Annotated in this window: 51 protein-coding genes and 1 pseudogene (2 of these 52 only partly in view); 21 read left to right on the forward strand and 31 right to left on the reverse strand. The window is 67.3% G+C overall.

Annotated features, from left to right (window positions below; genetic code table 11):
• Positions 1-865 carry the 5' portion of a leucyl aminopeptidase family protein gene (locus ABT313_RS33770; RefSeq protein ID WP_350862173.1) on the reverse strand. It extends 611 nt beyond the left edge of the window, so only the first 865 of its 1,476 coding nucleotides appear in the window; its start codon is at positions 863-865; the stop codon falls past the left edge of the window.
• Between the two features lie 175 nt (positions 866-1,040).
• Positions 1,041-1,208 carry a DUF3117 domain-containing protein gene (locus ABT313_RS33775; protein WP_012923066.1) on the reverse strand — a complete coding sequence of 56 codons (168 nt, stop codon included), beginning with the start codon at positions 1,206-1,208 and terminating at the stop codon, positions 1,041-1,043.
• Positions 1,209-1,374: 166 nt separating this feature from the next.
• On the opposite strand from ABT313_RS33775, the gene ABT313_RS33780 reads away from it, so the two are divergent.
• The 3 genes from ABT313_RS33780 (at position 1,375) to ABT313_RS33790 (ending at position 5,280) form a co-directional block, all read left to right on the forward strand.
• The gene (locus ABT313_RS33780; RefSeq protein ID WP_350862176.1) at positions 1,375-2,205 is read left to right on the forward strand and encodes a PaaX family transcriptional regulator; all 831 of its coding nucleotides are present in this window, start codon (positions 1,375-1,377) and stop codon (positions 2,203-2,205) included.
• Positions 2,206-2,237: 32 nt separating this feature from the next.
• Positions 2,238-3,029, forward strand: coding sequence for an enoyl-CoA hydratase/isomerase family protein (locus ABT313_RS33785; protein WP_350862178.1), 792 nt, complete (start codon positions 2,238-2,240; stop codon positions 3,027-3,029).
• Positions 3,030-3,168: 139 nt separating this feature from the next.
• Positions 3,169-5,280: an alpha/beta hydrolase-fold protein gene (locus tag ABT313_RS33790; protein WP_350862180.1), complete on the forward strand. Its 2,112-nt coding sequence runs from the start codon at positions 3,169-3,171 to the stop codon at positions 5,278-5,280.
• Between the two features lie 191 nt (positions 5,281-5,471).
• On the opposite strand, the gene ABT313_RS33795 is transcribed toward ABT313_RS33790, so the two are convergent.
• From ABT313_RS33795 to ABT313_RS33825, 7 genes are read right to left on the reverse strand one after another with little or no spacing between them, the layout of a single operon-like run.
• A complete protein-coding gene (locus ABT313_RS33795) occupies positions 5,472-6,032 on the reverse strand; it encodes a DNA-3-methyladenine glycosylase I (protein ID WP_350862182.1) in 561 nt (186 codons plus the stop codon).
• On the reverse strand, positions 6,029-6,469 hold the full coding sequence (locus tag ABT313_RS33800) for an SRPBCC family protein (protein ID WP_350862184.1): 441 nt from the start codon (positions 6,467-6,469) through the stop codon (positions 6,029-6,031). The genes ABT313_RS33795 and ABT313_RS33800 overlap by 4 nt, the downstream gene beginning before the upstream one ends.
• A complete protein-coding gene (locus tag ABT313_RS33805) occupies positions 6,469-8,202 on the reverse strand; it encodes a DivIVA domain-containing protein (RefSeq protein ID WP_350862455.1) in 1,734 nt (577 codons plus the stop codon). The genes ABT313_RS33800 and ABT313_RS33805 overlap by 1 nt, the downstream gene beginning before the upstream one ends.
• Before the next feature lie 54 nt (positions 8,203-8,256).
• Positions 8,257-9,114, reverse strand: coding sequence for an LOG family protein (locus ABT313_RS33810; RefSeq protein WP_350862186.1), 858 nt, complete (start codon positions 9,112-9,114; stop codon positions 8,257-8,259).
• Positions 9,115-9,151: 37 nt separating this feature from the next.
• Complete coding sequence (gene dapE, locus ABT313_RS33815; RefSeq protein WP_350862188.1) at positions 9,152-10,219, reverse strand: succinyl-diaminopimelate desuccinylase; 1,068 nt, start codon at positions 10,217-10,219, stop codon at positions 9,152-9,154.
• Positions 10,219-10,899, reverse strand: coding sequence for a VOC family protein (locus ABT313_RS33820; RefSeq protein WP_350862190.1), 681 nt, complete (start codon positions 10,897-10,899; stop codon positions 10,219-10,221). Before ABT313_RS33820 ends, dapE begins: the two co-directional genes overlap by 1 nt.
• Before the next feature lie 10 nt (positions 10,900-10,909).
• Positions 10,910-11,701, reverse strand: a complete 792-nt coding sequence (locus ABT313_RS33825; protein WP_350862192.1) for a CGNR zinc finger domain-containing protein — start codon at positions 11,699-11,701, stop codon at positions 10,910-10,912.
• Between the two features lie 63 nt (positions 11,702-11,764).
• Between ABT313_RS33825 and ABT313_RS33830 the strand changes: the two genes are divergently transcribed.
• From ABT313_RS33830 to ABT313_RS33840, 3 genes are read left to right on the forward strand one after another with little or no spacing between them, the layout of a single operon-like run.
• On the forward strand, positions 11,765-12,415 hold the full coding sequence (locus ABT313_RS33830) for a pyridoxine/pyridoxamine 5'-phosphate oxidase (protein ID WP_350862194.1): 651 nt from the start codon (positions 11,765-11,767) through the stop codon (positions 12,413-12,415).
• Positions 12,388-13,071: a maleylpyruvate isomerase family mycothiol-dependent enzyme gene (locus ABT313_RS33835; protein ID WP_350862195.1), complete on the forward strand. Its 684-nt coding sequence runs from the start codon at positions 12,388-12,390 to the stop codon at positions 13,069-13,071. Before ABT313_RS33830 ends, ABT313_RS33835 begins: the two co-directional genes overlap by 28 nt.
• 59 nt (positions 13,072-13,130) lie before the next feature.
• Positions 13,131-13,502, forward strand: coding sequence for a GNAT family N-acetyltransferase (locus ABT313_RS33840; protein ID WP_350862197.1), 372 nt, complete (start codon positions 13,131-13,133; stop codon positions 13,500-13,502).
• 23 nt (positions 13,503-13,525) lie between these two features.
• Here ABT313_RS33840 and ABT313_RS33845 read toward each other — a convergent pair whose 3' ends face one another.
• The 4 genes from ABT313_RS33845 to ABT313_RS33860 all read right to left on the reverse strand — a co-directional run bounded on the left by ABT313_RS33845 (position 13,526) and on the right by ABT313_RS33860 (position 18,685).
• The gene (locus ABT313_RS33845; RefSeq protein WP_350862199.1) at positions 13,526-15,571 is read right to left on the reverse strand and encodes a DUF5005 domain-containing protein; all 2,046 of its coding nucleotides are present in this window, start codon (positions 15,569-15,571) and stop codon (positions 13,526-13,528) included.
• Between the two features lie 12 nt (positions 15,572-15,583).
• Complete coding sequence (locus ABT313_RS33850) at positions 15,584-16,381, reverse strand: carbohydrate ABC transporter permease (protein WP_350862201.1); 798 nt, start codon at positions 16,379-16,381, stop codon at positions 15,584-15,586.
• The gene (locus ABT313_RS33855; RefSeq protein ID WP_350862203.1) at positions 16,371-17,258 is read right to left on the reverse strand and encodes a carbohydrate ABC transporter permease; all 888 of its coding nucleotides are present in this window, start codon (positions 17,256-17,258) and stop codon (positions 16,371-16,373) included. Before ABT313_RS33855 ends, ABT313_RS33850 begins: the two co-directional genes overlap by 11 nt.
• Before the next feature lie 65 nt (positions 17,259-17,323).
• Positions 17,324-18,685, reverse strand: a complete 1,362-nt coding sequence (locus ABT313_RS33860) for an ABC transporter substrate-binding protein (RefSeq protein ID WP_350862205.1) — start codon at positions 18,683-18,685, stop codon at positions 17,324-17,326.
• A gap of 237 nt (positions 18,686-18,922) precedes the next feature.
• Between ABT313_RS33860 and ABT313_RS33865 the strand changes: the two genes are divergently transcribed.
• The 3 genes from ABT313_RS33865 (at position 18,923) to ABT313_RS33875 (ending at position 21,624) form a co-directional block, all read left to right on the forward strand.
• On the forward strand, positions 18,923-19,585 hold the full coding sequence (locus ABT313_RS33865) for a KpsF/GutQ family sugar-phosphate isomerase (RefSeq protein ID WP_350862207.1): 663 nt from the start codon (positions 18,923-18,925) through the stop codon (positions 19,583-19,585).
• Positions 19,582-20,511 carry a ribokinase gene (locus tag ABT313_RS33870; RefSeq protein ID WP_350862208.1) on the forward strand — a complete coding sequence of 310 codons (930 nt, stop codon included), beginning with the start codon at positions 19,582-19,584 and terminating at the stop codon, positions 20,509-20,511. The genes ABT313_RS33865 and ABT313_RS33870 overlap by 4 nt, the downstream gene beginning before the upstream one ends.
• A 111-nt stretch (positions 20,512-20,622) precedes the next feature.
• The gene (locus ABT313_RS33875; RefSeq protein WP_350862210.1) at positions 20,623-21,624 is read left to right on the forward strand and encodes a LacI family DNA-binding transcriptional regulator; all 1,002 of its coding nucleotides are present in this window, start codon (positions 20,623-20,625) and stop codon (positions 21,622-21,624) included.
• Positions 21,625-22,155: 531 nt separating this feature from the next.
• Here ABT313_RS33875 and ABT313_RS33880 read toward each other — a convergent pair.
• The 5 genes from ABT313_RS33880 to ABT313_RS33900 all read right to left on the reverse strand — a co-directional run bounded on the left by ABT313_RS33880 (position 22,156) and on the right by ABT313_RS33900 (position 33,458).
• Complete coding sequence (locus tag ABT313_RS33880) at positions 22,156-22,659, reverse strand: DUF4265 domain-containing protein (protein WP_350862212.1); 504 nt, start codon at positions 22,657-22,659, stop codon at positions 22,156-22,158.
• A 71-nt stretch (positions 22,660-22,730) separates the two neighbouring features.
• Positions 22,731-23,201, reverse strand: a complete 471-nt coding sequence (locus tag ABT313_RS33885; protein ID WP_350862214.1) for a barstar family protein — start codon at positions 23,199-23,201, stop codon at positions 22,731-22,733.
• 2 nt (positions 23,202-23,203) lie between these two features.
• The gene (locus tag ABT313_RS33890) at positions 23,204-32,515 is read right to left on the reverse strand and encodes an RHS repeat-associated core domain-containing protein (protein ID WP_350862216.1); all 9,312 of its coding nucleotides are present in this window, start codon (positions 32,513-32,515) and stop codon (positions 23,204-23,206) included.
• 174 nt (positions 32,516-32,689) lie between these two features.
• The gene (locus tag ABT313_RS33895; RefSeq protein WP_502884050.1) at positions 32,690-33,073 is read right to left on the reverse strand and encodes an SCO4402 family protein; all 384 of its coding nucleotides are present in this window, start codon (positions 33,071-33,073) and stop codon (positions 32,690-32,692) included.
• A 127-nt stretch (positions 33,074-33,200) separates the two neighbouring features.
• Positions 33,201-33,458 carry a hypothetical protein gene (locus tag ABT313_RS33900; protein ID WP_350862220.1) on the reverse strand — a complete coding sequence of 86 codons (258 nt, stop codon included), beginning with the start codon at positions 33,456-33,458 and terminating at the stop codon, positions 33,201-33,203.
• Between the two features lie 81 nt (positions 33,459-33,539).
• Here ABT313_RS33900 and ABT313_RS33905 point away from each other — a divergent pair.
• Positions 33,540-33,890 (forward strand): annotated as a pseudogene (locus tag ABT313_RS33905) (alpha/beta fold hydrolase); the annotation flags it as partial.
• A gap of 362 nt (positions 33,891-34,252) precedes the next feature.
• Entirely contained in the window at positions 34,253-34,429 is a 177-nt protein-coding gene (locus ABT313_RS33910; RefSeq protein ID WP_350862463.1) for a hypothetical protein, read from the forward strand.
• 31 nt (positions 34,430-34,460) lie between these two features.
• Here the strand turns inward: ABT313_RS33910 and ABT313_RS33915 are convergent, their stop codons facing one another.
• Positions 34,461-34,769 (reverse strand): hypothetical protein, encoded by a 309-nt coding sequence (locus tag ABT313_RS33915; protein ID WP_350862465.1) that lies wholly within the window; start codon positions 34,767-34,769, stop codon positions 34,461-34,463.
• A gap of 258 nt (positions 34,770-35,027) precedes the next feature.
• On the opposite strand from ABT313_RS33915, the gene ABT313_RS33920 reads away from it, so the two are divergent.
• A complete protein-coding gene (locus ABT313_RS33920) occupies positions 35,028-36,038 on the forward strand; it encodes an acyltransferase domain-containing protein (protein ID WP_350862222.1) in 1,011 nt (336 codons plus the stop codon).
• A 68-nt stretch (positions 36,039-36,106) separates the two neighbouring features.
• On the opposite strand, the gene ABT313_RS33925 is transcribed toward ABT313_RS33920, so the two are convergent.
• From ABT313_RS33925 to ABT313_RS33940, 4 genes are all read right to left on the reverse strand, one after another.
• On the reverse strand, positions 36,107-39,187 hold the full coding sequence (locus ABT313_RS33925; RefSeq protein WP_350862224.1) for a GH92 family glycosyl hydrolase: 3,081 nt from the start codon (positions 39,185-39,187) through the stop codon (positions 36,107-36,109).
• Between the two features lie 180 nt (positions 39,188-39,367).
• Positions 39,368-40,105 (reverse strand): DUF3800 domain-containing protein, encoded by a 738-nt coding sequence (locus ABT313_RS33930; RefSeq protein ID WP_350862226.1) that lies wholly within the window; start codon positions 40,103-40,105, stop codon positions 39,368-39,370.
• A gap of 92 nt (positions 40,106-40,197) precedes the next feature.
• Positions 40,198-41,091 carry a Rossmann-fold NAD(P)-binding domain-containing protein gene (locus tag ABT313_RS33935; RefSeq protein ID WP_350862228.1) on the reverse strand — a complete coding sequence of 298 codons (894 nt, stop codon included), beginning with the start codon at positions 41,089-41,091 and terminating at the stop codon, positions 40,198-40,200.
• On the reverse strand, positions 41,088-41,912 hold the full coding sequence (locus tag ABT313_RS33940) for a phosphotransferase (protein ID WP_350862230.1): 825 nt from the start codon (positions 41,910-41,912) through the stop codon (positions 41,088-41,090). Before ABT313_RS33940 ends, ABT313_RS33935 begins: the two co-directional genes overlap by 4 nt.
• A gap of 77 nt (positions 41,913-41,989) precedes the next feature.
• Between ABT313_RS33940 and dapD the strand changes: the two genes are divergently transcribed.
• A complete protein-coding gene (dapD, locus tag ABT313_RS33945; protein ID WP_350862232.1) occupies positions 41,990-42,928 on the forward strand; it encodes a 2,3,4,5-tetrahydropyridine-2,6-dicarboxylate N-succinyltransferase in 939 nt (312 codons plus the stop codon).
• Between the two features lie 147 nt (positions 42,929-43,075).
• On the opposite strand, the gene ABT313_RS33950 is transcribed toward dapD, so the two are convergent.
• Positions 43,076-44,272 carry an RNA-guided endonuclease InsQ/TnpB family protein gene (locus tag ABT313_RS33950; RefSeq protein WP_350862234.1) on the reverse strand — a complete coding sequence of 399 codons (1,197 nt, stop codon included), beginning with the start codon at positions 44,270-44,272 and terminating at the stop codon, positions 43,076-43,078.
• Between the two features lie 47 nt (positions 44,273-44,319).
• Here ABT313_RS33950 and ABT313_RS33955 point away from each other — a divergent pair, with 47 nt between their 5' ends.
• A complete protein-coding gene (locus ABT313_RS33955; RefSeq protein ID WP_350862236.1) occupies positions 44,320-45,297 on the forward strand; it encodes a VldE C-terminal domain-containing protein in 978 nt (325 codons plus the stop codon).
• Between the two features lie 117 nt (positions 45,298-45,414).
• Here ABT313_RS33955 and fdxA read toward each other — a convergent pair whose 3' ends face one another.
• On the reverse strand, positions 45,415-45,741 hold the full coding sequence (gene fdxA / locus ABT313_RS33960) for a ferredoxin (protein WP_012923087.1): 327 nt from the start codon (positions 45,739-45,741) through the stop codon (positions 45,415-45,417).
• A gap of 117 nt (positions 45,742-45,858) precedes the next feature.
• Between fdxA and ABT313_RS33965 the strand changes: the two genes are divergently transcribed.
• Complete coding sequence (locus tag ABT313_RS33965; protein WP_350862238.1) at positions 45,859-46,785, forward strand: GNAT family N-acetyltransferase; 927 nt, start codon at positions 45,859-45,861, stop codon at positions 46,783-46,785.
• Here ABT313_RS33965 and ABT313_RS33970 read toward each other — a convergent pair.
• On the reverse strand, positions 46,767-48,137 hold the full coding sequence (locus ABT313_RS33970) for an MFS transporter (RefSeq protein ID WP_350862240.1): 1,371 nt from the start codon (positions 48,135-48,137) through the stop codon (positions 46,767-46,769). The two genes, ABT313_RS33965 and ABT313_RS33970, sit on opposite strands and share 19 nt — an antisense overlap.
• A gap of 55 nt (positions 48,138-48,192) precedes the next feature.
• Here ABT313_RS33970 and ABT313_RS33975 point away from each other — a divergent pair, with 55 nt between their 5' ends.
• Positions 48,193-48,630: a type II toxin-antitoxin system PemK/MazF family toxin gene (locus ABT313_RS33975; protein ID WP_350862242.1), complete on the forward strand. Its 438-nt coding sequence runs from the start codon at positions 48,193-48,195 to the stop codon at positions 48,628-48,630.
• A gap of 9 nt (positions 48,631-48,639) precedes the next feature.
• Here the strand turns inward: ABT313_RS33975 and ABT313_RS33980 are convergent, their stop codons facing one another.
• The 5 genes from ABT313_RS33980 to ABT313_RS34000 form a co-directional block, all read right to left on the reverse strand.
• On the reverse strand, positions 48,640-50,412 hold the full coding sequence (locus ABT313_RS33980; protein WP_350862244.1) for a VanW family protein: 1,773 nt from the start codon (positions 50,410-50,412) through the stop codon (positions 48,640-48,642).
• A 111-nt stretch (positions 50,413-50,523) separates the two neighbouring features.
• A complete protein-coding gene (locus ABT313_RS33985; protein ID WP_350862246.1) occupies positions 50,524-51,042 on the reverse strand; it encodes a flavin reductase family protein in 519 nt (172 codons plus the stop codon).
• An 85-nt stretch (positions 51,043-51,127) separates the two neighbouring features.
• Positions 51,128-52,039, reverse strand: coding sequence for an N-acetyl-1-D-myo-inositol-2-amino-2-deoxy-alpha-D-glucopyranoside deacetylase (gene mshB / locus ABT313_RS33990; protein ID WP_350862248.1), 912 nt, complete (start codon positions 52,037-52,039; stop codon positions 51,128-51,130).
• A gap of 43 nt (positions 52,040-52,082) precedes the next feature.
• Positions 52,083-52,379 carry a response regulator transcription factor gene (locus ABT313_RS33995; protein ID WP_350862249.1) on the reverse strand — a complete coding sequence of 99 codons (297 nt, stop codon included), beginning with the start codon at positions 52,377-52,379 and terminating at the stop codon, positions 52,083-52,085.
• Positions 52,380-52,530: 151 nt separating this feature from the next.
• Positions 52,531-52,893: a (deoxy)nucleoside triphosphate pyrophosphohydrolase gene (locus ABT313_RS34000; protein WP_350862251.1), complete on the reverse strand. Its 363-nt coding sequence runs from the start codon at positions 52,891-52,893 to the stop codon at positions 52,531-52,533.
• Between the two features lie 49 nt (positions 52,894-52,942).
• On the opposite strand from ABT313_RS34000, the gene ABT313_RS34005 reads away from it, so the two are divergent.
• The 5 genes from ABT313_RS34005 to ABT313_RS34025 all read left to right on the forward strand — a co-directional run.
• Complete coding sequence (locus ABT313_RS34005) at positions 52,943-53,575, forward strand: hypothetical protein (protein ID WP_350862253.1); 633 nt, start codon at positions 52,943-52,945, stop codon at positions 53,573-53,575.
• Between the two features lie 102 nt (positions 53,576-53,677).
• Positions 53,678-53,971, forward strand: a complete 294-nt coding sequence (locus ABT313_RS34010) for an Rv0250c family protein (protein WP_350862255.1) — start codon at positions 53,678-53,680, stop codon at positions 53,969-53,971.
• A complete protein-coding gene (gene sdhC / locus ABT313_RS34015) occupies positions 53,971-54,774 on the forward strand; it encodes a succinate dehydrogenase subunit SdhC (protein ID WP_350862257.1) in 804 nt (267 codons plus the stop codon). The genes ABT313_RS34010 and sdhC overlap by 1 nt, the downstream gene beginning before the upstream one ends.
• 15 nt (positions 54,775-54,789) lie before the next feature.
• A complete protein-coding gene (locus ABT313_RS34020; RefSeq protein ID WP_350862259.1) occupies positions 54,790-56,667 on the forward strand; it encodes a fumarate reductase/succinate dehydrogenase flavoprotein subunit in 1,878 nt (625 codons plus the stop codon).
• Positions 56,664-57,119, forward strand: partial view of a succinate dehydrogenase/fumarate reductase iron-sulfur subunit gene (locus ABT313_RS34025; RefSeq protein WP_350862261.1) — the 5' portion only. Its footprint extends 297 nt past the window's final position; the window shows 456 of its 753 coding nt (coding positions 1-456); its start codon is at positions 56,664-56,666; the stop codon falls past the right edge of the window. Before ABT313_RS34020 ends, ABT313_RS34025 begins: the two co-directional genes overlap by 4 nt.

Raw genomic sequence — 57,119 nt, forward strand, 5'->3', positions numbered from 1 at the left:
CCGACATCGTCGCGATCACCGAACCGCCGCCGGTCATGTCGCGCTTCATCGACACCATGCCCTCGCGCGGCTTCAGCGACAGGCCGCCGGTGTCGTACGTGATGCCCTTGCCGACCAGCACGACGTACGGCGTCTTCTTGGACGCGCCTGCCGGGACGTAGTCGAGGCGGATGAACCGCGGCGGCCTGGTCGAACCCTGCCCGACCGCGAGGATGCCGCCGAAGCCTTCCGCGGCAAGCTGCTTCTCGTCCCAGACCGTCGCCACCAGACCGGTCGCGGCGGCCACCTCGGTCGCCCGCGCGGCCATCCAGGCCGGGTCCTTCTCGTTCGACGGCGTGATCGCCAGCTGCCGGGCCAGCCATCCGGTCCGGCCGACGACGATGCCGCGGTCGACGGCCGGCTGGCGCACATCCGCCGTACCGTCGGTCAGCGTCACCTTGCCGACCGCGGGCTTGCCCGGATCGACCGTCTTCAGCGTGTACGAGAACGAGCCGAGGACCACGCCCTCGGCGAAGGCCTGCAGCCCCGCATCATCGATGCCCTCGGCAACAACCGTCGTGAGCTCGTCCTTGCCGCGGCCGAACCTCGCGATCGCCGCACCGGCGTGTCGCAGGTCCTTCGAACTGCCGTCGCCGGCACCGACCAGCACGATCTCGGCCACCTCGCCGGCCAGCAGCGGGTACGCCGCGACCGCGCCGGCCGACGCGCTGAAGCCGGTGTCCTGCTGCACCTCGAGCAACCGGTCGAGGTCGACGCCGAGTCGCTCGCCGGCCTCCTTCGCGGCGGCCGGCAGACCGCTCTCGTCGCCGACGACGATCACCCAGGTCGGGGATCCGTGCACCGGCAGACCGGGCTGCCAGGTCACACCGGGCAGGCTGGGGAAGGGGGACGAACTGCTGCGGCGAGCCACTAGGAGGACCTCACTGGAGTTTGATCAGGGGGAGGAGGCAACCGTAACGACCCCGGCCGGTGCCGTAAAAGGCACCCACCGGGGTCGCAGATTGTCAGAGGAGTGCGTGGGCACCCCGGGGAGAACCTGGTCAGCCGACGACAGCCTTGAGCGCGTTCCCGAGCTCGGTCGCTTCGTCCGCGTTGAGCTCGACGACGAGCCGGCCGCCGCCCTCGAGCGGAACCCGCATCACGATCCCCCGGCCCTCCTTGGTGACCTCGAGCGGACCATCGCCCGTCCGCGGCTTCATCGCCGCCATGCGCGCACCCCTTCCCAGTGTCGGTGTTGAGCGACGACACCGCGCGGGGAACCGTCGCCGGCGCCGTTGCGGTGATGCGCCGTCGGCGCGTATCGCAGTGTGTATCAGACCCCATTATTCCCGATCCCAGGCCAGAGCCGTGCACCATACGGCAGACTCGAGTCTTGTGCACGCCCGTTCAGCCCTCTTCGACCTGTACGGCGACCACCTGCGCGCGCGTGGTGCGCGCGCCCCGGTTGCGGCCCTGGTCCAGCTGCTCGCGCCGCTCGGCGTCCATCCGCCGGCGGTGCGCACCGCCGTGTCCCGGATGGTCCGGCAGGGCTGGCTGGAGCCGGTCCGGATCGACGGACAGCCCGGGTACGCGCTGACGTCCCGGGCGCGTCGCAGGCTCGACGACGCCGCCGCCCGGATCTACCGGACCGCCCCGGACGGCACGCCGGTGGTCACCGGCTCCGAAGGCCCCGGCGACTGGGACCGGCACTGGCATCTGGGCATCCTCCGCGAGGTCCCGAACGCCCGCCGCCGCGAACAGCTGGCGAGCCAACTCGCCTTCCTGGGTTGGGCTCCGCTGTCCGACGGCGCCTGGGTCGGATTGCGCAACGACGCCGAGGTGGACCAGATTCTCGGCATGGAAGGGATCGCCGCGGACCGGTTCCGCGCGCCGGTCGACGACGGCGCCGTCGAGTTCGCCCGGCGGGTCTGGAGACTCGACGAGCTCGGCGCGTCGTACGACGCCTGGCTGATCGAGGCGAAGGCGCTGGTCGACGAGGCGGGCCAGGACGCGACCGACGGCAACGGCGACGAGCAGGCGTTCGCCGTACGGTCGGAGCTGGTGCACGAGTGGCGCAAGTTCCTGTTCCGCGACCCGGGGCTGCCGGACGAGCTGCTGCCCGCCGACTGGGCCGGCACGCGGGCGGCCGGGTTCTTCGATTTCCACGCCGAACGACTGGGCCCCGCGGCCGGGCGTTTCGTCGACAACTGCCTGACTCTGCACTGAAATTCTCACCGACAGTCAAGGAGCTGACCACGATGAGTGACTCCGTTGTGTACGCCGTGTCCGACGGCGTGGCCACCATCACCCTGAACCGGGCGGACGCGATGAACTCGCTCGACACGCCGACGAAGGTTCTGCTCCGCGACACGATCCGGGCCGCGGCCGAGGATCCGGCGGCCCGCGTCGTCGTACTGACCGGGACCGGGCGGGCGTTCTGCGTCGGGCAGGACCTGAAGGAGCACATCGGGCTGCTGCAGGCCAATGACCAGGCGGCGCTGTGGAGCACGGTGCCGGACCACTACGCGCCGATCGCGCTGGCGCTGGCCGAGATGCCGAAGCCGGTGATCGCGGCGGTCAACGGCGTGGCGGCGGGTGCCGGCGCGTCGATGGCCTTCGCGTGCGACTTCCGGGTGGTGGCCGACACGGCGGGGTTCAATCTCGCCTTCACCGGGATCGCGCTGTCGTGCGACACGGGGATCTCGTGGACGCTGCCCCGGCTGATCGGGCGCGCCAAGGCACTCGAGTTGCTGTACTTCCCGCGGACCATCTCCGCCGCCGAGTCGCTCGACCTCGGACTGGCGACCTCCGTCGTCCCCGCTGCCGAACTCTCCTCGGCTGTCGCCGAGCTCGCCGGTCGGCTCGCCGCCGGCCCCACCGTCGCCTACGGCGCGGTGCGCCAGTCGGTCAACTACTCCGCCACCCACACCCTGGCCGAGTCCCTCGCCTTCGAGGCGGGCCAGATGCAGCTGACCGGCGGGACCGAAGACCACCACAACGCCGTCGCTTCATTCGTCGCGAAAGAGAAGCCCACCTTCACCGGCCGCTAGCCGCGTACCGATGAACGGGTCGTGGTCGGCTCAGACGCCTGTTCAGACTCCGACACGCCGCGGTAGGCCCACCACTACCCGTTCTTACGTACGACACCACCTCTTGTAATCGTTTACGTAAGCGATTACAAACAGCCGTGTGAGGAAACTGCTGCTGCCTGCCCTGACTGCCGCCACGCTGGTCGGGAGCTTCGTCGTGCCCGGGTTCACCGCCGTACCATCCGGGCCTGCTGCCGAGCCGGGAGTGATCAAGTCCGCCGCCGTGCGGTCGGCGACGCTCGGCGAGGACATCAACTACAACGTCTACCTACCGGCCGGGTACGACGCGTCCACCCGCCGGTACCCGGTCGTCTACCTGCTGCACGGGCGCGGGGACTCGATGAGCGCCTGGACCCAGGTCAAGAGCCGGCTCGACGAGCTGATCGGGGGCGGCGAGATCCCGCCGACGATCGCGATCATGCCCGACGCGCCGTGGAGCAGCCGGGCCAGCTGGTACGTCGACTCCGCTTACAAGGGCGTCGACCCTGGCCGGCCTGTGGAGACGGCGTTCTTCCGGGATCTCGTGCCGCAGGTCGACGCGACGTACCGGACGATCGCGGACCGCAGCGGGCGGGCGATCGCCGGTTACTCGATGGGCGGCGCCGGTGCGCTGCGGTACTCACTGGCGCATCCGGAGGCCTTCGGCGCGGCGATCGCGCTGAGTCCTGCGGTGTACTTCCCGCTGCCGCCGGCCGATTCGAGCACCCGCGATTTCGGTGCCTTCGGCAAGGGTAAGGATCCGTTCGTCGAGTCGACGTACCTGAAGCTGAACTGGCCGGCCGCGCTGAAGTCGTTCTCGGCGACCGGACTGAAGTCGCATCTGTTCATCGCGGTCGGCGACGACGAGTACAAGAACCCGAAGGCGATCGACGCCACCCACGACCTCGACTTGGAGGCGCACATCGTGTTCAACCAGGCGTCGCGGGTGCCGAACCTGACGTCGGAGTTCCGCGTCGTGAACGGCGGGCACGACTGGGACGTGTGGGGACCGACGTTCGCCGAAGGCGCGAAGTACATCTTCCGGTACATCGGCAAGCCGCCGGCCGTCCCGATGCAGGCCGCGATGACGGGTACGGCGGGCGACGACCGCGCCGGCGGGATCGCGACTGATGCCTCAGGCAACGTTTATCAGGCGGTCGCGGCGGCCGGCTCGCTCGACGGGCAGCCGTACGCGGGTGGGACGGATGTCGCGCTGGTCAAGTACCGCGCGGACGGTTCGCGGGAGTGGGCGCGATCGCTCGGGACGAGCGGGACCGAACGCGCGTACGGCGTTGCGGTCGACGCGGACGGGCGCGTTGTGGTGACCGGGTACACGAACGGCGATCTGGACGGTATGCATGCGGGAAACGCGACGGACGACGGGTTCGTGGCGCAGTACGACGCCGATGGGAATCGACGGTGGCTGACGCAGTTCGGCGTACCTGGGTTGGCGGATCGCAGCTACTCGGTGACGGTGTCGGGAACCGATGTATATGTCGGCGGCTACACGAAGGGCGCTCTGGGTGGGGCGAACCAGGGCGACAAGGATGTGTTCGTTGCTCGGTTCGACGGTGATGGACGACTGGTGTGGTTGCGGCAGACCGGAAGTGCCGGTGAGGACAAGGGGATGGCGGTCGCCGTCTCCGACGGATCGGTGTATCTGGGCGGAATGATGTCTGGCGATGGTGGCGTCGACGGTCTGCTCGCGCGCTACTCGACCGACGGCGCTCCGGTGTGGGTGAAGCAGCTCGGCACTCCGGCATCGGACGAAGTATGGGCGCTCGCCGCGGACCCGCACGGCGGTGTCTATCTCGCGGGTTACACGGCGGGCGACTTTGCCGGAACTCTCAACGGCGACAAGGATTTCCTGATCGCCCGTGCCGATTCCGACGGCAACCTGACCTGGCGCGACCAGCTCGGCACATCCACCAACGACAAGGGCGCCGCGGCGGCCGTCGACGCTGCCGGCAACCTCTACGTGGCAGGCTTCACCGACGGTTCGCTGGAGACGCCGCTCGGCAAGTTCGACGGCGTACTGACGAAGTACTCGCCTGACCACGCCCGCAGTTGGACGCGCCAGTTCGGTACTGCGGACGACGATGCGGCCGACGCCTTCGCCGAGGCGAATCTCTACCTCACCGTCACACCGAAGGGCACGCAGGTGAGTGGGCTGTCCGGAACGGATGTCTTCCGAACAGCCTTCACTCCCGACGGCACGAACCAGCTGCCGTAGAACGTTTGGTGGGCTCCCAGACCGCGTTCCGGCCGGGCGAGTCACGGCCGGACAACCACCTGACAGTCGGGGAGCCCGATGAACACCTCATCACGTTCAGTGCCCGGTGCACAACTCGTTCAGCCGTTTGTGTTTGCGTTTCGCCAAAGAGCCTTTTGCAGATGCAGAAGGCAGCTGCACGTGCACGAGATTCAGCGGGCTATACAAGCTTTCAAGTGGTCGTTCACGATGCCGGTCGCCTGCATCAACGCGTACGCCGTGGTGGGTCCGACGAAGACGAAACCCTTCTTCTTGAGGGCCTTCGACATCGCCACCGACTCGGGCGTGGTGGCCGGCACGTCGGCGAGCGTTCTGGGCGCCTTGTGCTTGGCCGGCGCGAACGACCAGAGCAGCTCGGTGAACTCGCCGTCGTCGAGCTCCAGCAGCGCGCGGGCGTTGTTGATCGTCGCGTTGATCTTCAGCCGGTTGCGGACGATACCGGGATCGGCCATCAACCGGTCGAAGTCGGCGCCGTCGTACTTCGCGATCGTCTCCGGGTCGAAGTACGCGAACGCCTTGCGGAAGTTCTCCCGTTTGCGGAGGATCGTGATCCACGACAACCCGGACTGGAACCCTTCGAGCGTCATCCGCTCGAACAGCCCGACGTCGGTCCGGATCTCCTTGCCCCACTCGTTGTCGTGATACTCGATGTACTCCGGCGCCGACGTCGCCCACCCACACCGCGGCTGCCCGTCCGGGCCGACCACCGTCATGCCTGCACCTCTCGAGCCAGGCGGTGCAACGAGACTCGCATCATCAGCTCGAACGCCGGCCGCGCGACGATCCAGCCGAGGCGGCCGAGCGGCGGGTCGACGTTCTCTTCCCAGGTGAAGACGCTGCCGCTGGACACGGGCGCGATCGTGAACGTGCCGGTGCCGCGGACGACCTTGCCGAGATGCTTCACCGTGCACTCGCGCGGCGGATCCCAGTGTGTGATGACCATGTCGTCAGTGAACCCGACGCCACCGACAGAAGTCCGCGCCGCGACCCCGCCGCCGACCCCGATGCCGTCGTTCTCAGTCCCCCAGACGCGCGTCAGCAGCATCCAGCGGGACTGACGCTCCCAGTCCATCACGACGGCCCAAGCATCCTCCGGCGCCAGCCCCAACACGACCGACGCCTCCGCGTGACAACTCCCCGTCCCGTCCATCAGCTCGGCCGCTGATAAGCGCCTTCCCCTTCTTGCTCAGCCGGCGGCCAAAACTGCCACCCCTCCCCCTGCTGCCCACCCTGCTGCGGAGCGGACTGCTGCGGGTTGGACTGCTGCGGCGCCGACTGCTGCGGGGCGGACTGCTGCGGAGCGGACTGCTGCGGCGCAGCCGCCTGCTGCTCGCGTACGACGTACTGCGACTCCTGCGCCTGCGTCCAGTGCTGTGCAGGTGCGGCCTGCTCACCGGGCGCCCGCAGCTGGTCAGCCGACTGCGGCGCCTCTGCCTGCGTCCAGTGTGTCGCCGGACCAGCCTGCTCGGCCGGGGGCTGCTGTACGTCGGCCAACTGCTGCTGTGACTCCGGCACCTGCGTCCAGTGCTGTGCAGGAGCAACCTGCTCACCTGGCGCCCGCCGCCCGTCAGCCGACTGCTGCTGGGCAGCCGCCTGCTCGTCGTGCACGACGTACTGCGACTCCTGCGCCTGCGTCCAATGCTGTGGGGGCGCGGTCTGCTGGCCTGGCGCCTGCTGCCCGTCGGCCCGCTGCTGCGGCGCCTCTGCCTCCGTCCAGTGTGTCGCCGGACCGGCCTGCTCGGCCGGGGGCTGCTGCACGTCGGCCAGCTGCCGCTCCGGCAGCAACTGCTGCTGCGGCTCCGCCACCTGGGTCGAGTGCACGGCAGGACCGGCATACTCGCCCGCAACTGGCTGGCTGTCAGCTAACAGCTGGGTCGAGGCTTGGGGCACCTGCTGCGCACCAACCGAGGGTGTCGGCTCCTGCGGTGCAGCCTGCGGCGACTGCTGATCCCGCGACGGCTGCTCCGACTGCAGCGGGCCCTGCTGGCTGAAGGCCTGCGGCGGTTCTTGGTCCGCCGATTGCGGGCTCGACGGCAGCGTCGGCTGTTGGCTCGGCGACTGCTGGGCAAACGCCTGCGGCGGCTGCTGATCCAGCGGCTGGGTGGATGCCTGGGGTGGCTGCGGGGCTGCTGGCGGCTGAGTGGTTGGGGGCTGTTGGGTGGGGGTGGCGGGGGTGCGGCGGGGGGTGACGGGCTGGGACTGGGCTTCTAGGAGGGCGCGCGCCTCGGCCTGCAGGCGTTCGTATTCGTCGGCGGCTGCCTCGTGCCTGGTTCGGGGCAGCTCAGACGTCTCCGGCTCGTCGTCGTCCGCGGGCTCAGCGCGGGCCGGCTCGGACTCGGCCGTGGGCTCAGCGGCCGGCGGGATCAGCTCGGCCGCAGGAGTTGCCACCTCGGCCGCAGGAGCTGGCTGTTCGGCGGCGGGAGGTGCCGGTTGTGTGACCTGCGGGACCTCTGCCGTGGACTCCTCAGGCTCGTCCTCAGCGGGCTTGCCGGCGGGGAAGTCCCCGCCGACGAGGATCGGCTGGTGCGGCCCGGTGTCCTCGAACTCGGACGCGTCGTACGGCGACTTGGACGAGAAGCCCGCACCGTCCGGCGCCTCGACGATCGGCGCGACCGCCCGCTCCAGGTCCGCGATCCGGCGGTCCCGCTCAGCGACCTCTTTCGCGACCCGTTCGAGCAGCGTGTCGACTTCGTCCATCCGGTAGCCGCGCACCCCGACAGCGAACCGTGCCGACTCGATATCGGTCGACGTGAGCGCCTGCCGCGCGGGCACGGTCATGTCGGGCCGGTCGTCGTACGCCGTGCTCATGGCACCCCAACGACCCGAGGCCACTACCGCGACAGCCCCGATCAACACCACGACGATCAGCCCGAAGAACCACATCACGGGTCCGATCGTGCCATGCCGGACGAGTCAACCGAACCATCACCCGGGATTTCAGCTCCCGTCGGACCCCAGCCGGCGCGCCTTCTCCGACGAGCTGTCGACCTCCCGCGCGGCCGCCTCGGCGGCTTCCTCGGCCGCGGCGTCGGCCAGCTCGCCGGCTTTCATGATGTAGCTGATCGCCTCGTCGACGTCGTCGGTGACCACGAACATGTCCAGATCGGCGGCCGAGATCTTCCCGTCGGCGAGCATCGTGTTCCGCAGCCAGTCGACCAGCCCGCCCCAGTACGCCGTACCGAACAGCACGACCGGGAACGACGTGACCTTCCGCGTCTGCGCCAGCGTGAGCGCCTCGAACAGCTCGTCCAGCGTGCCGAACCCGCCCGGCATCACCACGAACCCCTGGGCGTACTTCACGAACATCGTCTTGCGGGTGAAGAAGTACCGGAAGTTCATCCCGATGTCGACCCACTCGTTCAGGCCGTTCTCGAAGGGCAGCTCGATCCCGAGCCCGACCGACACGCCGCCGGCCTCGGAGGCGCCCTTGTTCGCGGCCTCCATCACCCCCGGTCCGCCGCCGGTGATGACGGCGTACCCGGCCGCGACCAGCTTCCGCCCGGTCTCCTCGGCGGCGGCGTACATCGGATCGTCAGGCTTGGTCCGCGCCGAGCCGAACACGCTGATCGCGGCGCCGAGCTCGGCCAGCATGCCGAACCCCTCGATGAACTCCGACTGGATCCGCAGCACCCGCCACGGGTCGGTGTGCACCCAGTCCGACGGTCCGCGGCTGTCCAGCAGCCGCTGCTCGGAGGTGGAGTGCTGCACCTGCTTGCGCCGCATCACGATCGGCCCGCGCTGCTGCTGGCCGACCAGGCCGGCCGGCCTGTCGGGGTGGATCGATGGTTCTGACATACGTCCAGATTATGGCCTGACCGGTAACGCGGACGGCTCAGGCGCGGTGAGTCAACCAACTCCTCAACCGCTGTTCACACAGCTCGATCTCGGCCTCGGGCACGAACTCGTCCTGCTTGTGCGCATACAGCGGGTCGCCCGGCCCGTAGTTCACCGCCGGTACACCGAGCAGCGTGAACCGCGCCACGTCCGTCCACCCGAACTTCGGCTGCGGCTCTCCCCCGACCACCTCGAGGAACGCCGCCGCGGCCGGCCGCTCCAGCCCCGGCAGCCCGCCCGGAGCCGAGTCCGTCACGGCAACGTCGTACCCCTCGAACACCTCGCGCAGATGCTCCTCGGCCTCCGCCTCGGACCGGCTGGGCGCGAAGCGGTAGTTGATCGTCACCGTGCACAGATCCGGTACGACGTTCCCCGCGACGCCGCCGCTGATCGCGACCGCGTTCAGCCCCTCGCGGTACTCGAGCCCGTCGATCGGCACCCGCCGCGGCTCGTACGCCGCCAGCCGCGCGAGCACCTCGCCCGCGGCGTGGATCGCGTTCGACCCCATCCACGACCGGGCCGAGTGCGCCCGCTCGCCGCGGGTGGTGACCTCGATCCGCATCGTGCCCTGGCAGCCGGCCTCGACGACGGCGTTCGACGGCTCCATCACGACCGCGAACACGCCCTCGAGCAGCTCGGGGTTGGACCGGGTCAGTTTGAAGAGACCGTTGCGCTCCGCCTCGATCTCCTCGCAGTCGTAGAAGACGTAGGTGACGTCCCGGTTCGGCTCGTCGAGGCTCGCCGCCAGCCGGAGCGCGACCGCGACGCCGCCCTTCATGTCGCAGGCGCCGAGGCCGTGGATCAGGCCGTCGGCGCGGCGGGCCGGCAGGTTGTCGTTGAGCGGGACGGTGTCGAGGTGACCGGCGATGACGACCCGCTCGTCGCGCCCGAGATCGGTCCGCGCGACCACGGTGTTGCCGTGCCGGAACACCTTCAGATGACCGTACGCCGACAACGCCTTCTCGACCTTGTCCGCGAGCTTCTCCTCGGTCCCGCTGACCGACGAAACGTTCACCAGCGCCTCGGTCAGATCCGGTGCGCTCGCGGTCAGGTCCAGCTTGGTCATCAGGCCTCCGGGGGAAGGAACACGCAGAATTCGTTGCCTTCGGGGTCGGCGCAGACGTGCCAGCCGATCTCGTCGTCCTTGGGCCGCAGCAGTGTCGCACCCGCGTCGAGCACCGGTTGCAGCGCGGGCGCCGTGACGTCCCAGTGCACCCGGTTCTTCACCGTCTTGGGCTCGGGCACCGGCACGAAGACCCAGTACCGGAACGGCAGGCCGGGCACGTTCTCGAGCCAGAAGTACGGCGTACCCGGCCGGCTCATGAAATCGCCGCCGACCACGCCCGCCCACCAGCGCGCCTGCTTCTCCGGCTCGGCCGAGTCGACGATCAGCTCCATCAGCCGGTACGCCGGAACCGTGTCGCGGACGAATCCGCAGAACTCCCCACCTTCGGGATCCGTCATCACGGTCCACTGCTGCTCTTCGGTGGCCGGCGTATGGACCTTGGCGCCGGCGCGCTCGAGGTCCTCGATCGCGCCCGTGATCAGGTCCAGGTGGACGCGGTTCTTGACCGTCTTCGACTCCGGGACCTTGCACATCCAGATCGTCTTCTCCGGCGTGTCGCCGACCAGCACGTTCGGGTTGTCGGCGGGCGCGGTCAGGCCGATCACCCGGCCCCAGAACGCGACCATCTCACTCGGCGACGACACGTCGACACACAAGTCTTTGAAACGCGCGATGGTCATAGCCGACAGGCTATCCGGACTGCCGTTTCCGGTAGTGCCGGTTCACCCGCTCCCGGTTTCCGCACGACGCCGAGCACCACATCTGCCGCGGATCGTCCTGAAGGAAGTACTTCACGCAGCGAGCCGCCGGACACGCCCGCAACCGCACCCGATCCGGCCCGCTCAAGAACTCGATCGCCGATCGACCGACAGCGGCCACCACCAGCTCCACCGGATCCGCCGTATTCGCATGCCATGCGACCCCCGGCTCCCCATCTCTCTCCCACACCAGCCGCTGGGATCCCAGGCGGCCTGCAGCCTGGTTGATCATCCCCACAGCCGCGCCGACATCCATCAACAGATGAGCATCAGCCCGGCTGGGCGCCGCAGGCGCAACCGCCCGAGCAAACATCGCCCGCACCGCCCGCCGAATCCCCACAAGCTCGTCATGCAAGCGCGCGTCCAACTCACCATCGCCTCCGACACGAAGCACGGAAGCGTGAGCCGCCGCCGTCACTCGCCCGGAAGGGTCGGCCGCCGCCGTCACTCGCCCGGAAGGGGCGGTCGCCGCCGGCGTAGCTCGCCCGGAAGGGGCGGTCGCCGCCGGCGTAGCTCGCCCGGGATGGTCGGCCGCGGCGGCGGGCGCGCGCGGCGCGGAGCGCCGGGCGTGGTCGGCCAGTGGGCGGCCGAGGATCTCGATGAGCTGGTTCTGGTGCTGTTCCAACCACGCGGCGGCGTCCGCGGGGGTCGCGAGCAGGTCTGCGACGCCGCCGTGGCCGTCGTGCTTGATGGTCGCGGCGAGGGCGAAGGCCAGCGTGCTCACTCGGTGATCCTAATGGGAAATCTGGTTGCTGCCATGTGAATACGTCGCCTAGGGTCTCGAAGCGTGACCGACCTCCGCACCCGGCTGCGCGCCGTACCGACGCTGACCGGCACTCCGCCCGCCTGGGATCCCGCACTTGCGCCCGAGACGCCGCACCCGCTGTTCGTCGAGTGGCTGCTGAGCGCGATCGACGAGCAGGTGCCGGAACCGTGCGCCATGACCCTGTCCACGGTCCGCGCCGACGGCCGGCCGAACGGGCGGGTCCTGATCCTCAAGAACGTGACGGACGACGGCTGGCAGTTCGCGTCGACGTCGACCAGCCGCAAGGGCGACGAGCTCGCCACCTCGCCGTACGCCGCTCTCACGTTCTACTGGATCCCGCTCGGACGGCAGGTCCGCGTACTCGGCACGGTCTCACCGGCGGATCCGGAGGAATCGGCGCGCGACTTCCTGATGCGGCCGGAGGCGGCTCGGGCGGAGGCGCTGGTCGGGCTGCAGAGCGCCGTACTCGCGGATCCCACGGACATCGACGTGGCCGTGAAGGAGCAGGCGGAGCGGATCGCCGACGACCCCGAGCTGGTCGCGCCGAACTGGACGCTCTACACGCTGCGAGCGGAAGAGGTCGAGTTCTGGCAGGCCGATCCGGATCGCCGGCACACCCGGCTGCGCTACCGGCTCGAGGACCAATGGACAACGGAGCTGTTGTGGCCCTGAACGAAGTACGCGCCTCCGCCGAGCAGTTGCTCGCCCTCGTCGCGGACCTGGACGACGCGACCGCCCGCGGCGATTCGGACCTGCCCGGGTGGTCCCGCGGTCACGTCATCACGCACATCGCGAACTTCTCCGAGGCGATGACCCGTCAGGTCGACGAGGCGCTCGAGGGCCGCCTGATCGAGGTGTACGACGGCGGCCGCCCCGCCCGCGACGCCGCCATCGAAGCCGGCGCCGACCGCTCCGCCGCCGACCTCCGCACCCACCTCACCCAGGCCGTCACCACCCTGCTCGCCTCCTGGGACAAGGTCAGCCCCACCGACTGGCCCCTCCCCATCCTCCACCGCAACAGCAACCTCTCCGCCGGCCTCCAGGCCACTTGGCGAGAACTAACCATCCACACCACAGACCTCAACCTGGGTGTCACTTCTGCCAGCTGGTCCTCCTCGTTCTGCCTGCACCTGCTGGACTTCCTCCGCCCCCGCACCCCCGACGGCATCCACCTGGTCCTGCAGTCCGACGACACCACCTGGGACAACGGCACCGGCGAGACCGTCACGCTCACCGGTGCCCTGACCGACCTAACCGCCTGGTACGCCGGCCGCCCAACCCCAGGCCCAGTCACCGGCCCCGCACCGAACCTCCTCCCCTGGCCGTAGGCACACCGGAGCCCTTGTTGATGAGTGGCGGGGGTCCGCAGCTGTGCAAGTGTTCGACGATGGATATCTCCGCGGTGGACGGGTCGAACGAGTTGGCCGGCGTCACCGAGAAGCTCATCGAGCAGCTACCGGCTTGGTTCGGCATACCCGAGGCCAACGCGGAATACGTGAACGCGGCTCGCGAGCTCCCCGGCCTGCTTGCCCGTGCGGAGGGCGAGCCGACTGGCGTACTGCTCTATCGGCGGCATTTCCCGCAGGCCGCCGAGATCCACCTGATGGCGGTCGCGCCGAAGTGGCACCGGCAGGGCATCGGCACAGCGCTGGTTCGGCGGCTGGTATCAGACCTGTACGACGACGGTTGCCAACTGCTGCAAGTGAAGACCCATGGTCATGCCCTGCGTCCTTTCCGGAAAGAAGTCGTCGGTGGGTGACGACTTCTTTCCGGAAAGCGGGGTCAGCTGACGGTGAAGTCGTCTGCCTGGATCCAGGTGTCGAGGTTGGGGGCGTTGAAGCCGGCGTAGACGGTGACCTCGTGGGTGTTGGCGGGGACCTTCACCGTGACCTCGTGGTGGACGTAGCCGGTGCCGGCGCCGAACGTGGTGCTGGCGAGGTCCGTCGTACCGGCGCGGACGCCGAAGCGGCCCTGGTCTGCTGGGAGGTTGGCGGAGGCGTTGATCCACGAGCCGAAGGTGTACGTCGCGCCCGGCGTGACCGGGACCGTCTGGTACAGGTCGCTGAAACCCGTGCAGGTACAGCGGATCCAGCCGTTGTTGGCGCCCGAGTGCGCGAAGCCGAGGCCGCGGTCGACGCCGTTGGCCGCCGTACCTTCGAAGAGCCAAGCCGGCTTCCCGCCGCCGGTGCCCTCGAAGCCACCGTCTGCCAGCTGTGAGACGTACCGGACTGCGAGCTCGGACACAGTCGTGAAGGAACGCGTCCCACCAGGCAACCCGATCACCCGCACGCCGTCGGTCTCCTGCACCGGGAACGTGATCGTGTACGTCGTGTTCGCGCCGGCGGACGCATCACCCGGGTACGCCGGTGAAACGGTCTGCGAGCCGACCTCGACCCACTCGCCGTTCCGCTTGACCTGGACCCGCGGCCGACCGGTGAAGTAGCCGCCCTCGGCCGAGACCGCGCCCGACGTGAACTCGACGTTGTTGACTTTGTGCCGCGCCGGCCACTCGTACCCCCACCACGAGGTGCCCTTCACCTCGTCGTCGAAGTCCGACTCGCTGCCCGTCTTTGCGCCGTCGTTCATCAACGCGAGGCTGCCGGAGTTCGTCGACTTCGAGATCGCGACCGCACCTGACGCCGGCGCCGCGAGGTTGCCGGGGCCGGGCAGGTTGGTGGCGGGCGCGTTGGTCGACGGGGTGATGACCAGCTTGCGCAGGTTGAAGTTGTAGACCGACGTACCGATGCCACCGCCGCCGCACGGGCAGACGTTCGCCTGGATGTACATCGTGTTGCCGTCGGGTTGGACGAACTTCGACGGGATCGTCACGCCGTACCCGCCGTACTTCGACGTCGACCACGGGTACCCGCCGAAGTCCTTGCTCAGGAAGTGTTTCCACGGACCCCACGGCGTCGGCGACTCGTAGAACTCGAAGGTGTACTCCGTCCACGACGTGTACACGTACCGCTTCTGCTTCGCGAGGTACGTGACACCGCCCTGGCTGATCACGCTCAGGTTGGAGGCGTTCGTGCCGTACGTCTGCGCGTACAACCGCCGCGTGTCGGTGAGCACAGGCTTGCGATCCGCGAGCCTCGACGACCATCCGGCGCCGGTGTAGAACTTCCACGCGCCGCGGTCCTGCACCTTGTTCTTCGGCACCCTCGCGAGGAACACGCTCTGCGGATCGGCAACCGTGTCGTCGAACGAGTCCCGCCAGTTGCCGTCCAGCCCGTACGCATAGACGTAGCCGTCCGGCGCCAGCGCACCGCCCTTGCCGAAGTCCGCGAACCAGATCGTCGTGAAGACGTGGTTCGAGAACATCGGCTTGGTGTTGTCCCAGGTCCACGTTTTCCCGTGGTCCGTCGACTTCAGGATCGTCGCTGCGGGTACGTCGTTGAAGTCCAGCGCGAGGTCCTGCACCGCGAGGTACAGCGTGTCCCCGACGCACACCATCCCGGTCGGCTTGCGGTTGTAGCCGGCACCGCTCCAGACCGAGCCGACCTGATCGCCCTTGGAGATCGTTGCCCCGGACAAGTTCCCTGGCGTGCCGTTGATCTCGCTGACGGCGATGTCGGCGAAGTCCCCGTCGGTGCTGAAGCCCTTGCCGTCACCGTTGGCGGCGTACATCTTGTCGTTGCCCGCCCAGCAGGACGGCCAGAGGTCGCCGTCGCTGTTGCTGGGCGTGCCTTTCGAGTCGACCTGCACGGTCCCGACCGAGGCCGCCGTACCATACGGTTTGGTATGGCCTGCCGGTTCGGCGGACTGGGTGAGGAGTGCCGCTGATCCGAAGACCAGCGGCAGGACGGCAAGCAGTGCCCCACGTTTCATGACAGGCGCCCTTCATTTGAGGCCGGTCGTCTTCATCGCGTCGACCAGCCGGCGCTGGCCCGCGACGAACACCACGACCGTCGGAACGGCCGCGATCACGGCGGCCGCGAGAATGAGATTCCAGGCCGAGGCGTACTGCCCCTGCATGCCGGAGACGCCGAGCTGGATGACGCGCAGATCCGGGTTCCGGGTGATGGTGAGCGGCCAGAGGAACGCGTTCCAGTTGGCCAGGAAGAACAGCACCGACAGCGACGCGAGCACCGGCCGGCTGAGCGGCAGGATCACGCTCCAGTACCGCCGCCAGTAACCGCAGCCGTCGAGATCGGCCGCCTCCTCGAGCTCACGCGGGATGTTCAGGTAGTACTGCCGGAGCAGGAAGATGCCGAACGCATGAAAGATGCTCGGCACGATCAACCCGGCGTAACTGTCGAGCAGACCTAGTTGCTTTGCCACTAGAAACAACGGAACTAGTATCACCGGCAGCGACACGAGCAGTGTCGACATGATCCCGGAGAAGATGATCCCGCGCCCCGGGAACCGCAGCCGGGCCAGCGCGTACGCCGCCATGCTGTGGAAGAACAGCGCGATCACGGTGACCGTCACCGACACGATCGCGGAGTTCAGCATGAACCGCGGCATCGGGATCTTCAGCAGCACGTACTGCAGGTTGTCCAGCGTCCACGTCGACGGCCAGCCGAAGTTGAACACGTCCTCGGCCGGCTTCAACGCACTGATCAGGATCCACAGCAGCGGCGCGACCGCGATGATCGCCAGCACATGAGCCAGGATCGGGAGGACTCTAATCCTCATCGAAGCGACCTCCTCGGGTGACGCCGAACATCAAGCCGGTGCAGACGACGAGGATCGCCACGACCACGGTGGTCAGCGCGGCGGCGTACCCCATGTTGTTGAAGGTGAACGCCTGCTCGTAGATGTAGAGCACGACCGTGCTGGTCGCGCGCGCCGGACCGCCCTTGGTGAGCACGAAGACCAGGTCGAACGCCTGCAGACCGGTGACCGCGCCGATCGTCGAGTTCACCACGACGAAGAAGCTGGTCGGCCGCAGCAGCGGCCAGATCACGTAGCGGAATCGTTGCCAGGAGCCCGCACCGTCGATCTGCGCGGCGTCCTCGAGCTCTTTCGGCACGTCCTTCAGCCCGGCCAGGAACACCAGCATCTGGTATCCCATCAGGAACCAGACACTGATCACCACATAGGTTCCTAGGGCAAGGGATGGCGTACCGAGGAACGACACGTCACCGAGGCCGAACGGCGCCAGGATCTTCGAGAGCGCCCCGCGTTTGTCGACCAGCAGGAACTGCCAGATCAGACCGACCACGACCAGGCTGACGACGTTCGGCAGGAAGAACGCCGATCGGACCCAGCCGATGCCCTTGAAGTGGTTGCGGACCAGCATTGCCAGCGCGAAGCTCACCACGAACGCGATCGGCACGAACGTGACCACATAGATCGCGGTGACCTTCAGCGACGCCCAGAGCTGATCGTCCCCGGCCATCAGCTTGTAGTTGGCCAGTCCGACGTACTGATAGTTGCCGAAGCCATCGACCTTGAAGAACGCGACCCCGAAGGCCAGCACCATCGGGATCGCAACGAAGATCAGCAGACCGATCGTGTCCGGCGCGAGGAAGGCGTATGCCGCCAACGCCTCGCGCCGCTTTCTGGTCATACCTGCCTTGGGTTTCCCCGAAGCCTTCACCAGCGGCTTGGTAGGAGGGACTGTTGTCGTCACCATCAGCTGATCGGCGCGCCCTGGTAGGTCTTCAGGAACGTGTCGATCTTCTCCGCCGCGTCGGCCGCCGCCTTGGCCGGATCGGCTGCGTTCAACTGGCAGGCCTGGATCGCGTCGGCGATCGGCTGGTACACCTCCGGTGGGAACCGCGGCTCGGGTTTGCCGGTCGGCGCGATCTCGCTGACGAACTTCTTCAGCGCGCCGTCGGCGAACGCACCCTTTGCGTCCGCGGCCTGCTGCACCGACTTGCGCGGCGGCAGGTTGGTCTTCACCACGGTGTTCCACTGCCGCTGCCGCTCGACGCCGGCCGCATCGGTCGAACCGAGCGCCCACGCGATGAACTTCGCCGCGGCCTCCGGGTTCTTGCCCTTCGAGTTGGCGACGAAGGCCCAGCCGCCGAGGTCGGTGGCCGCCGAGCCGCCGTCCGGCGTCGGCAGCGGAATGATGCCGTACTTGAAGGTCTTCGCCTTGGTCCGCATGTCCGCGACCGCCCAGATCCCGCTCTGCTGCATCGCGGCCGCGCCCGAACCGAGGTTCGATACCACGTCACCGCCACCGTCGCCGAGGGCCTTGCGCGGGGCAACCTTGTTCTTGATCGTGTCGCCCCAGAACTTCAGCGCCTGGACGGCGGCCGGCGAGTCGAACGCGGACTTGCCGTCCTTGACCGCGTTGCCGTCGCCCTGCCACAGGAACGGGTACCAGGTGAAGTTCTGGTAGTAGCCGGGCAGCGTCTCGAACATCACGCCGTACCGCTTGCTGTTGGTCAGCTTCTGCGCAACCGCGATGGTCTGGTCCCAGGTCTTCGGCAGATCGGCCTCGGACAGACCGGCCGACTCGAACGCGGTTTCGCTGTAGTACATCGCGAGCGGCTCGATCTCCATCGGCAGGCCGTACACCTTGCCGTCCACGCTGCGCGCTTCGAGCAGGCCGGGCAGGTAGTCCTTCTTGGCCTCGTCCGTCAACGCCGATCCGAGATCCTGCAGGACGCCGCCGTTGGAGTAGCGGAGGAAGTCGCCGGGGCTGATCAGGAAGATGTCCGGGCCCTGGCCCGACTGGAACGCGGTCTGCAGGGTGGTCCCGTTCAGGTAGTCCTTGCCGGGGATGTAGCGCAGCTTGACCTTGACGTCGTTGTTCTTGTTCCACTCCGCGACGGTGTCGACGAACCACTTGCTCTGCGGTCCCTGGTCGTCGGACGGGCCGTAGAAGTTCCAGAACGACATCTCCTTGGCGTTGCCGCCGGAGTCGTTGCCGCCGCAGGCGGACAGCAGCGGTACGCCGGCAGCCGTCGCGGCGAAGGCGCCCAGACCGCCGCGCAGGACGGAGCGGCGGGTGAGCTGCCTGGCAGGGAAGGGTGTTGCGGCCATCAGGTGCTCCAGGGTGGTGTGTTTCGGGCGGGGATTCGGGGAGGCCGAGGGGCAATCGATTTCTCGCAATCTACGATCGGCGGCCTGGCCGGTCAAGAGCCGACGGGATGACGATGTGATCAACCCTGCCGATTTCCCGCGTACTGGCAAGGGTTTCGACCTGCGTGCAGGCGTTGACACGGATCGGCCACGCTGCCTAATCTGCGGAAATCGATTTCTGAGATGAGAGGCGCTGGGATGCCAGTTGTGCCGAACCGTGCGTCCGCCCACCGCACGGCCGACGAGCTGTCCAGGGACCTGGTCGCACGCGGACTACAGGCGGCGCGCGATGCCATCGAGACCGAGGCCGCAGCCGTCTCGGCACTCGCGGGCCGCCTGGACGGGATGTTCCTCGACGTACTGCTCGCGGTCGCCCGGTGCGAAGGCCACCTGGTGGTGACCGGTCTCGGGAAGTCCGGTCTGGTCGGTCGGAAGATCGCCGCCACGCTGGCCAGCACGGGTACGCCGGCCACATTCATCCACTCAGGCGATGCGCTGCACGGGGATTCCGGCGCGGTGACGTCGCGCGACATCGTGCTGGCGCTCTCTGCATCCGGCGAGACCGTTGAGGTGTGCGCGTTCGCACGAATGCTGCGGGAGCGGACGATCCCGGTGATCGCGATGACCGGTCAGGAAGAGTCGACGCTGGCCCGGTTGGCGACGTACACACTCGACACGATGGTGCTGCGCGAGGCCGATCCGCTGAACCTGGCACCGACTGCCTCGACGACGGCCTCGCTGGCAATGGGCGACGCGTTGGCGTGCGCCCTCGTCGTACTGCGGTCGTTCAGCCATCACGACTTCGCGCAGTTCCACCCATCCGGTGCCTTGGGCAAGCGTCTGGCGGAGGACCAGGCATGAACGATGTCTGCGTGCTCGGTTCGTTCATGAAGGATCTCGTCGCGTCGGCGGAGCGGCGGCCGTTGCCAGGTGAGACGCTGCACGGGACGGGGTTCGCGGAGTTCCTCGGCGGCAAGGGTGTGAACCAGGCGATCGCGGCCGCGCGGATGGGTGCGCGGACCGCGATCGTCGGCACGATCGGCGCGGACCGGTACGGCGAGGAGTTCCTCGAGCTGCTCTCGGCGAACGGCGTCGATACGTCCTGGGTCGTGCGGCACCCGGTTTTGGGAACTGGCGTCGGGCTGCCGCTGGTGCTGCCGGACGGCGGCAACTCGATCATCATCGTGTCCCGCGCGAACGCGGCGATCACCGCTGCGGACGTCGAGGCGGCTGTGGACGTGTTGACCTCGAGCAAGGTGCTCAGCGTGCAGCTCGAGCTCCCGGTCGAGGCGAGCCACACCGCCCTCCGGCTCGCCTCGACCGCGGGCGTCACCACGATCCTCACGCCCGCGCCGGTCGGCCCGATCGACCAGTCGCTGGCGGCGTACGTCGACATCCTGGTGCCGAACGAGGTCGAGGCTGCGGCCCTCACCGGGCTGGACTGCGACGACTCGGGGGTGCCGATGATCGCCCGGAAGCTGGCCGAGGACTGGGATCTGCGTGGTTGCGTCGTCACGCTCGGGTCGCGGGGTGCGTTCGTGCTGGACCGGGACGCGGGGTACGAGGAACGCGTCGATGCCTACGAGGTCGCGACCGTCGATACCGTCGGCGCGGGCGACGCCTTCTGCGGCACGCTGGCTGCTTCGCTCGCCGACGGGGCCGGACTGGTGGACGCCGTACGCCTCGCGAATGCCGCCGGAGCGCTGTCGACTACCGTCAACGGGGCCGCCGATTCGGCGCCGGCCCGCGCCGCTGCCCTGGCCCTGCTGGAGTCCACCGCATCATGAGATCCTTTGTGTCCGCGGAGCGCCGTTGCTCGGTGGTCCGTGGACGCAACTGTCCGGATCGGAGTTAGAGTGCGATCCAGACGACCATCGGATCTCCAGCGGGGAGCGGGTATGACGACGATCTACGACGTCGCGCGTAGGTCGGGGGTATCTCCGGCGACGGTTTCGCGGGTCCTGAGCGGCCGGCGCAACGTGGACCCCGAGCTGTCCGAGAAGGTCCGCGCCGCGGTCGCGGAACTCGGCTACCGCCCGAACGGCGTCGCCCGCAACCTGCGCAAATCCTCCACGAACCTGTGGGCCGTCGTCATCTCCGACATCGAGAACCCGTTCTTCACATCTTTGGTGCGCGGGCTCGAGGATGTGGCGCAGACCGAGGGGTACCACGTCGTCCTGTGCAATTCGGACGAGGATCCGGCGAAGGAAGCGGCGTACGCCTCGGCCGTGCTGACCGATCAGATGGCGGGTGTAGTGATCTCGCCGACGTCGACTGCGGAGGGCGTGCAACTGCTGGCGGACGCGAAGATCCCGCTGGTGATGATCGACCGTCGGGTCGAGGGGGTCGAGGCGGACACCGTTCTGGTCGACAACGAGCATGGTGCGTTTGAGGGCGTCAAACACTTGATCGACGGTGGATATCAGCGGATCGCCTGCATCACTGGTCCGCGCAAGGTGTCGACGGCGATGGATCGGCTTGGTGGGTATCGGTCGGCGTTGCGTGCTGGTGGGATCCGGTACGACAAGGATCTTGTGCGGCACGCGGACTTCCGCGAGGCCGGCGGGTACGCCGCCATGGAAAGCCTCCTCGAACTCGCCGATCCCCCGGAAGCTTTGTTTGCCACCAACAACCTGATGACCGTCGGCGCCCTCGAATGCCTGGCCCGCAAAGGCCTCCGAGCCCCCGACGACATCGCGGTGGTCGGCTTCGACGACATCCCCTGGGCCGACCTCGTCGTACCCAGCCTCACCACCGTCGCCCAACCCACCTACGAGTTGGGCCGCACCGCCGGCCAACTCCTCAAAGACCGCACCACCTCCCCCGGCCGCCCACCCTCCACAGTCACCCTCCGCACCGAACTCCACATCCGCGCTACGTCAGCCCCCAAGAAGAACTAACCGCCGCGAACACCAGCCAAAGGACACCGCTTCGCGGCGACAGTCCTTTTGGCCGCCTCCGGCGGCGCGCGGAACTGCACCCGGCGCCAATGCGATCCCGCCAAGCGCCTGCGACAACCGGGAAACGCACAACGGACACCACTTCGCGGCGGCTGCCTTCTGACCGCCTCCGGCGGCATGCGGAACCGTGGCGCTAACGACCGCACTCCCGTCGACTGCGGGGATACCCGGGGAACGCAAACCGAACACCGCTTCGCGGCGGCTTACCATCTGCGCCTTCGGCGCACGCCGAATCGCACCACGAGCGAACGCCCCACCGTCAGCAACTGTGGTCGTCTGATTCCCCCAGATCGGGCACCGGTCCACAACGACCGCCCTTCGGGGCCGCCTCGGGCGGCGAGCGGGCCGGGCTGGCCGCGCTTGGTCACGCCAACGCCGGGGAAGCAGATGCTTCCCGCTTGAAGCACACGCCGATCATCATCCGCGCATCCTCCGCTGAGCTGCTATTGGGAAGCGAGCTTTCCTCGAGACTCAGATGCGGAAGCGAACGACGTCGCTCCACTCCCAGGACAGGCGATCCGCTGCCTCTTCAGCGTCGAAGTAGTCCATGATGGCTTCCGCATCGGCGCCGGGCGGCACGTCGATCGCCACGTGCCGATCACCACTCCACTCGAAGAGCAGTCCCGACTGCGAAATCCGTGCCTGGACTTCGGCGTTAACCCTCCGGATCCCCTCTACATCGAGTTCCGCGATCAATGCCCTCAAGGCTCGACTTCCCGAAGGTCTGACCAGCTCGATCACGGTACTTTCAGCAGACAGTCGCACCATGTCTCGTAAGGCGAGGCCGCAGGCGCGGAACGGGATGCAACACACAACAGCTTCACCGTCGTCGGCCATACGCCGAAGCCAAACCTGCTCCACCTGATCTTCGAATCCGAAGGGAGCAAGATCGACCCTCGCAATGTAGTTGCTCTCGCCTCGAAGCGCGGGCTCGTCGTGCACGATGAACTTGATCGGATCCACCTCGAAAGTCATTACATCTCAGCTGTTCAAGCGTTCGACGATCTTCGACGATCACGGCAACGATGCCAGACAATGCCCTCCTGTCACGCATCCACGTGCGTCCTTGGGATGTCGAGCGTGTCACTGCCGTCGATGACGACGGTGTGGAATGGAACCTCGCCGCCACCCCACGCGGGGCCAAGGGCAAATGCACTTCCCCAACGTCGTCCGATTTTCTCGAGCTGGCGAAGATACGTGTTCAGCTCTTCGGGCTCGTCCGATAGAATCTCATCACCATGCGTAATGATCGTCAGGTATGCCCGCGCAGGTTGACCGTCCAGTACCTTCATGCATTCACCGAATGCTGCCCAGTTCCAGCCGAAGTATTCTGGGAACGAGAACTCGCGCACGTACTCCCGGAATAAGTCTTCAAGTGAGTGCATTCGAGTTCCGTCAAGCTGAACGAGTAGCACATCTTCAGTCGCCGCAGCGTCGAGGAGCGAGGGCAGACATCCGGATGCGGCGTAGTGGACCCACGGTCCAGAAGAGCTCGATACGTCCTGCCAGGTGGTCATGGCTACCATCTTACAAACGTCTGGTAGTGATCGGGTGAGTAGTAGACCGATCCATCTGAGCCTGTGACGATTCGTTCACCGCCTGGCTTCGGATTCCCCGCGCGCGGGACTGTACCCCATTCGCGATAGGTGATCGCACGTCCATTACGGTCGGCGGTCGGTAAAATCTGTCCACCGCTCCGACCGTCGTTATCGAATATCTCTGGCACTGACGGCCCTTTGACGCCGCTCTGAGGTATTACGCCATCCTTCTGAATGCTACGAATTACGTCAGCGGATTCCTGAGGGATGCTAGTTTTGGGCTCGTGCCCGCCTCCGCCCTGATCGTCATCTGGGTTGGGTGGTTGTGCGGCTGCGCCAGAGTTGTCGCCACTTGAGGGCGCCCCGCCAGTCCCGTCGTGGGACACAGCCCAGGCTATGCCCAACAGACCGCCTAAGGTTCCGAGGACCGAGGGCGGGATAGAGAGTCCTCCTCCGACTGCTACGCCGACGCCGCCGCCGGCCGCTCCTGCCATTCCCCAGCCGCTGCTTGGTTCGCCTGGGTCATAGATCGTGCCGGGCTTGGTCAAACCCATGTCGAACCAGTTGTAGGTGCCGGTGGTGGAGACGCTGGAGATTACGGAGCCGTATTGGTTGAGAGCGTCTTGGTACTGCTGGTCGGACCAGTCGGCGGTCTCGTTGGTTAGGTCGCCGCCGGAGGTGACGACGGTTGCTGGCTGGGATGGGTCGCCGGGGCAGAGTGGGTTGCCGCTGGCGCAGGTAGGGTCTCCGGGTGGAGGTTGAACTACTGTCTTGGCCTCTTGCTCGAGGTCTTTACGTTTCTCCTCGGCTTCTTTCCGCTTCTTGCACGCTGCATCACAGACTGGAGGAGGCGGCGGCTTGGGATCGCAGCGGTGCGCCTTGCATGGTGGGTCGCAGTTCTTCTTGCAACTCGTGTCACAGTTCTTCTTACAGCCCGTGTCACAGCCGCTGCCAGTACAGCCACCGCCGTCGCAGCCCTTGCCCTTGCAGCCAGTGTCACAGCCGCTGCCTGTACAGCCTCCCGTTGGCGGAATGACCGGTTTCGGGCAGGTGTTGGTCAGTGAGCATGGTTTGACGCAGATCATCACCTGGATGGGGTTCTCGCCGTCGTTCCATCCGATGGTCTTCATGTAGCAATTTCCGCCGCCGTCGCCCGGGTCCTTAGAACTGTGGCCGTCGGGGTCGATGAACGTGAGGGGGTTGCCGCTGGCGTAGGTGTAGAGATTGAGGACGGAGCTGGATGTGCCGGCGTTGTAGGTGATGGTGTCTTGGGTGTTGAAGGTGCCGGTGCTGGGGTTGTACCAGCGGGCTCCTTGGTTGATGTCGCCGGAGCGGGGGTCGGTCCAGTCGCCTTGGTAGCCGACTCGGTATTTGAGGCCGGTGGCGGTGGTGGAGTTGCCGAAGGGGTCGTAGGTGCGGGAGTCGGGGAGGCCCGTGGACAGGGTGGTGTCGGTGGGGTCGAAGCCGGCGAAGACGTCGCCGTGGCGGTCGGCCAGGACTAGGCGTTTGGTGGTGTCGTAGCCGACCGACAACAGGCCGTCGGAGGCGGAGCGGCCGAAGAACTGGGTGCCGTCGGAGACGACCTCGTCGCTGAAGCCGTCGTACCGCATCCGGGCGGTGCCGGCCTGGACGGGGCGGTCGAGGGCGTCGTAGGTGAAGTCGCGGTCGGAGCGGGTGATCATCCGGTCGAACGCGTCGAAGCTGAAGGCCTCGGTCGTCGTACCGGTGGTCTGCGTGAGCAGGGCTCCGCGGGGTGAGTAGGTGTAGGTGGAGGTGCCGTCGTCCAGGAGCCGGTTGCGCTCGTCGTACGACGCCAGCTTGGTGCCGGCTGTGGTGGCGATCTTGGTGCGGTTGGAGTTGGCGTCCCACCCGTAGGCGGTGGTGGTGGTTCCCTTGGTCCAGGAGGTGAGTCGACCGAGCTGGTCGTAGGCGTAGGTGTTGTTTCCGGCGCCGGCCACGCCGGTGGTGTTCTTCGAGGTGATGTTGTTGTCGGCGTCGTACCCGTAGGTGATAGACGACACGGACGTGGTGCCGGCCTTCAGTACGTCGGAGTTCATTCGGCCGTAGCCGTCGTACCCGATCGTCCGGACCCGCGAGGAGCCGTAATCGATCGAGGCGAGCTGACCCGCGGCGTTGTAGCCGAGCGTCTGCAAGACACGCGTGACCGGGTCCGTGACCGTGGTCGGCCGACCGTTGGTGTAGGTGAAGTCGGCCGTTCCAGCAGCATCGATGCGCTGGGTCAGTTGACCGTCGGAGTCGTAGCCCTGGGTCGAGGTGCCGGACGGGCCGTCGGCGCGAAGCAGCATGCCGCGGTCGTTGTAGCTGTAGGTGTTGACGCCGTCGAGCGCGCTTGAGGTCGCGAGCCGCCCGTCCAGGTCGTAGGTCAGGTTGCGGGTCGTCGTCGGCGCCTCCGCGTTGGCACCGGTCTCGGTCTGGAGCCGCCCGGCCGCGTCGAACGTGCGGGTCCGCTGCACCCCACCCGGGGACAGCAGCGACACCGCGTTCCCGGCGGCGTCGTACGACGCGGTCCAGGTCCGATCCGTCAGCGCCGGATGAGCCGTGGTCGACGGCTCGATGACCTTCTCCGGCAAGCCGAGAACGTTGACCGTGTAGGTGGTCGAGTTCCCGCGGCCATCGGTGTAGCGGGTCCGGTTGCCCGCGGCGTCATACCCGTAGGAGACACCGACCTGATCGGTCGCCGACACCGGATCCACCTGAGAGATCAGGCGACCGAGCGCGTCATAGGTGTACGTCGATGCGCGGTTCCCCGACGCCGGCGTCGACGAGACAAGATCACCGTCCAGGTCATACCCGAGCGAGGTCGTGCCCAGCGCGACGTTCGACGCGTTCAGCGTCTTCGACGAGACCAACTGCCCGGCCTTGTCGTACGCCGCGACACTGCTGCGACCCATCCCGTCAGTCGAAACCACCTGGCGGCCTGCATAGTCGTAGCCCAGTTTGGTGACCACGTTGTTCGGATCCGTGGACTGCGTCAGCTGGCCGAGCGTGTCGTAGCTGCTCTGCTCCACCGCACCCGACGGCGACTGCGCGGCAACCACGTTGTCCAAGTCGTCGTAGGTCAGCCGAGTGACGAAGTTGCCCGCGGTCGGCTTGCGCTCGACGTCGGTCGAGGTGACGACCCGGTCGAGGTCGTCGTAGGTGTACTTCTTCACCGCACCCAACGGGTCCGTGGTCGACTCCACGTCACCGTTCGGGGTGTAGGTGATCTTCGTGATCGCCCGCTCGTCGTTCGTCGTGCCCGGGGCGTCGACCTGCACCTGCTGGTTCAGGTGGTCGTAGGTGAAGTTCGTCGCGTTGCCGCGCTCGTCGATCTGCTGCAGCAGGTTCCCGACCGCGTCATAGGAGAAGCTCGTCTTCGGCGTCACTGCGCTACCACCCGGTGGCGTGTACGACGCCCCACTCACCTCAACCGTGCGACCGAGCTTGTCGAACGCCGACTTCGAGACGTTGCCCAGCGCATCCTTCGACGACGTCGCCTGCCCGAAAGCTCCGTACCCCACCATCGCAGTCGGCTGCACATCCGCCGCCGCACCCCCGTCGTGCTCTGCCTTGACCGTCGGCGCGACCGTCTTGATCAGCCGCCCGATCTCGTCGTTCACGTACGTCGTGGTGAAGTCGGCCTTTACTGCCCCGCTGGCGTTGCCGCGCGGCGTCGTCATCGACGTCGCCAGCCCTCGCTGGTCATATGTCCACGACGTCGTCATCGCGCCCGAGGTGTTGTCGACGGTCTGCGACACCCGCCGCCCTGCCGCGTCGAACACATAGCTCGTCGCATCGGTCACTGAGGTCGGGCCGGCGATGGTGGCGTTCGACCAGTCGCCGGTGTTCTGCTCGCTGGTCACGTTGCCGGCGAGATCGTGGCTGTAGGTCGTCTTCCGCTGCAAACCTGTCGGACCGAGCGTCTCGGTCAGGACTCGTCCCATGGAGTCGAGGGTGTACGCGGTGGTGGTCTTGCCGTTGTCCGTGATCGCCGTGGTTCGGTTCCCCGCGCCGTCGTAAGTGTCCTGCTCCAACAGATACTTATGCGTGGCACCGGTGGGGTCGTGGAAGCCTTCGAGTGTCTTGGTCTTCAACGTGTCGTCGAGGTTGTAGTCGTACGTCACCAGCCGGCCCATCGCGTCGACCTCGGCGCGCTTTCGTCCAGCATCGTCGTACTGCGTCTTGGACCGGACCGCGTAGTCGATCCCCTCACGCGGACCGTCGGTCGGCGGGTTGTTTGGGTCGGCCGGGAGGTTCATGTCCCAGACCTCGGTCAGCATGTTCAGGTCGGAGTACTTGTACTCGAACCGGTTGCCGTCGGCATCTTCCGACCACGTCCGGTTGCCGGCGTCGTCGTACCCCTGCTGCGATTCCTTGCCGTCGGCATCGACCGTCGACGCCAGCCGGTTGCGGTCGTCGTACGTCATTGTCGTGACCCGCGGGTCGTCCGAGGTCTTCAGGTCACGTGCGGTCGTCTTGGTCACGTTGCCGTCGGCGTCGTACTCGAGCTCGGCCTTCTGCTGGTGCTGCTCGCCGGTGACTGCGTCGGTGGTCACCGGACCGGTGATCGCGGCGACCCGTGACATGTTGTCGTAGTCGTACGTCGTCGTGACCCCGGCCGGGTAGGTGTCCGAGATCTGGGTCTCGGTCTTCTTCCGGCCGATCTCGTCATAGGTGTACTTCGTCACCAGGCCTGACGGAGCCGTCGTCTGCACGAGATCGCCGTACTGGTCGTACAGGTACTGTGTCACCGCGTTGGTCGATGCGGTCACCTTGACCGTCTGCGTCTTGAGCAGACCTGGCGGCATGACCTTCCCGTCCGGACCGGTCTGCACGCCGTCGGTGTAGGAGTACGTCTTCAACCCACCGTCAGGGCTGAACTCTGATGCCACATCGCCGGAGACAGTCAGGTTGCGATTGACCTTGTAGGTGTTGTCGGTCGGCCCCGAGGAACGACCGTCGCGGGTCTCCCAGATCTTGTCCCACCGCGGATCCAGAGCCGGCCAGGCGGTGTTCGCGAAGTACGTGGTGTACGCCGTGTGGCAGTCGGTCCCGGCGCCGTTCGCATCCGCGCCGCGGCAGGTCTTGGTCGACGTCACGTTGCCGCGATCGTCGTACGTCATGCTGACCTGGCCACCCACCTCACTCGTGACCGCGGTCAGCTGACCGGTCTTGTCATGCGTGTAACTGCGGATCGCGTACCCATCGCCGGTGTCCCAGTCTTGTGTCGTGCCCGCCGACGGCGGCTGAGCCGTATCCTGACCCGCCGGGCGACCGGTGCGTAGCAGTGCGCCGTTGAGCGCGTCGTACTCATAGGCGTAGTCGGTGTGGTTGGGTGCAGTCACATGGACGGTACGAAGCGAAGGAGCCCGCAACATGCCGCCGCCGAGCACGGTCTGCGGCGTGCCGACCGTCCAAGCGCCACCGTTCTCGTCGACATACCTCGTAACCCGGTCGCTGGCCGGGTTGTACTCCACCTCGGCCGTTGTCCGGCCGGCCGCCGACGTAATCGAGGACAGTTGATCCGCGGCGTTGCGGCCCTGCTGGTAGTGGGCAACGACGTCCCTCGTGGTCAGCGGGTGCGAGTACAGCGCGACCTCGTCGATCTGGCCGGTGAAGTGCGTCAAAGCCTGCGTGCCGTACGACGGCCACGCGCTCGGCGCCGCAGCGACGGCCGCGCCGATCTCGTTGACCGCGAACTGGGAATGGTCCACCACGCTCTGCGTGATCGTCCCGATCGCGACACCGTCCAGGTACAGCGACTGCCGAGTTCCCATCGAACTCAGCACGACGTGGTGCCACTGGTTGTCGTTCACTAGAGCCGACGACGACATCGGCGCCGCTGAGCCATGCCAGAACTGACCACGCAACTTGCCGTCGCCGCCGACATACAGCACCGGCATACCACCGGTCGTCGTACTACCCAGCCTCTCCTTCTGATAGCCGAGCAACGGCTGACTGGTCCCGCCAGTTGTCTTGAACCACAGCTCGACGGCCTCGTCGCGACTGCGGGTCGCCAGACCATTGGGCAAGGAGACCCACGAGTTGCCCGTGAACGACACCGACTTGTCCGCCTCACCGACACCCGCTAGCGGACTCGTCTGGTTGAACTGAACGTTCGCGTAGGCGCCGAACGCATCGTTCCGCGCGATGTCGATCTCGTTCGTCGCGTCGTTGTCGCTGCCGTCGTCGGACATCCGGAAGTAGCCGTCCGGCTTGCTGTCGAGGACCGCGCTGCGATAGTGCGACCCCTGCGCGGAACCGTAGTCCGTGCACTTCTGGTCGGCGTTGCACGACTTCGTCAGTACGTCGTTCGAGTACTCGTAGGTCCATGTCAGCGGAGTTCCGTTGACCGGCTGTGTGCTGACGGAGGCCACGTGCTTGTTGTCAGCTGTCCAGGTGAAGGTGAGCTTCCGGCCGGTGCCGTTCAGACTCGCCGCGGACTCCAGCGTGCCGTCGGCGCGATAGGTCAGCACCAACGGCTGGCCCTGAGTGCTGGCGATCTTGCTCAGCTTGCCGGTGCCCTGGGCAAACTCGTACGTTGTACCCGGCGCGATCTGTAGGTGCCACGGCCCGGTCGCAGAGGTTGCCGTCAGCACCGACTTCGTACCGCGCGGCGCGGCGAACGTGCCGTCCGCGTTCGCGCCGAACCGTACCTGCCGGCCGTCGGGATACGTCACCAGCGCGTTGCCGTCGTTCTCGATGATCAGGCGCATGTCGTACCGGCTGGTCCACCCCGCGCCGAACAGGCCGTCGCGCCGCGGATCCAGACTGTTGTAGGTCCGCGAGACATTCAGCTCCGGACCGGCAACCGGTACGACGATGTCGAGTGCCGACGCGGTGTAGTTGCCGACCGCCGGGTCGTACGGCTTGTCCTGCGACTGGCCGTCGTTGTTCGCGATATGACCGGTGATCGCCGGCTGAGAAACGTCGGTGAACATCGTGATCGGCTCGCCGATCGTGTGCTGCCCGTCGTTGTCCTGGACATAGATCTGCCACTGGTACTCGCGGTTCCAGGACAGCTTCCCCGCCGGCACCACCCACGTCTTCGACGACGAGTACGCGCCGCTGAAGAAGCATCCGACGAGCGGGTTGTCATCGACGACCTCACACACCCGGAAGCTGTACTGGAGCGTGCTCGGCGGCGCATCCGGATCGATCCCCGCCGCCCACACCTGCGGCGTCAGCGTGTTCGCCTGCGCACCGTTCAACGGCCAGACGTTGGCCAGATCGACCACAGGTGGAACGTTCTGGATCGTGATCAGCCGCGCTGCCGGTACGACGCCCCAGTCGGTGTACCAGCGATTGATCGTCGTATCTCGATGCACCATCGAGAACTCGATCTGATAGTCGACACCGTCGGCCGTCCCAGGCAACGCACCGACCGCGACATCCAGGTTGATCTTCCCGCCGTGCGGCACCGACGTCGTCACCGGCGTCGTCAGGACCGCCCAGTTCTGGAGCTTCTTGTCCTTGTAGATCCGGTAGCTCATGTAGTCGTTGCCCGGCTGCCACGTGAACCCACCCAGGTTCGTGATCGTCATCGGGAACTTTCCGGCCTTGTCCTGCGTGACATAGTCCTCCGCAGGCTGTGCCCGGAAGGCGTACGCGGCGTGGTACGGCGAATGCGTGACCGCGAGCTTCGGCGGGTTGGCGGTGCTGATGCCCGCGAGCTTCTTCCACGAGTAGCGGTCGGTGCGCTGGTTCGCGAACAGCGCGAACCCGAAGTTCGACCGTTGTCCGTCGACGAGACTCTGCAGCCAGGACACACCCGCCGAGTTGAACGGCAGCGCGTCGTACATCGGCTGGCATGCCGTCGTACCCGTCGTGTTCGACACGTAGCCGCGGGAGAAGCTCTTCGACGCAACCACCGACGGTGTCGTCTGCGGACCGGGGTACTTCAGGCTTGACAATGGCGTCGATTGCCAGCCCTCCATGACGCCGTAGACGTCCAGCCCGCGCGACGAGCAGGTGTCAGCCTGGTAGTTGTAGACCTCCAATTGCGCGGCGACGATCGTGTCGTACCTGAACGCATCGACCAGACTCGGGAACGACAGCAGCGACGTGTACGCGTTCCATCCGCTGGTCGACGAGCAGTTCGTCGTACCCGCGGCCGGACGGCACCCGACCTGCAGATCGCTCCCGCCGCTGATCGAGCCGTTCACACCCGCGCTCACCGCATACGTCGGCGTCACCCTGTCGGTCGGAATGACGGTCGGGTCGATCCGTACCGGGAACACGCGCGCGGGATCGTCCAGCCAAGCGCTATCCGCGGTCACCTTCAACGCCTGCCGGCCATCGACCGTGGTGAGCTCGTACGTGACAGCGCTCGAGGTCGCCCGTACCTCGACGGTGTTCGAATCCTCCATCGTGCCGGCGGGGATCCGGGCACGCTCGGTGCCGTGTTCATCGGTCAGGACGACATCACGACCCACCAGCGACGCGGTCAAGTTGTCGCTCAGGTTCAGCGGGAACACGAACGAGCGAGGCGCCGCCGCAGACTTCAGGACCAGCGTCTCCTTGATACCGCGCGGCTGCGAGTCCAACTCCAGATCCGTACTCGACAAGGCATCCGGGAAGACCACCGTGCTGCCCGCCATCTGGCCGTCGACGGCCGCCGCACCGGCAACACCCCACGCGATGTTGTGGTCGTCGCCCAACTGGACCCCGGCCACCGGATCAGCGCTCGCCTGGGCCGCGATCCAGGAATAGATCTCCGTCGAGATCGTCTCCCAGCCGCCACCGTCCCGCGGCTGCAGGTTAGCGTCGATCTCCGCCCACGAACCGTCCGGCTTCTGGAAGTTCAGCGGCGCCGGAGACAACATGCTGGTCTCGGTGCCGTCCGCGTTCTCGAACGTCTGCGAGAACCGATCCCGCTTCTCCGGCAGTTCACGACTCGTCAGCTTGTCGAACCCCTTCACCGCGGTGAACTCCGGCGGCGAGGCCTTCACAGCCTTCGGCGCCGGCTGCTCCTTCGCAGCATTGACCGACTTCGGTGGCGTGATGGGGAACATGTCCCGCAACGACGGCGGCTGCACCTTGTTGAGACGCGGTGGGAGCGGCGCAGGCAACTTCCCAGCCCCCAGCCGCTGCGCCGGAGCCTTCGCCTCACCCTTACCCGACATCGCCGCCGGCGGAATCGGTGGCGGCGTACCGGCCGCAGCCGCGGACGTGACCGGCAGCCCCGGCCCGACGCCTGCCAGCGGCACCGCCAGCGCAACAAAAACCGCCGCCAACTTCGCAAAGCGAACGCGGCGACGGCGGGCACGAGAAGACAGCCTGGACACGGCCATGATGGATCCCCCTGGGCGTGGACGACCTGACACAACAGCCTAGGGTCCCCCGACCCCACCAGCGCCGACCGAAAAGTATCAGTCACCAATGCATCCCAGCTACAAAACTGCAGCAACCTGCAACTTCCCAGATTCCTGTAACGCCGAGCCTCGAGGACTTCCTCGGCCTCCGCACTACGGCTGCTGCATGCCCCAGCTGCGGATCATTGCTGCCGACGCGAGCCCTGCCAGGCGGCCGACCTCTGGCCATCGCGGATCCGCCATGAAGACGCTTGCGCCGACATCCCCGTGCTCTGCGAGCAAGACATCCAGGAGCTGCCCGAGACTCCGCAGCCGCTCGATCTCATCTCCCGCTACGAGCACGGTTCCTATCGAGTCCGCAGGGTCAGGAAGGACGGCGGCATCGTCGTACAGGATATGTACGTGGTAGTCGAAGTCGTCGTGCTGCCCGGGCTGGAAACCCTCCCCGCGGATCCAGGCCCGCTCCTGGTACTCGACGTCGAACAAGACAGCAAGCGTGTCCAGCACATCACGCCGCATCCGCGGAAACCGAACCACATCCAACTCCGACTCCAACAGTTCTCGTCAGCCAGGCCCGTGCGTCCGCGGCCTCTGGTGCGAGAACACCTACCGCCGGCCGGATGCATCAGCAGTACCCGCCGCATGGCATTTGGCACGGTGGGCCTCAGTCGTTCATCTTCTCTTCCGATGGCCTCAGCCGGAATTGCGATGCGCACCAACCAACCAACAGGTCCATGACGTCGAGGACCTTCTCTTCGTCGTCCTCCGAAACCAATCCTCGGATCTGTCCTAGGTCCTCCAGAAGAGCATCGTCAGCGACTCCCTCATTCAGCATCCGCTGGACCACGAGCCTAAGGCGCTCACGGCCGTCGCTGGCGTGCTCTACCGCAGCCAACATTTCGTCACGGCGTTCGACACTCACTGAGTAAACCTCAGTCCGCGATGCAGATCGGTCAAGCTCAGGCCCTCCAACCAGCTGACCGATTCTATGTCACGACGCTCGATGCAACTGCCTCGGATCAGTTCGGCCAGCCAGACCAAACCGTACGAGGTCGCATTGGCCGGCCGTGCAACGATTGCCTCGGTTCGCTCCAGACACTCGGCGGATTCGGAGGACGCGCGTACGCCGGCATTCCACGTCGTGGCTCCGTCGCTGCCGGGCTTTGGGTACAGCGACAAACCGACCGCCACCGGGTGGGGTACCGAGAAGATCGCGGCCGCCTGGGTGGAGCTGATGGGGAGGCTCGGCTACGGCAAGTTCCTGGCGCACGGCGGCGACTGGGGTGGCAACATCACCACGGTCCTTGCCTGCCGGTTCCCGGAGTACGTCCTCGGCATCCATACGACGTTCGCGGAAGGACCGCCTGGGTTGTCGACGGACGGCCTGACCGCGGTCGAGCGCCAGTGGACCGAGGAGACCTACGACTTCTGGCAACACCGCGCGGCGTACGCCAAGCAACAGGCGGCCCGCCCGCAGACCATCGGCTACTCGCTCGTCGACTCGCCGGTCGGGCTGCTCGCCTGGATCCTCGACAAGTTCGCCGCGAGGTCGGACACCCAGGACAGCCCGTTCGAGACGATCTCCAGGGACCGCATTCTCGACGACGTCACCCTCTATTGGCTCACGCGATCCGGCGCCTCAGCAGCCCGCATCTACTACGAAAGCCACAACTCACTCGACCCGACCTCCGTGTCGACGTCCCGACAGCGATCACCATGTACCCCCGCGACATCGAGAAGTGCCCACGTCCCTGGGCCCAGGAACGCTACCGCCAGATCATCCGCTGGCACTCCCCCAATGCCGGCGGCCACTTCCCGTCACTGGAGGTCCCCGACTACTTCGTCAAGGACCTACAAGAGGGCCTCGCCACAGTCCTGGCTGCTACTCGCTGAGCATCTGTGCAGGACATCTGCGGCAATTGTCTCAGTCGCCAATGAAGCGCAGCTCGGCCGCCGTACCCAGGCTGCCCTTGTCGCACAGATCGGCGAGCTTCTCCAGCAAAGGTCGGGCTTGCTCCAGGGCTTGAGGCAGGAGCTGCCGTACTTCAGCCGACAGTGCGCCCAACTCCTTCCCAGTGACCAGCACTTCGCCGAAGGGGTCCACCCGTCCGAGCAGCGGGAACCCAGCTGTCCCTTCGCCGTCGTCTGGAAGGGATGCCTCGAGAAAGTCCCACCATTCCTCGGCCCCGTCGACCAGTTGGCCGTCGATCCAGAGCTCGATCCTGATAGCCATCGCAACTAGTCTCCAGATCCTTCATCCCCATGTCGCTGCGCCGGCCGCACAATCAGCCGGAACTGTGGAGCGCACCAGCCGGCCGAGAGGTCCATGACGTCGAGGACTCAACCGCGGCCAGTAGTTGGTCTCGGCGTTCGATGGTCACATGGGAACCTTAGTCACCTCCTTGGCTGCTACGTTCGTGGAGGGAAACCCTTGGGAGCCCCCCGTTCGGTATGAGTCTGTTGAAGGCTCTCGAGTGAGGGAGGCGGACCGGTGTCTGGTGTCTGGTGGGAATTGGATGCTGCCGAGGTTGCGCGGCGGCTGGGGTTCGCCGACGGCGTGGTGGAGCGGCTTGCGCCTGTTGGTGGGGTGGGTGGGCCGGAGGTTGCGTTGCCGTCTGATGAGGTGGTGGGGCGGCTTTGTGCGCGGTTGGGGATCGAGGACGTTGATCGCGAATCGCTGTTGGCGGCGCGGCCGGATGCGCAGCGGGATCCTGAGCTGTGGTGGGTGTTGAACTGTTCTTATCGGCTGTTGCTGGCGCAGATGGGGCAGCGGCGGGGTGGGGATCCTGCTTGGGGGCCGTTGCCTGATAACACGGGCACTGTCGGGCGGCATTTGTTTGTGTGGGCGTTCCTGGCGGTCGTGCCACATGTGCGGGACTATCACGCGACGATCGGGTTGAGCGACGACGAGTCGTGGGAGTCGTTGCGGGCGCTCGGTGAGGAGTTGGCGTTGTCGCGGCGGCTCACGGGGCGCGCGGGGTTGGATGCGACTTGGGGCTTGCCGATGGTGTTCACGGGAGTGGGGTTCAGGCTCGGGCGGTTGGCGTTCGAGCGGGAACCATGGGACGGGGTGTTGAACACGCATGTGCCGGCGGGTCGGGAGCCGTTGAGCGAAGCGGCCTGCGATGCCTCGTTCGATCGGGCCGTCGAGGTCGTCGAGCAGTTCCCTGAGCGGGTTGAGGCATTCGCGTGTCACTCGTGGCTGATGGATACCCAGCTGGCGCAGTACCTGCCGGCGTCCTCCAACATCATGCGATTCCAACGGCGCTTCAGCGGTTTCAGCGATCGGGTGGAGGCTGACTGGGCGCCGCTCGAGCATGTGTTCCACCAGCGGTACGACGAACCCGTCGTACCGCCGGCGTTACTGGACGAGCTGCCCCAGCGAACCACTCTCGAGCGCGCGATCGTCACGCACCTCAAACGAGGCGGCCGCTGGTACAACCAGACCGGCCGGATCCGCCTCCCGCGCGCATCGAGTCGTGGCAAATGGCTCGGAGCGTGAATCGCGAGTCGTGGAATTAGGTCGATTTCGGGAGCCACGTTCCACGACTCGGCGAACGGGTGGCTGGGTTAGGACAGGAGCTCAACTTGGGCGAGGGTGGCTTGTTGGGCGAGGGTCAGGCGGTAGTGCTGGAACTCTGCCGGGGTCGGGATTGCGAAGGGGCGGGTTTGGCGGGGCCAGCGGAAGGACTGGTTGGTTCGCTCGTCGAGGACGATCCAGGTGGTGCCGTCGGTGGAGGCCTCTAGCCGCCAGCTGGTGGGGGCAGAATCCAGGTCGGCTGAGGTGAGGGTGTAGAGGGTGGGGGCTGCCGGCGACGCGAGGGTCCAGATGACCGTCTCGACCTCGGCGGAGGTGGCCGAGGTGTCGTCGAAGAGCGGGTTGTCCGGCTGGCGGGGAATCAGATCGACGAGCGGCCGCGGTACGGCGTCGTCGCGGGTCAGCGCCGGCGGGGACTCGAGGGCTGCCCAATCCGACGGCGTCGCGCCGAGGGCGAAGTCCAGCTGGGTCGCGGCGTGGAGTTCCGCGGCGGTGATCGATGCCGTGGGCAATGGTTTGCCGTCGACGAGCACGTCCTGGACGTAGGGGTGACCAACGTCTGAGGCTGTCACCACCAGGGGCTCACCGCCGAGCGGCGTCACGACGACGCGGGGGAAGAGCGGTGAGCCGATGGTGTACTCCGGCGCACCCACCCGCAACGGGTACAGGCCGAGCGCGGCGAACAAGTACCAGGCGGACATCTCCCCGTTGTCCTCGTCACCGGGATAGCCCTGACCGATCTGCTCGCCGACGTACAGCCGGTCCAGCACCTCGCGGACGATCGCCTGCGTCTTGTGCGGTGCGCCGGAGTAGTTGTACATCCAAGCGATGTGATGTGCGGGCTGGTTCGAGAACCCGAACTGGCCCATCCGGACGGCCTGCGCCTCGAGCATCTCGTGGATGACGATCGAGTACGTGCCCTTCTTCACGGCGAGTTCGGGGGTGGAGAAGAACGCGTCGAGTTTGGCCTCGAGGCCACGACGGCCGCCGTACAGATTGGCGAGTCCGCGTGGGTCGTGGGCGACGTGGAAGGCGAAGTTCCAGCCGTCGGTCTCGGTGAAGTCGCCGCCCCACTCCTCGGGGTCGAAGTCCGCAGGCGACTTGGCGAAGGTCCCGTCCGCCAGGCGGCCCTGGAAGAAGGTGACCGCGGGGTCGAAGAGCAGGACATAGTTCAGCGACCGGCGGCGCAGGTACTCCGCCTCCTCCAACAACTGCGAACGCCGCTCACCAGACACCTCCGAAGCCAGCTGCAACGCCATCGACGCGAGCGCGAAGTCGTTGAGATAAGCCTCCAGCGACCACGACACGCTCTCCTCGGTGTCCGTGCTCACGTAGCCGGCGAAGAACCCGCTCTCCGCACCCTTCCGCCCAACCTCGGTCGCCTCCGGCGCGACGGTCGCGTTCCGCAGCCCGGCGTCGTACGTCGCCAACGGGTCCGGCAACTCGACGCCCTTCAGGTACGCGTCGGCGAACGACACGTCCGAGCTCGTCCCGGTCATGCAGTCGGCGTACCCCGGCGAGGACCACCGCGCGATCCACCCGCCGTCGCGGTACTGCTGCACGAACCCGTCGACCAGCTCACCGGCCAACGCCGGGTAGAAGAACGCGTACGCCGGCCACGCAGTCCGGTACGTGTCCCAGAACCCGCTGTTCACGTACATCTTGCCGGGCTTGACGACCGCATTCGACAACCGCTCGGTCGCCGCACCGTCAACGGGAAGCACCGGGCTCGCATACACGTACGACGGCTCGGCGGCGGTTCCCGCGTTCTCGAAGTGCGAGTTCGGGTAGAGGTTGAGCCGGTAGAGGTTGCCGTACACGGTCCGCAGCTGCGGCGGCGTCGCGCCCTCGGGCCGGATCACTGCGAGGCGCTCGTTCCACGCAGCGTTGGCCGCGGCCTGGATCTCCTCGAACGAACGGCCCTCGAGCTCCAGCGACAGGTTGTGCCGCGCCTGGTCGACGCCGATGAAGGATGTTGCTATCCGCAACGTCACCTCGGGTACGTCGAAGCTCGCCGCCCGCGCGTTCTCGCGACCGCCATCAGCGGCGCCGAAAGCAGTCGGCCCGGAGGAGAATTCGCCGTAGCAGAACATCCGCGTCCGCCCGAACTGCGCGCCGTTCTCGACCCAGCCGGTGACCGCGGTCCCGTCGTACGCGAAGGCGCCGTTCTCGTCGATCGTGTCGAACACCAGGTGCCGCCCGGCAGCATCGGCCGGGAACGTGAAGCGGAAGATCGCGCCGTGGTCGGTCGGAGCGAGCTCCGCGCGTACGCCGTTCGCGAGCGCCACCGAGTAGAGATCCGGCCGCGCGACCTCGTCGTCATGGCTGAACGCGACCGCGCGCTCGGCCGGATCCCCCAGCGGCGAGGCCGCCGCGACCGGCATGATCGTCAGCTGGTCGCGGTCGCCCATCCACGGACTCGGCTGGTGCGAGAACGTGAGGCCCTGCAGCTCGGGGCGGTTGTCCGCGTTGTTGGCGCGGTGGTACTCGTACGGCCAGCGGTACGTCGACGCGTTGGTCACCGGGGTGAGGAAGTTGAACCCGTTCGGCCAGGCGGTGATGGGCAGCGTGTTGCCGCGCGAGAAGTCGTGGCTGGCGTTCGTACCGCGGCGGGTGTCGACGTACGCCGCGAGGTCCGTACCGTCCGGCTCCACCGGCGCCGGCCCGACCTCCACGTCGTCGATCCAGCCCGCGAACTCGTGTCCTGCCTCGGGCGCGTCCACGACGAGCACGACGTCCGCGATCGTCTTCCCGGCGTACGCGGAGAGGTCGACCTGCACGTCGTTCCACTGGTCGGCGTACAGGATCTTCGCCGCGCCCTGCCCGGCCGCATCAGCCGGCTTCCCGTACTGATCAACCCCCGCCGACCGCGTCCCGTCCGCGAAAACCAGCTCGACAGCGACGTACGTAGCCGAGTAGGTCAGCCCTGCATCCAGCTCCGGATAAACCTTGTACCGCAACCGATCACCGGCCTGGACCACTCCCCCGACCCCCGGCAGCCCGACTTCCTGCCTCCCGCCGGACGTCCCGGAGTACCGACTCCCCTCCACACTGCTGAACCCAGCCCGCGCACTGGTCGATCCACCTGGCCCACCACCGGTCTCAATAATCACGGCGCAATGTTACGTATCAATGCGGCGGAGCCGGAGGAACGTTTCCATCGTGGACCCAGGTGCTTGCTGCTATCCTCGTGCACACGAGGCCTTCGATGGCCGCGGAGAGAACGCCAGGTCTGCTGTCAGACCCGCCTGTCAGGTGCGGCGCTCCGGACCATCGAAGGCCTCGTTCTTCGCTCACAGCCCGTCCACGGGCCACCACGGGTACGCCGCCATAGTGCCGGGGAGCACGATCCCTTCGAACCCGTCGGGATACCTGATCTGCGGCCGGACCGCCAGCAGGTGGTGCGCCTCGAATCCGCCGAATTCATCGGCTTCCAGGGCAGCGCGCAGCATCCCGCAGTACTGATCCGCCGCCTGCAGCCCGTCCAGCTGCCCTGGACCTAGGAACCCAGGTCTGCCTCGGAGCAAGTCCCACGGGCGGTCGACCGAGTCACTCGCTCGCAGTTTCTCGAACCAGGCGAGGGTCTCCTCGTGCCGGAAGCCACGCACGTGCCCGAAGGTGATCACGACATCGCGCCGCCCTCCCGGCCATTGGTCCGCGGTGTCCAGGACCTGTTCCAGGACACGGCCGGCAACGAAGTTGTAGAAGGCGACCTGGTCCGACATCGCCTCGGCGGCCGCGGCTTTCTCGACCAGCACGATGTTGAGGACTGCACCCGGCACTGCGGCGAGCTGCGATGCCACGAACTGTCTGCGCGGGTAGCGCTTCACATGCTCGGTCCAGTGCAGCGGCTTGTGCGCAGGCACGGACAGCCGTCGACGACACTCGCCGATCGCACGCCGCATGACCGAGTCGTCTTCGTCGGCGAGGACCAGCGCAACCATGCCGAAGTACCGCGACGATCTCGACGACAGACCGCGGTCGCCGGTTTCGTCCACGTAGGCGCGCACCAGCGGCCGGTCGAAGTACATGGAGCGACACCTTAGGTGCCATGGAGCTGTGGCGAAGGGCATCAACTGGCGCCTGTGGATATCTGCCCCCGGATGCCCCTGGATGCCCTACATCAATGCGGCGGCTCGGGAGGAACGTTTCCGCTGCTGACCCAGGTGATGTAGTCGCGGGCTGATTGTTCGGGTGGGCGGAGGTGGAGGCCGGTGGCCAGGGCTCGGTCGTTCAAGAGTTGGAAGGTGCCGTCGTTGGTGCCGTCGTGGGGGAGGTGGAAGCGGTCTTCGGTGGGGTGCCAGTCCATGGGTGGAGGGTTGGGTACGACGGAGCGCCAGGCGTCGGCCAGGGCCGTCATGGTGTGGGTGGGGCCGACCGCGTTGTACGGGCCGCTCGAGCGGGAGACGGTGAGGTGGAGGAGGAAGGCGGCCAGGTCGCGGGCGTCGATGTACTGGATGGGCTGGTCGGGGCGGGCGGCGCATTCCATCGGGAGGCCGTGGGCGAGGGCCCAGCCCCAGTTGCCGAAGTCGGGGTTGTAGGGGCCGACGACGAAGCCGGAGCGTACGGCGGCGGTACGGTCGGCGAAGATCTCCGTCAACAGCGACTCACAGCGGACCTTCGACGGGCCGTAGAGGTCCATCGTGAAGTGGTCCTCGGGTGCACCGTCCGGCCACGGCAGCAGGTCGGCGTACTCCGCCATCCCGGGCGTGATCTTGCTGGCGTAGACCGCGATCGACGACATGAACGTGTAGAAACCGCAGCGGTCCCGCAGTACCGAGGCGCTCAACGAGACGTCGCGGACGAGGAAGCCGGACATGTCGATCACACCGTCCCACTCGCCCGTCGCCAGCACGTCAGGCGCGGCGCGTTCGCCGACGAGGCGGCGTACAGATGGGAAGAGTGATGGGTTCGTCTGACCGCGGTTGAAGAGCGTGACATCGTGGCCGGAGGCAAGGGCTGCCTCGACGACGTGGCGGCCGAGGTTCTTCGTACCGCCCAGCACCAGGAGCTTCACGCCAGCGCTCCCACCACATCCGCGAGTTCGGTCAGCAGCCCGTCGATCCAGTTAACCGAATCCGGGATCGTCCGCAGGCCTTCCTCGACGATGAACTTCAACGCGACCAGGTAGAAACAACCGCCGCCGACCAGGAGCTGCCGCTCGACCAGGGCAGGATTGGCGCCTGCGGCATCGATGTAGTGGGCAACGATCGGAGCGCGGTCGTGCCCGAGGGACTCGGCGTCGCGAAGCAGGGTGTAGAGGTCGCTGAGGTGCGGTGCGAGATAGGTGCCGGGCCAGTCGATCGCGGTCCAGCGCGTGCCGTCGGTGACCAGGTTCTTTGGCACGAAGTCACCATGCACGACCGCGACGGGAGCCTGAAGATGCAGCGCGGCCAGCGCCTCGGTCAGCGGGCTGAGATCGAAGTCGATCCGCCCGATCCGGTCTGCCATCTCCTTCACCCGCTCCGGCGGGAACTCACTGCGCTGCGGCACCTCCCGCGACCGGATCGTCGCCGCCAACTCGGCGGCTACGAGAAAGCCCTCCGCGCTCGGCTCCTGCTCCAGCGTCACCCGCCCGACGTCCGCCAGCACCAGCACACCCGCTTCCGCCGAGCGATACCGGTGCAGCAGCGCGGGCGCCGGCAGCTCCAGCGGTACGACGAAGCGCTCGTACGACGCGGCCTCGTCGGCCTGCCCGTCGGTCCCCCGCTTCACGATCACACTGCGCAGTCCGTACGACAACCGCCACACCTCGGACGATCCCCACTGCCGCAACAGCTCCCCACTCAACGCCCCGACCGCAGGCGCCTTCGTAGCCTCGAGAACCGGATCGGACACGACCTCAAGCCAGGCGGGAAGCATCCGAAGAGTAGACCACGCCTCGCGCCGGATCGCCGCCGAATTAGGGTGTAGCCATGACCGAGAATGCCGTGCATGCCTGGGGCTTCGGCCTTGCGACCGTGACGACCGCCGGAGACGTCCTCGACGTCTGGTACCCGGCGCCCGCGCTCGGAGCGCGGCCCGAGGACACCAAGGCGCCGGCCGCGATGATCGCCGCCGAAGGCCACGACGACCTCCGGCAGGTACGGCGTGAGGTGGTGACGACCCAGATCGTGCTGGACGAGGCCCCGGCCGGTACTGCGGATGCGTACCTCCGGCTGCACCTGCTCAGCCACCGTTTGGTCCGCCCGCACGGCGTCAACCTCGACGGAATCTTCGCCGCCCTCCCGAACAACGCCTGGACCTCCCTCGGCCCGGTCCCGGTCGACGAGATCGAGAACGTCCGGCTGCGGGCGCGCGCCGCGGGTCAGCACCTCGGCGTGACCAGCGTGGACAAGTTCCCGCGGATGACGGACTACGTCGTACCGTCCGGGGTCCGGATCGGCGACGCGGACCGCGTCCGGCTGGGTGCGCACCTGGCCGAGGGCACCACGGTCATGCACGAGGGCTTCGTGAACTTCAACGCCGGCACCCTCGGTACGTCGATGGTCGAGGGCCGGATCGTGGCGGGGGTTGTGGTCGACGACGGCAGCGACATCGGCGCGGGCGCCTCGATCATGGGCACCCTGTCCGGCGGCGGCAAGCAGGTCATCTCGATCGGCAAGCGCTGCCTGCTCGGCGCGAACGGCGGGACCGGCATCTCGCTCGGCGACGACTGCGTGGTCGAGGCCGGCCTGTACGTGACGGCAGGCACCAAGATCACGCTCCCGGACGGCAGCACGGTCAAGGCCCGTGAGCTGTCCGGCCAGCCGGGCCTGCTGTTCATCCGCAACTCGGTCACCGGCGCGGTCGAGGCCCGCCCGCGCAAGGGCGAAGGCATCACCCTCAACGAGGCGCTGCACGCCAACGCCTGACCTGTACGAAAGTATGACTTTGCCAACCACCGGCAGCTTGGGCACGTCAATTACTGTGTGATTGACGTGCCTGTCCCTCTCGGGGTTACCGACGACGTTGGGAGCGGTTTGACGTCCTCCCCACTCGTCCGGCGGGGATTTCAACGACTACGCGGAGGTAGCGAGTTGGGGTTCACGCTTCGACGAGACCGGTTCGAGCGTCTCTCGGCGTGCGCTGACGGCCCGTCCGGCCGCGATATTGACTGCCGCGTTCACGTCCGCGTGCGCCCGGCGTCCGCAGGCAACGCATCGGAACACCGCTTGGCTCTGGCGGTTCTCCGAGGCGCAATGCCCGCACACGCTACAGGTTTGCGAGGTGTAGGCGGGATTAACCAGCTCGACTCGTCCTGGCGCCTTCTGAGTCAGACGGGTCACCAAGGCTCCCCAGCCGCTGGCCAGGATGCCGCGATTGACGGCGGCCTTGGCGTGGCGACCGTTGAGCAGGTACTTGCTAGGTTGCTCAGGATCAGGTCTGGGTTTGGGCCGCCTGGTCATCTGGGCGGTGCGAAGGTTCTCCAAACAGAGGACATCGAATCGCCGTGCCAGGTTGGTACTGGTTTGCTCAACCCAGTTCCTGCGCCGGTCGCCCGCCCGAGCGTGCAGCTTCGCGATCGCGACCTTCATCCGGCTCCGTCGAGCCGACCCAGGTCGGCACCGTTCCAGACGACGCTGCAAGTGTTTGAGGCGCGCCCGCTCAGTCGCCGACAGGCCAGGGCAGATCAGGAGCTCACCGGTGGACAGGGCGGCGGATACGGCCACACCGCGGTCAACGCCGACCGCTTCGCCCGTGCCAGGTGCAGGAATAGGCTCCGGTACGACGGCGAATGCCAGGTGCCAGCGACCCGCACGGTCGCGCGTGATCCGATACGACTTGGCGTCAGGTATGGCACGCGACAACCGGAACCGCACCCAGCCGACCTTGGGCACATCGGCCGCCGCCCATCGCCGGCTGAACTTCACGACTCTCGACGCCTTCGGACCGACAACGCGGAGCCCTTCGCACAATCCGGCTTTACGCCAGGTCGGGCGTCCGTGACTGCCGGCGTAGAAGTGCCTGACAGCTTGGTCGAAATCTCGCAACGCCTGCTGCTGCACCATCTGCGACCCGGCCCGCAGCCACGCAAAGGCGGAGCGAGCCTCGGTCAACTGGCGGGATTGTTCGATGTACCCGGGCGGGCGACGTCGGTCGCGGGTCCACATCGCCCACTGTTCAAGTGCCAGGTTCCACACAAAGCGGGCTTGCCCGCATTGACGCAGCAACGCAGCCTCTTGCGTCGGCGTCGGGTACAGGCGGAACCGGGACATGGCACGTACCCAATCAGCTGGCACCGACAACTTTTGTGGAGCGGGCCATGCCGGTGAAGCGTGGTGCCCTCGTGGCCGTGGGTGCCATTGGCGTGCTCAGTCTTGCCGTCGGCGTCGGCATTGCCTGGCTCGGCGGTAAGCAGGTCGGCAATCTTCTGCCGCCGCGTGAGCAGTGCACGGCCACGGTGAACGGCCAGATGGTCGTGCTCGACTTCGAGCAGGCCGAGTCGGCGGCGATCATCGCGGGCACCGCCGTACGGCGCGGTCTGCCGGCCCGAGCGGCGACGATCGCGCTCGCCACGGCGTACCAGGAGTCCGACCTGCGCAACCTGGCGCACGGCGACCGCGACTCGCTCGGCCTGTTCCAGCAACGGCCGTCACAGGGCTGGGGTACGGCGACTCAGGTCCGGGACCCGTATTACGCGACCGGGAAGTTCTACGACGCGCTGGTGAAGATCAAGAACTACCAGACGCTCGCGATCACGGTCGCCGCGGACAAGGTGCAGCGCAGCGCGTTCCCGACGGCGTACGCCGATCACGAGGCGGACGCCCGGGTCCTCGCGTCCGCGCTGACCGGGCAGTCGAAGAGCGTCTTCAGCTGCACCATGAACAGCGACTCGGCGCCGACCGAGAAGATCGGGCCCAACGGGCTGACGCCGCGCGCGGACGCGGTCCGGAAGGATCTGATCCGGACGTTCGGGAAGCTGTCGACCGGCGGGTACGCCGCGGGCGGGGTCTCGACCGGGCACATGGAAGGGTCGGCGCACTACGACGGACGGGCCGTGGACGTGTTCGTCCGGCCGATCTCGGCGGCGCACACCACGAAGGGCTGGGCGATCGCGCAGTACCTGGTCGCGCGGGCCGACCTGCTGAAGATCAAGACGGTCATCTTCAGCGACAAGATCTGGACCGCCGGCGGCCGCTCGGACATCGGCTGGCGGGACTACACGCCGCCGGAGCGCACGGGCGACCCGAAGATCCTCCGCCACCTCGACCACGTCCATGTAGACGTACTGGACCAATAGAAATGGGACGCCCAACCGGGCGTCCCATTTCTGTGACCGGGTGCTTACTCGTCGTGTTCCTGCGGGGGCAGGGCAGCGACCACCCTCACTTCTTCTTTTCTTCTTTTCTTCTTTTTCTTACTCGTCGTGCTCCTGCGGGGGCAGGGCGGCGATGAACGGGTGGTCCTTGTCGATCTTGCCGAGCTTGGACGCACCGCCGGGCGAGCCGAGGTCGTTGAAGAAGTCGACGTTCGCGGTGTAGTAGTCCTTCCACTGCTCCGGGGTGTCGTCCTCGTAGTAGATCGCCTCTACCGGGCAGACCGGCTCGCACGCTCCGCAGTCGACGCACTCGTCGGGGTGGATGTACAGCATCCGGTTGCCCTCGTAGATGCAGTCGACGGGGCACTCCTCGACACAGGCGAGGTCCTTCAGGTCAACACACGGCTGCGCGATGACGTAGGTCACTGCTACTCCTCCTATGGCAGGCAAGCGCAGCGTCGGATTCGGGGTGCTGCGATGCGGTGATGCTCGTGTCTCTAGTATCACGGTAGTACTTCGCCCACTTTGCCAGGAGTCCGGATCGTGTCAGGCCTCGGTGCCCGTGATATCGGCCACCGTGTCGTCGTCCGGCACCGGATCCCGGGTGGTCTGACCGACGTTATCGGGGTTCTCCAGTCCTGGGACCCCCAGAGCCTGGCTGTCCGCCACGCGGACAGCACCGTGCACGAGATCCCGGCCGCTGACGTGACGGCGGCCAAGACCATCCCCGAGATGCCGCTGCGGCCGGTGGACGTCGACCAGCTGTTCCTGACCACGGCGCTGGGCCGCCCGGCGGTCGAGCGGGCGTACATCGGCCACTGGTTGCTCCGGGCATCGTCGGGCTGGACCGGCCGGGGCAACTCGCTCCTCCCGACGGGCAGCCCCGGGATGCCCGTCCCCGATGTCCTCAGACAAGCGGAGGACTTCTACACCGAGCGAGGCCTTCCCCCACAGGCCCAGGTCCGGCTCGGCAGCCCGCAGGAGGAAGAGATCCGCGCCTGCGGGTGGGTCGACGCGCGGCCGGAGCAGTCCGACGTACTGGTCATGCACACCACGCTCGACCACGTGAACGCCGAGCCCGGGTACGACGTACAACTGGCTGAGCGGCCGAACGCCCAGTGGTACGCAGGCGCCTTCGAGGGCCCGGTGCCGGATGTGGCCCCCAAGGTGCTGGAGGGAGCCGCGAAGGCTGTGTTTGCCTCGGTGACGCTCGACGGGCAGGTTGTGGCGGTCGGGCGGGGCTCTATGACGGGTCACTGGCTCGGCGTGGACGCAATCCGGGTCTGCGCGGCGTACAGGCGCCGCGGACTCGGCACTGCGATCGTCCAAGGGCTCGCGCGCTGGGCCGGCACCCAGGACGGGCGGCGTACGTACCTCGAGGTGCTGCTCGAGAACGCCGCCGCCGTGACGACGTACACCCGCCTCGGCTACCGCGAGGCGTACAGGTACCGCTATCTGACCAATCGGTGAGCCGCACCGGCCCCGATCAGCGTCAGTACGACGAAGCCCGCTACCACGACCTCCAGCGCCCGACTGGGGTCCCCAGCCAGCGCGGCGTAGGTCGAGCCGGCGAGCGCGACACCTAGCGCTCCAGACAGCTGTGCGTTCGTCGCAACCACTCCGGACAGGTCAGCGGCGTACTCCGAGGACATGCGCGACGTGACCGCGCCGATGAGGGTGTTGGCGCTGATACCAAGCCCCAGCCCGCCAATGCCCAGCAGAGCGAACAGCAGCGGACCAGCGTGTCCGCCAAGGAACAGGTAGGCCAGCACGGACACATAGCCGAGTGCCAGAACCAGACAGCCGATCACAGGCATCCACCGCACTCCCCTGCGCAGCCTCGGCAGGACAGGTCCCGCCAGACCGAACGCAGCCACCCAGACAACCATGGCGAAGCCGGAGTACGCCGGACCCTTGTGCAGACCGCCCTGGAGGTAGAGGGCCAGCACGAAGAGCAGAGCGAAGTACGTGCCACTCGTGCACCCGTGGGCGAGCAGACCGGCGCGGACCGAGCGGTCGGCGAGTACCTGCCGTGCTACGAGCGGCCGTCCACCACGTGCAGCCGTACGACGTTCGCCGTACTCGAAGAGGGCCAGAGCGGGCAGGCTGAGCAGGAGGCAGAGCCAGGACCAGGTGGGCCAGCCGCGTTCGGAGCCGAGCAGGAGCGGCACGATGACGAGCAGAACCGTTGTGGACAAGGCGAGTACGCCGGCCAGGTCCAGGCGGTCGCGACGCGCAACAGAATCGGCAGGCAGCAAGCGACGGCCTGCCACGGCCAGAGCGATGCCGATGGGCACATTGACCAGGAAGATCGGCCGCCAACTGGCGCCGAAGATGTCGGCGGCGATCAGCACACCGCCGAGCAGCTGACCGGCCACGGCGCCGCCGGACAGGGCGATCGAGAAGTAGCCAAGCGCCTTGAGCCGATCGCGGCCCTGGAAGTGCAACTGGATGCCGCTCAGCACCTGCGGCACCATCAGCGCCGCACCGGCGCCCTGGACGAAGCGAGCAACCACCAGCGTGGCGATGCCCGGAGCGAGGCCGCACAGAGCGGATGCCGCGGTGAAGACGGTCAGGCCGAGCAGGAACGTCCGCCGGTAGCCGAGCGACGAGCCCAGACGCGCACCGGTGATCAGCAGTACGGCGAACGCGACGACGTACCCGGAGACGACCAGGCCGACCGCGCCTTCGGAGGCACGCAGATCGGCGCCGATCGACGGTCCGGCGACGTTCGCGACCGCGGTGTCGATGTTGGCCATGAACTGGCCGGTGAGCAGGACGGCGAGGATCGCGCCCCGATTACGCGTCTGAGTGATGTGCACGTCAGTGGAACGGTGTGAGGCCGCTGTGATGTGAGGGGCGTTAGGCTCCCGTCCTATGGCGGATCACGTGGTGGAGCGTCCGGAGTACCCCGGGGACTTCGAGGGGACCGTGCACGTCGAGTACAAGCCACACCCGGACGACGGAGTAGCCGACCCGGGCGAGATCGTCTGGACGTGGGTGCCGTTCGAGGAGGACCACCACCGGGGCAAGGACCGGCCGGTGCTGGTGGTCGGCTCCGACGACGCCTACCTGCTGGCGCTGATCCTGACCAGCAAGGACCACGACCGCGACGCCGCCGACGAGGCGCGCTGGGGCCGGGTCTGGCTGGACATCGGCAGCGGCTCCTGGGACAAGGAACACCGGCCCAGCGAAGTACGGCTCGATCGGGTGCTACGCATCGACCCGCAGCAGGTACGCCGTGAAGGCGCGGTCATCGACGAGCAGCTGTTCAACCAGGTCGCCGCTGAGCTCCACACGCTCCACCGCAGCTGACGACCGGCGTCAGCTGGCCGGACGTGTCGGCGGCTTGACCCGGCCAGGCGGCGTCGTCGTACCGCCCGGCGGAGGTGTCGTGGTGGTGCCGGGCTTCGGGCCGCAACGGATGTCGTTGGCGGCGTTGTACTTCGTGGTGAACTGCTCGGTCTTCACCCGGGCGCCGTTCTTCGCGAAGTACCGGTAGATGGTGATGTCGAAGCCGGGGGTCGGCGCCTGGGCCTCGCACTTCGGGTCCGGGTTGTATTGGACGACCGGCTGCTTGAAGTTCGACTTCTCCGACTGCCCGGCGGTGATGTCCCAGACCTTGGTGCCCCAGATGATCACCCGGATGCTGCCCGACCTCCCCGGGGTGGACGGCTTGAAGATCGTCTGCACCAGGACTCCGTGGCCGGAGTCGTTGAGGAACTTCAGATCGACGTTCGGCCAGGCGACGGTCGCCTCGCGGCCGACCGGGTAGCGGGAGATGTAGACGCTGTGCGCCTTGTGCTCGAGGACCTTCAGGCCGGCGAAGAAGGCCGCATTGAACGTGGTCGTCGCGGACTGCGACACCCCGCCGCCAAGGTCCTTCTCGAACTTCCCGCCGCTGATGATGTAGCCCTCGGTGAACCCGTTCTCCTTGGTCCGCTCGCCGACGATCTTGTTCAGGCTGAACGTCTCGTTCGGCTTCAGCAGCGTCCCGTTGATCTTGCGCGCGGCCGTGCCGATGTTGGTGTTGCGGTACGGCGCGTGCGGGAACTGGGTCTGGAACTCGCCCATCTTCTGGGTGATCCCGAGCGCCGTCGCCTGCTCGGTCGTGAACGCCGCCTTGGTCGGCGTCAGCGGTACGGCGGCCCGCCGCTCACCGGTCGGCTTCGGCAGGATCGCCAGGATCGCCGCCCCGACCTTGGCCCGGTCGACGACCATGCCGTCGACGGCCGGGACCACCTTCGGCCCGGCGCCGACGATCTGCACCGTCGCGTCCTTGGGCAGCGTCTCGAGGGCCTTGAACCGCTGCTGGAACAACGGCTCCAGCAGCTTCGTCCGCAGGGCCGGGATGACCTGGCCGTCCTGCGCGGTGAGCGTGAGCGCCGGCGCGATCTCGGCCGGCTCGAGCTCGACCGACTTGGCGCCGACGGTCAGCCGGACCGGGCCGGACATGGCCGGCTCGGCGAAGTCCGTGAGCGCCTTCTTGATCGCGTCGTTGCCGGCCTTCGGCTGGGTCACGCCGACCGGAAGATCCTTCGGGTTCCCGTCCGAGGGGTACGCCGCGACTACGGCGGCAGGCGCCTTCGCGGCGTCCAGTTGCAGCCCGGGAGCCGGCTGGTGAGTGACCGGAGTGGTGCCCTTGAACGTGATCGTGCCCTCGGTGGCCGGCCGGTTCACCTGGGCGGACAGCTTGTCGATGGCGGCCTTGAGCCGCGCGTCGTCCTTCTCGACGACGGGCTGGACCGCGTCCCCACCGGTGAGCGCGTGCCAGATCCGGGCCGGGGACAGGCTGCGTCCGGCTCCCGCGGCGTCGACGGTGGCATCCACGTCGACCGTCAGCCCGGCGTCGGCCGGTGCCACGGTGAACTTCGACTCGCCCGCCTTCAGCGCGATCGGGGCCGCGATCCGGTCCTTGAGACCGGCGTCCAGCTTGGCCTTCGCATCGCCCTTCGAGAGACCGCCGATCGGGATCCCGAGCACGGTCGTGTCACCGGGAATCTTGTCGCCGGCGAAGGCGAACGCCGCTCCGTACCCCACGACCAGCACGCCGAGCCCCGCGGCGGCGATGATCCCCGCGAGCTGCTTTCTCCCCACCGGACAGAGTCCTCCTGCTCGAGCCGTGGTCAAGGCACAAGCGGACATCTTACGGGACGCGGAAGGGTCCTCCGACCGCCGGGGCAGCCCCTGGTTGCCCCGCGGTAACGCTCAGTTTCCCGGGAGATTCCGGTAGTGACTGGAGTGGTAGATCAGCGCGCTCGGGTCGGCCGGCTCGCCGGTGCCGAGGCTCAGCACCTCACCCACCACGATTGTGTGGTCGCCGCCGTCGTACGTCGCCCAGGTGCGGCACTCGAGCCAGGACAGCGAGTCGTCGACCACCGGGCAGCCGGTCTTCGGGCCGGCCGTCGTACCAATACCGTCGAACTGGCTGTACAGGTCCCGCCCGGACCGGGCGAACCGCTCCGCGATCTCCCGCTGCGCACCGGACAGCACCGACACCGCCCAGTACCCGCAGTCGAGTACGGCGGCATGCATGCGCACGCCCTTGTCCACGCAGACGAGCACCAGCGGCGGGTCGAGCGACACCGAGGTGAACGCGTTCGCGGTCATGGCGTGCGCCACGCCGTCCTGCAGCGTGCTCATGATCGTGATCCCCGACGCGAACCGCCCGAGCGCCGTACGGAACTCCGCAGGCGGGACGCTCCCACTGCGCTCGGATGAGGACACCACTGCAGGTTATGCCTGCTCGAAGGTTGATGCCTCAACCGAGCGTGTGGGAACGGTCACCTCACAGGTCACCCACCCAGATCGTCTAGAGGCCGGCGAACAGGTCGTGCTCCAGGCCGTCGGCGTCCGGCGCCGCGATTCCCTTGACCAGGCGGTACGGCTCGGAGCCCCAGATCTGGTTGCCGAGGTTGTTCGACAGGGCGAAGAACGGGCCGTCGACGGTGATCTGGGTGGCGTGCGCCTTCATCGCGTTCATCTTCCGGTCGACGAACTGCTCGCCGTCGATGATGCAGTCGATCAGCCGGTCGGGGGTGATCATCGGCGGCATCGGGCCGTCGGGGTCCAGGCCCTCGAACGTCGTGGTGTCGCCGGCGTCGCGGAGCATCCGCAGCTGCGAGCGCATCCGGGACTCGGCCATCGCAGTCCAGTAGATCTTCGGGATGTCCCAGGCCGGACCGAGGTCCTCGCGGTACGACCGCGCGGCGGCGAGGTCGGCGGCGTACGTCGCGACGCGGTGCGCCTTGATGTGGTCGGGGTGGCCGTAGTTGCCCCACTGGTCGTAGGTCACAAGGACCTGCGGCCGCAGCTCACGGATCAGCGGGACCAGATCGTTCGCCGCGGTGACCAGATCGGCCTGCCAGAAGCTGTCCTTGCGGGTCTCGTGCGGGACGTCGGCGTTGCCCTCGTCGTTGTAGATCATGCCGGTGTCGCGATATTTGCCCGCACCGCCGAGGAAGCGGTGGTCGGTGACTCCGAGCTCGGCCATCGCGTTGGCGAGCTCACCGATCCGGTGCTCGCCGAGGGCGTCGTCCTGGTCGGAGGCCAGGTGGGCGAGCTCGGGGACGAGGACCTCACCCTCCTCACCGAGGGTGCAGGTGATCAGCGTGACGTGGGCGCCTTCGGCCACGTAGCGCGCCATCGTGGCACCGTTGTTGATGGTTTCGTCGTCCGGGTGGGCGTGCACCAGCATCAGCCGGCGCTCAGCAAGCTCAACCATGCCGAAAGCCTACGTCGGCCCTCGGACAGTTCCGCCGGTTCTGTCAGCCGAAGCGGCGGACGAGCAGGCAACCCGCCTGGAAACGGGACTTCGCACCGAGCCCGGCGATCAGTGCGCTGATCTCGGCGCGCACCGTCCGCAGCGACAGGCCCAGCTCGCGGGCGATCGCCGCGTCCTTCGCGCCGGTCGACATCATCCGGCCGATCGTGACCTGCCGGCTGGTCAGCTCCCTGACCGCCGCGGGGGTCCGCCGGTGCGACCCGAGCTCGTACACCTCGCAGACGATCTCGGGCGCGAAGTCTTCCCTTCGCACCACCGGAACTGCCGGATACACCGACATACGTACTCCTCCCCAGAAGTCCTCAGGGGAGGATTCTCGTCGGCGGATCAGACCACTCACCAGGTACAACCCATACAAACGACCCATACAGTTTCGCTGGGTGAGGTTCCGGTGGCGTACTGCGGTGTGACTTCTACCACTCAGATACAAATCACAGTCGATCGCGGAGGGCCTTCACGAACGGGCGATCCGGCTCCAGCCAGTCCTCCTCGTCCAGCTCGGCCGGCGCGAACCAGCGCAGCTCCGCGTGCTCCCGCAGTACCGGATCTCCGGCGACGGCGGTGGCCAGATAGACCTGCAGCCGGTAGTCCGCCGAGATGTCCACGCCCGGGCCGAGCGAGTCGCCGACCTTGATCTCCAGGTCGAGCTCCTCGCGGATCTCCCGCACCGCGGCCTGTTCGTCGGTCTCCCCCGGCTCGACCTTCCCGCCCGGGAACTCCCAGCCGCCGCCCACCCGGTAGGCCGCCAGCACCAGACCGTCGCGGACGACGGCGACTCCCACAACTGTCTGCATTGTCGCGACTCTGCCAGAAACTGTCCGCCGAGTCCGCCATGATGCCCGTATGCCGTTGCAGAACAGGGTTCTGCCCACCCAGGAGATCGTGGCCGACCCGGGCCGCGGTCTGCTGATGGGCAACCGCGGCAGCCTGCACTCGCCCGACCGCCGCCTGGGCACGACCCGGTGGCGCTCGAAGGCGTGGATCTGCTGCGTCCTTGACTGGAAGGGGATCCGGCGCGATCCCATGCCGCCCGGCCGCTGGACGGCGCTGTTCTTCTTCGACGAGGCCGTCGCGCTCGCCGCCGGGCACCGCCCGTGTCATTACTGCCGACGCAGGGATTTCCTGCTGTACGCCGGGGCCTGGGCCACCGCGACCGGGCTGTACGAGCGTCCCCGGGCCGCCGCCATGGACGCCGTACTGCATCACGAGCGGGTCGAAGCGCGGAGCCGACGGCAACGAACCACCATCCAGGACCTGGCCGGGCTGCCGGACGGTGCGATGGTGCGGTTCGACGGACGGCCGGCCCTGGTGCTCGGGCAGCAGGTGCTGCCGTGGTCCTGGGAGGGGTACGACGAGCCGCGCCGACCAGCCGGGCTGGTGCAGGTCGAGACGCTCACCCCACCGGCGAATCTGCTTGTGCTGCAGGCCGGATTCGCTCCATTACTCCACCCGTCGGCACGGTCGCAACTGAGGTAACCCTAACCGGAAACACGCCGTACCGACGGGTCTTCCGTTGGGCGCTCCGCGGGGGCAAAGTGTGCCCATACTGACAGCTACATAACCATCACTGGAGTCGGCATGAGTGAGGGCAACAACAGCGTTGCCGCGGTGGCCCGCGCGCTCGAAGTGCTACACGGTGCCGTCGGCAAACTCAGCCAGGAGTACGGTGACACCCTCGGCATTCGCCGCCTGGTGTCCGACGTGGCCCGGCTGAGCGACGATCTCGCAGAGCTCGGCCCGCCCGACCCCAGGCACAGGCCCGGACCCGTTCCGGAGGAACTCGAGGAGATTCCCGACGTGGAGTATGACGCGTCCATGTGGACAGACGCGGAGCATGAAGGCTTCGGCGCGCCTGACAGGCACGCTCCCTGATGGCGGCCACCGGAGTAGACAGCCCGGGCCGCGCACAGGTCGGCCTCAAGACCGCGAGAACGGATCGATGGTGGCTCGCGCCGTTGCGGATCGGCGTGATCCTGCTGTTCTTCATCGTCTACGCGACGATCCGGATCTTCATGAACAAGTGGTACTGGGTCGACGCGTACCACTACCTCACTCCGCTGTACTCGCCGTGTCTGACGAGCAGCTGTGTCGAAGGCTCCAGCCACCTCGGCACCTGGTTCGGCGCCTTCCCGCGGTTCCTGCCGTTCAGCCTGATCACGTTCGTGATCCTGGCCGGCTTCCGCGGCACCTGCTACTACTACCGCAAGGCGGGCTACCGGTCGCTGTTCTTCGCGCCGGCCGCGTGCGCGGTACCGGAGCCGCACAAGACCTACACCGGTGAGCGGAAGTTCCCGCTGGTCGCGCTGAACCTGCACCGCTACTTCTTCTACGGTGCGCTGGTCTTCGGTCTGCTGAACGTCTACGACGGCATCCAGGCCTTCCACGGCAAGGACGGCGGCTTCGGCATCGGCCTCGGCACCGTGATCATCTGGATCAACCTCGTCGCGCTGTGGCTGTACACGCTGTCCTGCCACGCCTGCCGGCACATCGTCGGCGGCCGGCTGAAGAACTTCTCCAAGCACCCGATGCGCTACCGGTACTGGACCTTCGTGTCCAAGCTGAACCCGAAGCACGGCACCTTCGCGATGACGTCGCTGTTCACCGTGATCCTGACCGACTTCTACATCATGGCCCTCTCGGCCGGATGGTTCTCCGACCTGCGCATCATCAACTGACCGGGATTTCTGGATATGACTGAGCTGGAACGACACTCCTACGACGTCGTCGTGATCGGGGCCGGCGGCGCCGGCCTGCGCGCGGCGATCGAGGCCCGCGAGCAGGGCAAGAAGACCGCGATCATCTGCAAGTCGCTGTTCGGCAAGGCGCACACGGTGATGGCCGAGGGCGGTTGCGCGGCCGCGATGGGCAACGCCAACTCCAACGACAACTGGCAGGTCCACTACCGCGACACGATGCGCGGCGGGAAGTTCCTGAACAACTGGCGGATGGCCGAGCTGCACGCGCAGGAGGCTCCCGACCGGGTCTGGGAGCTGGAGACGTACGGCGCACTGTTCGACCGCACGCCCGACGGCCGGATCAGCCAGCGCAACTTCGGCGGCCACACCTACCCGCGGCTCGCGCACGTGGGCGACCGCACCGGCCTGGAACTGATCCGTACCCTGCAGCAGAAGATCGTCTCGCTGCAGCAGGAGGACTTCGAGGCCACCGGCGACTACGAGGCCAACCTCAAGGTGTACGCCGAGTGCACGATCACCGAGCTGATGAAGGACGGCGACGCGATCTCCGGCGCCTTCGGGTACTGGCGTGAGTCCGGCCGGTTCATCCTGTTCGACGCACCGGCCGTCGTGCTGGCGACCGGTGGTGTCGGTAAGTCCTTCAAGGTCACCTCGAACTCCTGGGAGTACACCGGTGACGGGCACGCGCTGGCGATGCGGGCCGGCGCGACGCTGATCAACATGGAGTTCATCCAGTTCCACCCGACCGGCATGGTCTGGCCGCCGTCGGTGAAGGGGATCCTGGTCACCGAGTCGGTCCGCGGCGACGGCGGCGTACTGAAGAACTCCGAGGGCAAGCGGTTCATGTTCGACTACGTGCCGGACGTGTTCCGGGCGCAGTACGCGGACAACGAGGAAGAGGCCGACCGCTGGTACAAGGACGCCGACAACAACCGGCGCCCACCGGAGCTGCTGCCGCGGGACGAGGTCGCGCGCGCGATCAACTCCGAGGTGAAGGCCGGCCGGGGTACGCCGCACGGCGGTGTGTTCCTGGACGTGTCGACCCGGCTGCCGGCCGAGGAGATCACCCGGCGGCTGCCGTCGATGCACCACCAGTTCAAGGAGCTGGCCGACGTCGACATCACCAAGGAGCCGATGGAGGTCGGTCCGACCTGCCACTATGTGATGGGCGGCGTCGAGGTCGACCCGGACACCGCGTCGTCGACGGTGCCCGGTCTGTTCGCGGCCGGTGAGGTTGCCGGCGGCATGCACGGCTCGAACCGGCTCGGCGGCAACTCGCTGTCCGACCTGCTGGTCTTCGGGCGGCGGGCCGGCATGGGCGCCGCGACGTACGTCGACGGTCTGCAGGAGCGGCCGAAGATCGACGAGGCCGACGTGGACGCGGCCGCGGCCGAGGCGCTGGCGCCGTTCGAGCTCGAGGGCGGCGAGAACCCGTACTCGATCCACCAGGACCTGCAGCAGTCGATGAACGACCTGGTCGGCATCATCCGCAAGGAAGAGGAGATGGAGCGTGCGCTCGGCCGGCTGGCCGAGTTCCGCGGCCGGATCGCGAAGATGACGGTGGAGGGTCACCGGCAGTTCAACCCGGGCTGGCACCTGGCGCTCGATCTGCGGAACATGCTGACCGTGTCGGAGTGCGTGGCCGGTGCGGCGCTGCTGCGGCAGGAGTCGCGTGGCGGTCACACCCGCGACGACTTCCCGGAGATGTCGCCGCAGTGGCGCAAGAAGCTGCTGGTCTGCAAGCTCGACGCCGAGGGCCACGTGAACGTGACCGAGGAACAGCAGATCCCGATGCGCGAGGACCTGCTGGAGCTGTTCGAGGTCGACGAACTGAAGAAGTACCTGACGGATGAGGAGCTGCCGGCCAAATGAGTTACAAGGGCAAATTCCGCGTCTGGCGCGGGGACTCCGAGGGCGGCGAGCTCAAGGACTACGAGGTCGAGGTGAACGAGGGCGAGGTCGTCCTCGACGTCATCCACCGGCTGCAGGCCACCCAGACGCCGGACATGGCGGTCCGCTGGAACTGCAAGGCCGGTAAGTGCGGCTCCTGCAGCGCCGAGATCAACGGCATGCCGAAGCTGATGTGCATGTGCCGGATGAACACGTTCGAAGAGGACGAGGTCGTCACGGTCACGCCGATGCGCACGTTCCCGGTGATCCGGGACCTGGTCACGGACGTCTCGTTCAACTACCAGAAGGCGCGGGAGGTCCCGGCCTTCAAGCCGCCGGCGGACCTGAAGCCGGGCGAGTACCGGATGCAGCAGGTCGACGTGGAGCGCTCGCAGGAGTTCCGCAAGTGCATCGAGTGCTTCCTGTGCCAGGAC

It is taken from the genome of Kribbella sp. NPDC000426 (assembly GCF_040300265.1).
GTDB lineage: Bacteria > Actinomycetota > Actinomycetes > Propionibacteriales > Kribbellaceae > Kribbella.

Bases quoted from the DNA above. Each gene is read 5' to 3' on its own strand.
- ABT313_RS33775 (WP_012923066.1), bottom strand. From the start codon at position 1,208: ATGGCGGCGATGAAGCCGCGGACGGGCGATGGTCCGCTCGAGGTCACC.
- ABT313_RS33785 (WP_350862178.1), top strand. From the start codon at position 2,238: ATGAGTGACTCCGTTGTGTACGCCGTGTCCGACGGCGTGGCCACCATC.
- ABT313_RS33795 (WP_350862182.1), bottom strand. From the start codon at position 6,032: ATGACGGTGGTCGGCCCGGACGGGCAGCCGCGGTGTGGGTGGGCGACG.
- ABT313_RS33800 (WP_350862184.1), bottom strand. From the start codon at position 6,469: ATGGACGGGACGGGGAGTTGTCACGCGGAGGCGTCGGTCGTGTTGGGG.
- ABT313_RS33805 (WP_350862455.1), bottom strand. From the start codon at position 8,202: ATGTGGTTCTTCGGGCTGATCGTCGTGGTGTTGATCGGGGCTGTCGCG.
- ABT313_RS33810 (WP_350862186.1), bottom strand. From the start codon at position 9,114: ATGTCAGAACCATCGATCCACCCCGACAGGCCGGCCGGCCTGGTCGGC.
- dapE (WP_350862188.1), bottom strand. From the start codon at position 10,219: ATGACCAAGCTGGACCTGACCGCGAGCGCACCGGATCTGACCGAGGCG.
- ABT313_RS33820 (WP_350862190.1), bottom strand. From the start codon at position 10,899: ATGACCATCGCGCGTTTCAAAGACTTGTGTGTCGACGTGTCGTCGCCG.
- ABT313_RS33835 (WP_350862195.1), top strand. From the start codon at position 12,388: ATGGACAACGGAGCTGTTGTGGCCCTGAACGAAGTACGCGCCTCCGCC.
- ABT313_RS33840 (WP_350862197.1), top strand. From the start codon at position 13,131: ATGGATATCTCCGCGGTGGACGGGTCGAACGAGTTGGCCGGCGTCACC.
- ABT313_RS33845 (WP_350862199.1), bottom strand. From the start codon at position 15,571: ATGAAACGTGGGGCACTGCTTGCCGTCCTGCCGCTGGTCTTCGGATCA.
- ABT313_RS33850 (WP_350862201.1), bottom strand. From the start codon at position 16,381: ATGAGGATTAGAGTCCTCCCGATCCTGGCTCATGTGCTGGCGATCATC.
- ABT313_RS33855 (WP_350862203.1), bottom strand. From the start codon at position 17,258: ATGACCAGAAAGCGGCGCGAGGCGTTGGCGGCATACGCCTTCCTCGCG.
- ABT313_RS33860 (WP_350862205.1), bottom strand. From the start codon at position 18,685: ATGGCCGCAACACCCTTCCCTGCCAGGCAGCTCACCCGCCGCTCCGTC.
- ABT313_RS33865 (WP_350862207.1), top strand. From the start codon at position 18,923: ATGCCAGTTGTGCCGAACCGTGCGTCCGCCCACCGCACGGCCGACGAG.
- ABT313_RS33870 (WP_350862208.1), top strand. From the start codon at position 19,582: ATGAACGATGTCTGCGTGCTCGGTTCGTTCATGAAGGATCTCGTCGCG.
- ABT313_RS33875 (WP_350862210.1), top strand. From the start codon at position 20,623: ATGACGACGATCTACGACGTCGCGCGTAGGTCGGGGGTATCTCCGGCG.
- ABT313_RS33880 (WP_350862212.1), bottom strand. From the start codon at position 22,659: ATGACTTTCGAGGTGGATCCGATCAAGTTCATCGTGCACGACGAGCCC.
- ABT313_RS33885 (WP_350862214.1), bottom strand. From the start codon at position 23,201: ATGACCACCTGGCAGGACGTATCGAGCTCTTCTGGACCGTGGGTCCAC.
- ABT313_RS33890 (WP_350862216.1), bottom strand. From the start codon at position 32,515: ATGGCCGTGTCCAGGCTGTCTTCTCGTGCCCGCCGTCGCCGCGTTCGC.
- ABT313_RS33910 (WP_350862463.1), top strand. From the start codon at position 34,253: ATGTACCCCCGCGACATCGAGAAGTGCCCACGTCCCTGGGCCCAGGAA.
- ABT313_RS33915 (WP_350862465.1), bottom strand. From the start codon at position 34,769: ATGGCTATCAGGATCGAGCTCTGGATCGACGGCCAACTGGTCGACGGG.
- ABT313_RS33930 (WP_350862226.1), bottom strand. From the start codon at position 40,105: ATGTACTTCGACCGGCCGCTGGTGCGCGCCTACGTGGACGAAACCGGC.
- dapD (WP_350862232.1), top strand. From the start codon at position 41,990: ATGACCGAGAATGCCGTGCATGCCTGGGGCTTCGGCCTTGCGACCGTG.
- ABT313_RS33950 (WP_350862234.1), bottom strand. From the start codon at position 44,272: ATGTCCCGGTTCCGCCTGTACCCGACGCCGACGCAAGAGGCTGCGTTG.
- ABT313_RS33955 (WP_350862236.1), top strand. From the start codon at position 44,320: ATGCCGGTGAAGCGTGGTGCCCTCGTGGCCGTGGGTGCCATTGGCGTG.
- ABT313_RS33975 (WP_350862242.1), top strand. From the start codon at position 48,193: ATGGCGGATCACGTGGTGGAGCGTCCGGAGTACCCCGGGGACTTCGAG.
- mshB (WP_350862248.1), bottom strand. From the start codon at position 52,039: ATGGTTGAGCTTGCTGAGCGCCGGCTGATGCTGGTGCACGCCCACCCG.
- ABT313_RS33995 (WP_350862249.1), bottom strand. From the start codon at position 52,379: ATGTCGGTGTATCCGGCAGTTCCGGTGGTGCGAAGGGAAGACTTCGCG.
- ABT313_RS34000 (WP_350862251.1), bottom strand. From the start codon at position 52,893: ATGCAGACAGTTGTGGGAGTCGCCGTCGTCCGCGACGGTCTGGTGCTG.
- ABT313_RS34005 (WP_350862253.1), top strand. From the start codon at position 52,943: ATGCCGTTGCAGAACAGGGTTCTGCCCACCCAGGAGATCGTGGCCGAC.
- ABT313_RS34010 (WP_350862255.1), top strand. From the start codon at position 53,678: ATGAGTGAGGGCAACAACAGCGTTGCCGCGGTGGCCCGCGCGCTCGAA.
- sdhC (WP_350862257.1), top strand. From the start codon at position 53,971: ATGGCGGCCACCGGAGTAGACAGCCCGGGCCGCGCACAGGTCGGCCTC.
- ABT313_RS34020 (WP_350862259.1), top strand. From the start codon at position 54,790: ATGACTGAGCTGGAACGACACTCCTACGACGTCGTCGTGATCGGGGCC.